This is a genomic window from Halomonas garicola, assembly GCF_031935715.1.
In the GTDB taxonomy this organism is placed as follows: Bacteria; Pseudomonadota; Gammaproteobacteria; order Pseudomonadales; family Halomonadaceae; genus Vreelandella; species Vreelandella garicola.
The window spans coordinates 1-56,427 of the sequence record NZ_JASSZF010000001.1; the positions used below are offsets into that span (position 1 = coordinate 1).

Annotated in this window: 54 protein-coding genes and 5 tRNA genes (1 of these 59 only partly in view); 24 read left to right on the top strand and 35 right to left on the bottom strand. The window is 62.8% G+C overall.

The genetic code is table 11. The features are described from left to right. Nucleotides 1–361: 361 nt before the first annotated feature. Genes RS027_RS00005 through RS027_RS00015 form a run of 3 tightly spaced genes read right to left on the bottom strand, consistent with a single transcriptional unit; the run spans nt 362 to nt 2,813 of the window. Nucleotides 362–1,729, bottom strand: a complete 1,368-nt coding sequence (locus RS027_RS00005) for a sensor histidine kinase (protein ID WP_311952020.1) — start codon at nt 1,727–1,729, stop codon at nt 362–364. Then, nucleotides 1,726–2,400, bottom strand: a complete 675-nt coding sequence (locus RS027_RS00010) for a winged helix-turn-helix domain-containing protein (RefSeq protein ID WP_311882934.1) — start codon at nt 2,398–2,400, stop codon at nt 1,726–1,728. The genes RS027_RS00005 and RS027_RS00010 overlap by 4 nt, the downstream gene beginning before the upstream one ends. Before the next feature lie 44 nt (nt 2,401–2,444). Continuing rightward, complete coding sequence (locus RS027_RS00015; RefSeq protein WP_311952025.1) at nt 2,445–2,813, bottom strand: hypothetical protein; 369 nt, start codon at nt 2,811–2,813, stop codon at nt 2,445–2,447. Nucleotides 2,814–2,973: 160 nt separating this feature from the next. On the opposite strand from RS027_RS00015, the gene RS027_RS00020 reads away from it, so the two are divergent. Then, on the top strand, nt 2,974–3,450 hold the full coding sequence (locus RS027_RS00020; RefSeq protein ID WP_311952030.1) for a PepSY domain-containing protein: 477 nt from the start codon (nt 2,974–2,976) through the stop codon (nt 3,448–3,450). 222 nt (nt 3,451–3,672) lie between these two features. Here RS027_RS00020 and RS027_RS00025 read toward each other — a convergent pair whose 3' ends face one another. From RS027_RS00025 to doeA, 11 genes are all read right to left on the bottom strand, one after another. Next, nucleotides 3,673–4,110 (bottom strand): lysozyme inhibitor LprI family protein, encoded by a 438-nt coding sequence (locus tag RS027_RS00025; protein ID WP_311952033.1) that lies wholly within the window; start codon nt 4,108–4,110, stop codon nt 3,673–3,675. 60 nt (nt 4,111–4,170) lie between these two features. Then, entirely contained in the window at nt 4,171–5,592 is a 1,422-nt protein-coding gene (locus RS027_RS00030; RefSeq protein WP_311952036.1) for a methyltransferase, read from the bottom strand. 95 nt (nt 5,593–5,687) lie between these two features. Continuing rightward, nucleotides 5,688–6,476 carry a toll/interleukin-1 receptor domain-containing protein gene (locus RS027_RS00035; protein ID WP_311952039.1) on the bottom strand — a complete coding sequence of 263 codons (789 nt, stop codon included), beginning with the start codon at nt 6,474–6,476 and terminating at the stop codon, nt 5,688–5,690. A gap of 145 nt (nt 6,477–6,621) precedes the next feature. Continuing rightward, complete coding sequence (locus tag RS027_RS00040) at nt 6,622–7,050, bottom strand: hypothetical protein (protein WP_311952042.1); 429 nt, start codon at nt 7,048–7,050, stop codon at nt 6,622–6,624. A 69-nt stretch (nt 7,051–7,119) separates the two neighbouring features. Beyond that, a complete protein-coding gene (locus RS027_RS00045) occupies nt 7,120–8,049 on the bottom strand; it encodes a DUF2971 domain-containing protein (RefSeq protein WP_311952045.1) in 930 nt (309 codons plus the stop codon). Nucleotides 8,050–8,703: 654 nt separating this feature from the next. Beyond that, nucleotides 8,704–9,171 carry an S-ribosylhomocysteine lyase gene (locus tag RS027_RS00050; RefSeq protein ID WP_311952048.1) on the bottom strand — a complete coding sequence of 156 codons (468 nt, stop codon included), beginning with the start codon at nt 9,169–9,171 and terminating at the stop codon, nt 8,704–8,706. A gap of 36 nt (nt 9,172–9,207) precedes the next feature. After that, the gene (locus RS027_RS00055; protein WP_311952050.1) at nt 9,208–9,552 is read right to left on the bottom strand and encodes a putative quinol monooxygenase; all 345 of its coding nucleotides are present in this window, start codon (nt 9,550–9,552) and stop codon (nt 9,208–9,210) included. Between the two features lie 128 nt (nt 9,553–9,680). Continuing rightward, a complete protein-coding gene (locus RS027_RS00060; protein ID WP_311952053.1) occupies nt 9,681–11,177 on the bottom strand; it encodes an NAD-dependent succinate-semialdehyde dehydrogenase in 1,497 nt (498 codons plus the stop codon). 204 nt (nt 11,178–11,381) lie between these two features. After that, entirely contained in the window at nt 11,382–11,858 is a 477-nt protein-coding gene (locus RS027_RS00065) for an Lrp/AsnC family transcriptional regulator (RefSeq protein ID WP_311952525.1), read from the bottom strand. Between the two features lie 22 nt (nt 11,859–11,880). Next, entirely contained in the window at nt 11,881–12,897 is a 1,017-nt protein-coding gene (gene doeB, locus RS027_RS00070) for a N(2)-acetyl-L-2,4-diaminobutanoate deacetylase DoeB (RefSeq protein ID WP_311952056.1), read from the bottom strand. Nucleotides 12,898–12,944: 47 nt separating this feature from the next. Next, nucleotides 12,945–14,144: an ectoine hydrolase DoeA gene (doeA, locus tag RS027_RS00075; RefSeq protein WP_311952060.1), complete on the bottom strand. Its 1,200-nt coding sequence runs from the start codon at nt 14,142–14,144 to the stop codon at nt 12,945–12,947. Between the two features lie 228 nt (nt 14,145–14,372). Here doeA and RS027_RS00080 point away from each other — a divergent pair, with 228 nt between their 5' ends. From RS027_RS00080 to RS027_RS00105, 6 genes are all read left to right on the top strand, one after another. After that, nucleotides 14,373–15,308, top strand: a complete 936-nt coding sequence (locus tag RS027_RS00080) for a 2-hydroxyacid dehydrogenase (RefSeq protein ID WP_311952065.1) — start codon at nt 14,373–14,375, stop codon at nt 15,306–15,308. Between the two features lie 112 nt (nt 15,309–15,420). After that, complete coding sequence (locus tag RS027_RS00085; protein ID WP_311952068.1) at nt 15,421–16,095, top strand: hypothetical protein; 675 nt, start codon at nt 15,421–15,423, stop codon at nt 16,093–16,095. A 54-nt stretch (nt 16,096–16,149) separates the two neighbouring features. Continuing rightward, nucleotides 16,150–17,076, top strand: a complete 927-nt coding sequence (locus tag RS027_RS00090) for a LysO family transporter (RefSeq protein WP_311952078.1) — start codon at nt 16,150–16,152, stop codon at nt 17,074–17,076. Nucleotides 17,077–17,094: 18 nt separating this feature from the next. Beyond that, nucleotides 17,095–17,322: a DUF1656 domain-containing protein gene (locus RS027_RS00095; RefSeq protein ID WP_311952080.1), complete on the top strand. Its 228-nt coding sequence runs from the start codon at nt 17,095–17,097 to the stop codon at nt 17,320–17,322. Nucleotide 17,323: 1 nt separating this feature from the next. Continuing rightward, a complete protein-coding gene (locus RS027_RS00100; protein WP_311952082.1) occupies nt 17,324–18,184 on the top strand; it encodes an efflux RND transporter periplasmic adaptor subunit in 861 nt (286 codons plus the stop codon). A 2-nt stretch (nt 18,185–18,186) separates the two neighbouring features. After that, nucleotides 18,187–20,277: an FUSC family protein gene (locus tag RS027_RS00105; protein WP_311952085.1), complete on the top strand. Its 2,091-nt coding sequence runs from the start codon at nt 18,187–18,189 to the stop codon at nt 20,275–20,277. On the opposite strand, the gene RS027_RS00110 is transcribed toward RS027_RS00105, so the two are convergent. From RS027_RS00110 to RS027_RS00125, 4 genes are read right to left on the bottom strand one after another with little or no spacing between them, the layout of a single operon-like run. After that, complete coding sequence (locus RS027_RS00110; RefSeq protein ID WP_376717566.1) at nt 20,235–21,209, bottom strand: SPFH domain-containing protein; 975 nt, start codon at nt 21,207–21,209, stop codon at nt 20,235–20,237. The genes RS027_RS00105 and RS027_RS00110 overlap by 43 nt on opposite strands. A gap of 56 nt (nt 21,210–21,265) precedes the next feature. Beyond that, nucleotides 21,266–21,763 (bottom strand): NfeD family protein, encoded by a 498-nt coding sequence (locus tag RS027_RS00115; RefSeq protein WP_311952528.1) that lies wholly within the window; start codon nt 21,761–21,763, stop codon nt 21,266–21,268. Between the two features lie 55 nt (nt 21,764–21,818). Continuing rightward, on the bottom strand, nt 21,819–22,532 hold the full coding sequence (locus tag RS027_RS00120; RefSeq protein WP_311952092.1) for a ZIP family metal transporter: 714 nt from the start codon (nt 22,530–22,532) through the stop codon (nt 21,819–21,821). A 53-nt stretch (nt 22,533–22,585) separates the two neighbouring features. Beyond that, a complete protein-coding gene (locus RS027_RS00125) occupies nt 22,586–23,929 on the bottom strand; it encodes a DUF945 family protein (protein WP_311952095.1) in 1,344 nt (447 codons plus the stop codon). Between the two features lie 226 nt (nt 23,930–24,155). Between RS027_RS00125 and RS027_RS00130 the strand changes: the two genes are divergently transcribed. From RS027_RS00130 to dauA, 4 genes are all read left to right on the top strand, one after another. After that, nucleotides 24,156–25,565, top strand: coding sequence for an ATP-binding protein (locus tag RS027_RS00130; RefSeq protein WP_311952098.1), 1,410 nt, complete (start codon nt 24,156–24,158; stop codon nt 25,563–25,565). A 35-nt stretch (nt 25,566–25,600) separates the two neighbouring features. Beyond that, nucleotides 25,601–26,302 carry a response regulator gene (locus RS027_RS00135; RefSeq protein WP_311952101.1) on the top strand — a complete coding sequence of 234 codons (702 nt, stop codon included), beginning with the start codon at nt 25,601–25,603 and terminating at the stop codon, nt 26,300–26,302. Between the two features lie 103 nt (nt 26,303–26,405). Next, nucleotides 26,406–26,801 carry a hypothetical protein gene (locus RS027_RS00140; RefSeq protein ID WP_311952104.1) on the top strand — a complete coding sequence of 132 codons (396 nt, stop codon included), beginning with the start codon at nt 26,406–26,408 and terminating at the stop codon, nt 26,799–26,801. 99 nt (nt 26,802–26,900) lie between these two features. Beyond that, nucleotides 26,901–28,634 (top strand): C4-dicarboxylic acid transporter DauA, encoded by a 1,734-nt coding sequence (dauA, locus tag RS027_RS00145; protein WP_376717567.1) that lies wholly within the window; start codon nt 26,901–26,903, stop codon nt 28,632–28,634. Here dauA and exaC read toward each other — a convergent pair. The 10 genes from exaC to uraH all read right to left on the bottom strand — a co-directional run bounded on the left by exaC (nt 28,631) and on the right by uraH (nt 39,255). Further along, nucleotides 28,631–30,151, bottom strand: a complete 1,521-nt coding sequence (gene exaC, locus RS027_RS00150) for an acetaldehyde dehydrogenase ExaC (RefSeq protein ID WP_311952110.1) — start codon at nt 30,149–30,151, stop codon at nt 28,631–28,633. The genes dauA and exaC overlap by 4 nt on opposite strands. 115 nt (nt 30,152–30,266) lie before the next feature. Further along, the gene (locus tag RS027_RS00155; protein ID WP_311952114.1) at nt 30,267–30,695 is read right to left on the bottom strand and encodes a universal stress protein; all 429 of its coding nucleotides are present in this window, start codon (nt 30,693–30,695) and stop codon (nt 30,267–30,269) included. 12 nt (nt 30,696–30,707) lie between these two features. Further along, the gene (locus RS027_RS00160) at nt 30,708–33,332 is read right to left on the bottom strand and encodes a TRAP transporter permease (RefSeq protein ID WP_311952116.1); all 2,625 of its coding nucleotides are present in this window, start codon (nt 33,330–33,332) and stop codon (nt 30,708–30,710) included. Nucleotides 33,333–33,577: 245 nt separating this feature from the next. Further along, entirely contained in the window at nt 33,578–34,570 is a 993-nt protein-coding gene (locus RS027_RS00165) for a TAXI family TRAP transporter solute-binding subunit (protein ID WP_311952119.1), read from the bottom strand. A gap of 166 nt (nt 34,571–34,736) precedes the next feature. Then, the gene (locus RS027_RS00170) at nt 34,737–35,252 is read right to left on the bottom strand and encodes a DUF192 domain-containing protein (protein ID WP_311952122.1); all 516 of its coding nucleotides are present in this window, start codon (nt 35,250–35,252) and stop codon (nt 34,737–34,739) included. A 17-nt stretch (nt 35,253–35,269) separates the two neighbouring features. After that, nucleotides 35,270–35,767 (bottom strand): ureidoglycolate lyase, encoded by a 498-nt coding sequence (locus tag RS027_RS00175; protein ID WP_311952125.1) that lies wholly within the window; start codon nt 35,765–35,767, stop codon nt 35,270–35,272. Nucleotides 35,768–35,789: 22 nt separating this feature from the next. Then, a complete protein-coding gene (locus RS027_RS00180; RefSeq protein WP_311952127.1) occupies nt 35,790–36,620 on the bottom strand; it encodes a bifunctional allantoicase/(S)-ureidoglycine aminohydrolase in 831 nt (276 codons plus the stop codon). 36 nt (nt 36,621–36,656) lie between these two features. Next, nucleotides 36,657–37,586: an allantoinase PuuE gene (gene puuE, locus RS027_RS00185; protein WP_311952129.1), complete on the bottom strand. Its 930-nt coding sequence runs from the start codon at nt 37,584–37,586 to the stop codon at nt 36,657–36,659. A gap of 89 nt (nt 37,587–37,675) precedes the next feature. Beyond that, a complete protein-coding gene (locus RS027_RS00190) occupies nt 37,676–38,887 on the bottom strand; it encodes a urate hydroxylase PuuD (protein WP_311952131.1) in 1,212 nt (403 codons plus the stop codon). Nucleotides 38,888–38,901: 14 nt separating this feature from the next. Then, entirely contained in the window at nt 38,902–39,255 is a 354-nt protein-coding gene (gene uraH / locus RS027_RS00195) for a hydroxyisourate hydrolase (RefSeq protein ID WP_311952134.1), read from the bottom strand. A 139-nt stretch (nt 39,256–39,394) separates the two neighbouring features. On the opposite strand from uraH, the gene uraD reads away from it, so the two are divergent. Then, a complete protein-coding gene (uraD, locus tag RS027_RS00200) occupies nt 39,395–39,940 on the top strand; it encodes a 2-oxo-4-hydroxy-4-carboxy-5-ureidoimidazoline decarboxylase (protein WP_311952138.1) in 546 nt (181 codons plus the stop codon). A gap of 174 nt (nt 39,941–40,114) precedes the next feature. On the opposite strand, the gene lldD is transcribed toward uraD, so the two are convergent. Beyond that, nucleotides 40,115–41,257 carry an FMN-dependent L-lactate dehydrogenase LldD gene (gene lldD, locus RS027_RS00205; protein ID WP_311952141.1) on the bottom strand — a complete coding sequence of 381 codons (1,143 nt, stop codon included), beginning with the start codon at nt 41,255–41,257 and terminating at the stop codon, nt 40,115–40,117. A gap of 380 nt (nt 41,258–41,637) precedes the next feature. Between lldD and RS027_RS00210 the strand changes: the two genes are divergently transcribed. The 5 genes from RS027_RS00210 (at nt 41,638) to RS027_RS00230 (ending at nt 47,837) form a co-directional block, all read left to right on the top strand. Further along, on the top strand, nt 41,638–43,341 hold the full coding sequence (locus RS027_RS00210) for an L-lactate permease (RefSeq protein ID WP_311952144.1): 1,704 nt from the start codon (nt 41,638–41,640) through the stop codon (nt 43,339–43,341). Between the two features lie 27 nt (nt 43,342–43,368). After that, complete coding sequence (gene glcD, locus RS027_RS00215; protein ID WP_311952151.1) at nt 43,369–44,868, top strand: glycolate oxidase subunit GlcD; 1,500 nt, start codon at nt 43,369–43,371, stop codon at nt 44,866–44,868. Nucleotides 44,869–44,884: 16 nt separating this feature from the next. Beyond that, the gene (gene glcE, locus RS027_RS00220) at nt 44,885–45,985 is read left to right on the top strand and encodes a glycolate oxidase subunit GlcE (protein WP_311952153.1); all 1,101 of its coding nucleotides are present in this window, start codon (nt 44,885–44,887) and stop codon (nt 45,983–45,985) included. Between the two features lie 14 nt (nt 45,986–45,999). Further along, on the top strand, nt 46,000–47,232 hold the full coding sequence (gene glcF / locus RS027_RS00225; protein ID WP_311952155.1) for a glycolate oxidase subunit GlcF: 1,233 nt from the start codon (nt 46,000–46,002) through the stop codon (nt 47,230–47,232). 200 nt (nt 47,233–47,432) lie between these two features. After that, nucleotides 47,433–47,837, top strand: a complete 405-nt coding sequence (locus RS027_RS00230; RefSeq protein WP_311952157.1) for a GlcG/HbpS family heme-binding protein — start codon at nt 47,433–47,435, stop codon at nt 47,835–47,837. Nucleotides 47,838–47,914: 77 nt separating this feature from the next. Here RS027_RS00230 and RS027_RS00235 read toward each other — a convergent pair. The 6 genes from RS027_RS00235 to RS027_RS00260 form a co-directional block, all read right to left on the bottom strand. Continuing rightward, nucleotides 47,915–47,991 (bottom strand) — tRNA-Asp (locus RS027_RS00235). A 152-nt stretch (nt 47,992–48,143) separates the two neighbouring features. Further along, a tRNA-Val gene (locus RS027_RS00240) sits at nt 48,144–48,219 on the bottom strand. A 22-nt stretch (nt 48,220–48,241) separates the two neighbouring features. Continuing rightward, a tRNA-Asp gene (locus RS027_RS00245) sits at nt 48,242–48,318 on the bottom strand. A 37-nt stretch (nt 48,319–48,355) separates the two neighbouring features. After that, nucleotides 48,356–48,432 (bottom strand) — tRNA-Asp (locus tag RS027_RS00250). Nucleotides 48,433–48,527: 95 nt separating this feature from the next. Beyond that, a tRNA-Val gene (locus RS027_RS00255) sits at nt 48,528–48,603 on the bottom strand. Nucleotides 48,604–48,683: 80 nt separating this feature from the next. Next, a complete protein-coding gene (locus RS027_RS00260) occupies nt 48,684–49,325 on the bottom strand; it encodes an alpha/beta fold hydrolase (protein ID WP_311952530.1) in 642 nt (213 codons plus the stop codon). 262 nt (nt 49,326–49,587) lie between these two features. Between RS027_RS00260 and ccoN the strand changes: the two genes are divergently transcribed. The 7 genes from ccoN to RS027_RS00295 form a co-directional block, all read left to right on the top strand. Next, nucleotides 49,588–51,015 carry a cytochrome-c oxidase, cbb3-type subunit I gene (gene ccoN, locus RS027_RS00265; protein ID WP_311952159.1) on the top strand — a complete coding sequence of 476 codons (1,428 nt, stop codon included), beginning with the start codon at nt 49,588–49,590 and terminating at the stop codon, nt 51,013–51,015. 19 nt (nt 51,016–51,034) lie between these two features. Next, entirely contained in the window at nt 51,035–51,643 is a 609-nt protein-coding gene (gene ccoO / locus RS027_RS00270; RefSeq protein ID WP_311952161.1) for a cytochrome-c oxidase, cbb3-type subunit II, read from the top strand. A 3-nt stretch (nt 51,644–51,646) separates the two neighbouring features. Next, the gene (locus RS027_RS00275; RefSeq protein ID WP_311952163.1) at nt 51,647–51,871 is read left to right on the top strand and encodes a cbb3-type cytochrome oxidase subunit 3; all 225 of its coding nucleotides are present in this window, start codon (nt 51,647–51,649) and stop codon (nt 51,869–51,871) included. Next, the gene (gene ccoP / locus RS027_RS00280; protein ID WP_311952166.1) at nt 51,868–52,797 is read left to right on the top strand and encodes a cytochrome-c oxidase, cbb3-type subunit III; all 930 of its coding nucleotides are present in this window, start codon (nt 51,868–51,870) and stop codon (nt 52,795–52,797) included. The genes RS027_RS00275 and ccoP overlap by 4 nt, the downstream gene beginning before the upstream one ends. A 160-nt stretch (nt 52,798–52,957) precedes the next feature. After that, nucleotides 52,958–54,391 carry a cytochrome c oxidase accessory protein CcoG gene (ccoG, locus tag RS027_RS00285; RefSeq protein WP_311952169.1) on the top strand — a complete coding sequence of 478 codons (1,434 nt, stop codon included), beginning with the start codon at nt 52,958–52,960 and terminating at the stop codon, nt 54,389–54,391. A gap of 5 nt (nt 54,392–54,396) precedes the next feature. Continuing rightward, nucleotides 54,397–54,960 carry a FixH family protein gene (locus RS027_RS00290; protein ID WP_311952173.1) on the top strand — a complete coding sequence of 188 codons (564 nt, stop codon included), beginning with the start codon at nt 54,397–54,399 and terminating at the stop codon, nt 54,958–54,960. Then, nucleotides 54,960–56,427 carry the 5' portion of a heavy metal translocating P-type ATPase gene (locus tag RS027_RS00295; protein ID WP_311952175.1) on the top strand. Its footprint extends 992 nt past the window's final position, so only the first 1,468 of its 2,460 coding nucleotides appear in the window; it begins with the start codon at nt 54,960–54,962; its stop codon lies off the right edge, out of view. Before RS027_RS00290 ends, RS027_RS00295 begins: the two co-directional genes overlap by 1 nt.

Here is a 56,427-nt window from a genome sequence, read left to right on the forward strand (position 1 = left end):
TGTTCATCCGTGAGCATTTGTCGGGGCATGGCAGGCTTGCAGTTTGTTGGCTTAGGAACCTTTATTCTGTGAGCTTGCCCCTATCCTGCCAATACCCCTGCCATGAAACGTCAACAGACCCTAGCGCCGTCGTTACATCTGTCTTTCGATACTTTTACGGCTCCAAGCGCCAAATTAGCACTTCCCCATACAGCCTTCCACAATTCTGCCATATTTCACATGCTTTTTCGTAGAGGCACAAAAAAGCGCCTCCGCAGAGGCGCTTTTCCATCAGGGCGCACGCCCATCAGACAAACACCTGCGTCTACTCAGCACGCTTGTGAGAACGGCGCGGGCGAGCTGCTGCACGGTATGGTCTCCGTTATTTACCCGCGACGACGGGCAGTTCCACCATCACTTTTAACCCGCCGGCGCTGGCGCGGCTGAGCTGCATACGGCCGCTGTAAAGAGCCACCAGGTCAGTCACAATTGCCAGCCCCAGGCCACTACCCGGGCGCTGTTCGTCCAGTCGTTTGCCGCGCTGTACCGCCTGCTGACACTCCGCTTCGGACATGCCGGGGCCGTCATCGCTAACGGTCAGGGTTAACTGCTGCTCGCCTCCTGCTACCTTTAGCTGCACATCGCCGTGTGCCCAGCGCAGCGCATTATCTAGTAAGTTGCCTACCAGCTCCTGGATATCCTGCTCATCCATATGCACCTTGATGTCACCCGCCCAGGTGGGGCGCAGCGCAATGCCGCGCCGCTGGGCAAGCCTGGCCAGCCCATGGAGCAGCGGCGCCAGGGTGGCGTGCAAATCAATGGGCGCAAAGCGTGCGCCTTCGCCCGCTGCCGATGCCCGCGCCAGGTGGTGGCGTACCGCACTATCCACGCGCGCCAGCTCAACCTCCCAGGCGGCACGGTTCTCTTGTGGCAGTTGTCGTAGCTGTAAGCGCATCACACTCAGCGGTGTTTTCAGCGCATGGGCAAGGTTGCCAGCGGTATGGCGTCCGCGCTCGATCAGGCGCTGATCGCGGACCAGCACCGCGTTCATCGAGGCTGCCAGGGTCGCCAGTTCATCAGGCAAGCGGGTATCCAACTGCTCCGCACTCCCCTGCTCTACATCCTTTAGATTGGCGTGCATGCGGCGCAGCGGCGCCAGCCCCCAGCGCACCTGCAGCGCCAATACGCCCAGCAGCAGCACGCCAAGGCCGGCCATACCACCCCACAGCAGGCGTTGAAATTCACCAATATCCCGGGCTAATGCATCGTCCTGCGCGGCCACACTAATATGCAGCGGCGCTGCTAACGGCGCCAGGTAGATATCGCGCTCCACCACCCGCAGCGACTGGCTTCGGGGGCCGGGTATCGAGCGGGCGCTAATCGCGTCATTGTCGATGACCGGCAGGCGCTGATCCCACAGTGAACGCGAAGCCAGGGTGTTTTCCGCGCCATCGGTAATTTGCCAGTACCAGCCGGAGTAGACATTCTCAAAACGCGGATCGCCCAACGCCCGGTCGTGGACGAGCTGCTGTTCAAGGCGATCATAGGTAACGCCCGCGATAATGACGTTCAGGGTGGCCCCCAGGCGCTCGTCAAAGGCCTGCGTGGCCGAAGTACGGTAGTGATGAGACAGCAGCGTACCCGCGATGGGCAGCGCCAGCCCGACCATCACCAAGGCGGCCAGCAGTAGCCGCACGCTGATAGAGCGCTTTGCCCAGCGGTCTTTCCAGGCGGTGGTATTCTGGCTCATTCGCCCGCAGGCTCTTCAGCCAATAGCCGATAGCCCTGACCACGCAGGGTAGCAATGCGCCAGCTACCCAATTTTCGGCGCAGACGGCTGACCTGAACATCAATCACGTTGGAGTCCGGTTCGTGGTCGCGGTCGTAAACGTGCTCTGAAAGCTCAGTACGGCTGACGATCCGCGGCGCGGCGTGCATCAAATAACCCAGCAGACGGGTCTCCTGGGCGGTTAACCCCACCGGGCGACCGGCAAGCGAAACGTGCTGAGTATGAGTATCCAGACTCAGCTCGCCCACTTTCAGCACCGGGTGGGCGTGACCATGACTGCGGCGCACCAGGGCGCGCAGGCGAAAGAGTACTTCCGCCGATTCGAACGGTTTGGTGACGTAATCATCGGCACCGGCGGTAAATCCTGCGGCTTTATCGGCCCAGCGCTCTCGGGCGGTAAGGATCAGCACCGGCAGGTCGATGCCATCTTCCCGCCAGGCGGAAAGCCAGCGGGTGCCATCGCCATCGGGCAGTCCAACATCCAGAATCAGCGTGTCGTAGGCTTCCGTACGCACTAGAAAATCAGCGTCCTGGCCCGTCGCCGCATGCTCTACCAACCAGTCTCCGTCGCGTAGCGCCTGGCTGAGTTCACGGGTGAGCGCCTGGTCATCCTCTACCAACAAACACTTCATCGGCTAACTACCCTTCTTTTGATATGGCAAATGGGAGCAACAGGCTAACGGCGCATATCGTTGATACGCACTCCCTCGATGGACATCAACTGGCCGTTATGGCCGTCAAATTCGAACTCGACGACTTGCCCTTGCGGACCCAGCAGCTTGATTTCGTACTCGATCTCTCCCTCTTCACGCTCTACCTCAACCTCCAGCACTTCACCTATATAGTGGGCTTCCAGCCAATCCAGAATGGAGTCGAGAGGCACCACTTCACCACGGCGTACTTCGTCGTGTAACGATTCCCAATGCTGATTGCCCGCAGCGCTGCCCACCAGCAGTAGCACCAGGCCTAAACCAGTGACATTGCGGCGAGCGCTTCGCGGGAAGCTGCCCAGCGGCTGTATAAGACGACGGAATAGGTTACGCATAATACCAGCATGCCAAAAACAACATGAACGCTAGATGAACAGCTTCTTCAGCTTAAGGAAAGTATCGCAGTGGTATAAATTCCCTATCGCATCCGCTGAATGCGATTGATCCATTCTCGTACAGAGAATCATGTACAAATACGTAAGGAAGGAATTTGCCATGAACACCATGAAAAAAATGCTGCTGATCCCAACCTCTGCCCTGCTGCTTGCCGCTGCTGCGGGTAGCGCCCAGGCCGACTCACTGCCGATGGATCGCATCGATGACGTATTGACCCACGCCAATGAATACGGCTTCAGCCACTACGAAGAAGTCAGCATTCAAAACCGTGGCCGCGTAGAAGTGGAAGGTTGGCTCGACGATGAGTGGTACGCCGACGTGGAATTTTCCCTCGATAACGGTGAAACACTACAAGAGCAACGTGAACGCCTGATCACCAGTGCCTGGGGTATGGGCAAAGACGATATCCGCAAGGCGCTGGACGTGGCAAGTCAGGAGGGAATGGTTGAGTTTGAAGATCTCGATATCGACAAGACCGGTATCATCGATGTAGAAGGCCGCGATAAAGATGGACATGAGCTGGAAATCAGCGTGCGTCAGGGTTCTTCCGAAGTCACCCAAATTGAGCGCGATTAATGTCTCCAGCTAAGCGCTTCGCAGGCTCCCCACGGGGAGCCTGCTGCGTTTATGGTAGGCCGTTGAAGCATGCCGCTAAACTTATAGCGCCGACTTTATCAGGGTGCTGGAGAGTTAGGAACTCGGCTCGTCGGTGCTATCTGCCACTCCCCGCCAGCCCAGCAGGCAAAGCGGCTTCCCAGCCTGATGGCGGCGGTGTCCAAGCGTTTGATTATCCCGTCATCAGGATAAGCCGTGATCGGCTGCCTGCTTGTACTGCTTGAGCTGGCAAACCCGCGCCTTGAGCAGCGAAATGCTCTGGTCAGCGACAATCACCGGCTGCAGCGTGCCGCCGCCGGATAGGCTCTCCGTCCACCAGAACTCGGTCTCCGCCTCGCGAAACGTGAGCCACGCCCGCTGGGCTTTCTTCAGCGCGGCCTGCTCATCCGACGCAAGGCTCTCCATCAGCTCCTGATAGACCATGTTCAGCTCCGTATCCCAGCCCTTGTACGCCCGGCCCTGAGCGTTGCGCATCTCAAGCGTCACGCCGCCGCTTGCGTCCATATCCCGCTCGAACTGCACGTCGATGGGATGCGGGTGCCCGGAATCGCAGAACGGCTCTGCGGCAAGTGTCAGCGGCGCGAAGGCTGCCAGGGAAAGAGCCAGAAAGGATTTTTGCATGGTGCCTCCGGTGAGCTGGGGTTAAGCAGGAACCAGCGTTAACGTCGCCGGGAACCAAACCTATGCCGAGGTTAAACACCACAGCGAGGTCACTTCCGCGCTGCGTGCGGCATAGAGCGGGTCGGTGCTGTCCTGGCTGCGGCCGTGCTTGGGCTGGGTGTCGAGCCGGTATTTAACCTCCAGCTTCGCCTCGGCAAACCACGCTAACAGCTGCTCTCGGGTACGCAGCTGCAGGTGCTCGGCCAGATCGGACAGAATTAGCCACACCTCACCGTGCGGTGCCAAATGCGCACGCACACCCTGCAAGAAGCCGCGCAGCATCCGGCTTTTGGGGTCGTACACGGCGAGCTCCAGCGCCGAGCTGGGCTTCGCCGGCAGCCAGGGCGGGTTGCACACGATCAGATCGGCCAACGGCTGCCCCGTCGGGAACAGATCAACCTCTTGCAGCTGTACTCCCGAAAGCGCGGCTCGCTCAATATTGTCTTCAGCGCAGACTAACGCCCGCGGGTTGGAATCCGTAGCGACGACCTGCCCTCCCCCGCGCTGCGCCAAAATGATCGCCAGCAGCCCCGTGCCGGTGCCGATATCAAAGGCCACGTCGTGTTTGGCCGGCAGCGGTGCGTCCTGCATCAGCGACACATACTCATGCCGCGTGGGCGCAAACACCCCGTAATGCGGAAAGATCGGTTGCTCCAGCCCGGCAATGGGCACGCCTTTCTCACGCCACTGGGCGGCCCCCAGCGCGCCCTGCAGGTCGCGTAACGATATCAGGCAAGGCTCATCCAGCGCGCCAAACGCGGCCTCGCAGGCGGTGCTCAGGTCAGGTGCGCGACGCAGGCGGCAAACGTAACCGGCATCCAGCTCCAGCAGCAGCCGCCCCAGCGTTCTCGCCCGCTGGGCCTGAGCCTGACGCTGCTGATGGAAGGCGCTGGCCGTGGTGCTTTCGGCATCAGGCTTCTTGCCAAGCTTGGCGGCTTTGCTAGCCTTACGCTGCTCGGCACGACTGATGCGCCGGTTCATGGCCTGCATGAGCTGCAGGGCATTATGAAAATCCCCGCGCCACAGCAGGTAGTTGCCCTCGCACGCTAGGCGATAAGCGTGATCGGCCGTCGTCTGGTCATCCACGGGTACGATGTGCGCCGGCGCCGCGTAACCACTCTCGGAAAGCCAAAGCGCCCTGCGAGGTGTCTGCCCATCCTGCCACTGCACGTACGGTTTTTCTGCCTGGGACACATTCATGCCTTTATCTTGTGAATTCGTGGGGTAAGCGCAGGGCTTTGGACCAATGAGTAGAGGCAGGAGGGCCAGCGTCGGCATGCGCCGATGCGAGGGATGGAAAAGAGTTCGCGAAATTCTGCACCAATCCCCATCCCATGTGAATGCCACGCCCAAAAACAGCAGCACGGATGCGGCTAAAAAACGCTGCATCTCCCGGTCAACGAACCTTCGTCTGTTTGCGGATTTAGCTGTCTTCCGTTTCATAACGCCAATATTCAGCGGCAGCCTTGACGGAGCGAAGCGGAGTCAAGGCTGTCCGGTGGAGGCCCACCAGGGCCGGAACGAACTGGAATGACTGGTTAGGTGCTTTCCGGTACAGAAACCCATTCATCCTCGCCCTTCTGGTGGAACACAGCAATGATTCGGATATCGGTCTCACCCTTTTTAGTAAACTTGGCCCTAAACGGATGATTGGGTGTCAATGCGCCAGCCATAGGGCGCATCGAAATGACGTTAACAGAGGCACCAGCATGAGTGGCGGCACGCTTATTGAAGCCGCCTAAGAAAGGTTGACTATTCTGCATTGACCACACGATCTCTTCCTCCGAGTTTTGCGTAACAAAACCAAAGTGTGGATTGGGCTCCATCAAGTGCGATGCTCGGATGGTTACTACTATAGATCCATCTCCGGTCTTCGCATTGGTATATGAAAGATTTGAGAAACCCTGATGCTGCGGGGTAAAGGATGCGTGGCCTTGGGTGACGCTGACAATCTGAGCGATTGCGGCCTCAAGTCCAACTGTGTGCATGTCAATAAAAAGCGTCTGCTTCAATACCGGCGGCATTTCACTGCCATCAACCCTGACGGGGACGATACGCGTTTTTCCTTTTGTGGCAGAGTAGAGCGCATTTTGCCATTCAATCCTCACCATCCCGCTTTCTAAGCTGTTGGCGGAAACAAAGAAAAACACAAACTCGGGCGCTTGAAGGCCCCTATTCATTTCGTCGATTATGCCGTCACCTGGGCTAATGGACCACGAATCATAGAAAACCTGATCCCGGCCAAATATATCGGCAAGCTTCAACGCAGCTGCCTCAACCAGCGGTTTATCCTTGTAATTGTGGCTAAGAAATATTTTATGAGTCATTTCCGTTTAAGACCTTCAGACGTTACAGATTGGCATAACATTCGCGCCGACTGGGCCACCTAACGCATAGTTAAGCGGCGTGCGTAAGTACGTCCGGTGGAGGCCCGAAAGGGCCGTAGCGAACTTGAACGACTTGTTAGAAGTGCTAGAAAAAACCACTGCACTGTCCGGCGCTGTTACAAGACTGGCCATAGAAAACGACCCAGCCGACCATGCTTGACACGACGAAGCCACCAAGGCCAACCTGATATAAAAGTGCACCGTGTTTTAACCCCATTTCAGCATATATTTCATTGGCCTGCGCCTTCGACTCGAGTGTGGAGCGGGGAGGGAGATTCATGAAAAATGCGATGGCTGCCGCCCATGCTGGGATTGATACTGACCAGTTGAACACGGCAGAAACAAACCAAAGAAGGCTGCCGCTACCAAAACCCATAGGAAAGGTTTCCCACCAAGGTAGAAAATAAAATTGTAGGTTTGCTTCAGCACTACGTTGACAAAAAAACCAAGGGCCAATATTCCAATGATACTGAGCACCATATCCATATGCTTTACCTTCTAACGCTTGCAGCATGCGCGCCCACGGAATGGAGCCGAAGGCGCAATGTAGTGGGCGTCGCCGTGCCTGCACTTGTTAGGCGCGTCACCGGTTCCGCCCATAAGTAATGTCATCCATCCCTTTAACATACTCTTCAAGAAGGCCGAGATGATCTAGAATCCGATATGCATTACGATCCATAGCATCCTGCTTGTGCGCATCGTTGATTTGACACCAAGGACAGAAGTCGCTCCCGGCACCTACCGGCTCTCGACAGGTTTTGCAGCTTACCGCAACTGGTGAAATGCTGTTATCGGTGAAGGAAAGTGGCGATCCATTTGTATCGACAAAGTATGGAATCGCATTGCTTCTTCCGACCTTCATCTGGAGGTATTCACAGGAAAGATTGTCTGCCGCAGCCTGCAGGTTCTGAATGGTTTCTTGAGAAGCACGAGGACCGCAGATCAAAGCAGTAACGCACTCTTTGGGTATGTCCAACAACATCATGCCGTTGTGCTTTCGTATTTCACTCTCCGAGGCGAGCATGCGGCGCTCCTGTTCGTAGCTCCAACACTCCAACTTTGTGAAGTAAGCGGCGTTAAAAACGCCACTCCTCAGCATGTAGGTATATCGCGGCTTGCCGATAGCATATGCTCGATACAGCGTCTCTTTTAGCCCATCGTCAGCCGCTGTCTTGTATTTAACGTCGTCGAAACGACATTCGGGGAAGCGCTCTTGTAGCTTCTCCTCGTCAAATTCAATAGCAAACCCAGTAAGATTCTGTGCATAGTGCGCCCACATTGGGGTCACGGCAGGCGAGTGCGAAAAACAAGTGGTCGGGAACTGGGGCAATTCGCCGATGGCATCTGCGTAAAGCGCCAGCACTTCTGGCTTTTCGTTGAAATCAATCGTCAAGAACAATTCATAAGGGTCATTGAAGTCTTTTGGAAACGAAAACTTCGCGCTTACCTCTTGGTCACCTACTACGTCATGCAAGTAGGACGACCCCACGTATTTGTATATTCGATTGCTCAATCCATACCTCCAGTGAAGCCTAACAGGTATTAGACGGCACGCTCGGATATTGAATGAACGTGCCAGCTCGTTTAACAAAATTACCCAGCGTACCTTTCTTTTCCTAACTCATTGATATTATGAAATATTAAGAATAGTTCGGCAGCCTAAGCAGGATTCGCGTGCTTGCGCGTTTTGCTTGGACCAATAACACTGTAGGCATAGCCAGCTCATGAGGAACGACACATGGATATGCAAAGCAGACCCCCGCAGCTGATGGACTGACTAAAGCCACCATGTGATTAAAATGTTCCAATTTTTCGGTACCTCATATGGTGGGAGAATCAATTTGCTGAGGCAACATCTTCGCGGACTAAAGTCCGCTCCCACCATGTGAGATACTTTAGTGCCACTATTACCTCTTCGTGGACTAAAGTCCGATTATGCCCGTTTTCTGGGTATTCCCACCCTGTGAAATACTGCAGTGCCTATAAGCCCGCTCCCACCATGTGAAATCTCTCAGTGCCATCGTTACGTCTGTCTTTCGCTAGCGCCAAATTAGCATTCTCCGAACCACCCTTCCACATTCCTGCCACATTTCTCATGCTTTTTTCGTAGCGGCACAAAAAAGCGCCTCCGCAGAGGCGCTTTTGATAGCGGGGGCGCTACGCCCTATCAGGCAAACACTTCCGTCCACTCGTCGCGCTTGGCGAGGAGGTCGCGGGCGAGTTCGTGGGCGCCTTCCAGGCTGTGGCTGGCGGCCCAGCCGCACTGCATTTCGTTGCAGGCGGGGACTTCGTCGGCGTTGACCACGTCTTTCAGGGTGTTTTCGATGATGTCCAGTACGGCGTCGTAGTCGTCATGGTTGATCATGGCGATGTAAAAGCCGGTCTGGCAGCCCATGGGGCTGATGTCGACGACCTTGTTGGAGTGGTTGCGCGAGTGCTCGGCCATCATGTGCTCGAGCGAGTGCAGCGCGGGCATGTCCATGTGGCCCTTGTTGGGCTGGCAGATGCGCAGGTCGTACTTGTAGATCTGGTCGCCGTGGGCGCCTTTGGTGACGTCTGCCAGGCGGACGTACGGCGCTTTTACCTTGGTGTGGTCCAGGTTAAAGCTTTCGACGTTCATCTTCTCTTCGGCCATGTTGCCTCCTGTGCAAAATCGGTTTGACGCCCGACGTCAGACATCGGGGGCGTCGAAATTGTTCGGCTCGTCGGTGTAGACGCAGACGTTGGCGTCTTCGATGTCGCCGCCCGACGCGAGCTTTTCGGCGAAGAACTGCTTGATTTCCTTGCGCTGGCAGTGCGCCTCGAACGCCGCGCGATTGGCCCAGACCTCGTGAAACACGATGGGGTAGCTATCGCCCTGGGCAAAGGGGTTATCGATCTTGCGGGTAACGGTGTAGCGCAGGCAGGCGTCTTCCCGGTGGCCGTTGGGCTCGAGTTCCTGCAGCGCTCTGAACACAGCGTCTTCCTTGCCGGGTTTGGGTTTGAAGCTGGCAACGCAGTAAATCTTTTGTGACATGACCTCATCCTTTCCGAGACATCACGAATTGGTATTCCCCATTATGCGATGCATAACCAGGACTTACCAACCCACAGGCGGGAGCGCCGCTGCCGAGCAGCGGCGCAAAGATGGCGCGAATCCCTGGATCAGCTGCCTGAGGCCGACTCCATGCCGCCCAGGCAGAAGAACTTGGTCTCCAGGTATTCGTCGATCCCCGTGGGACCGCCTTCCCGGCCAAGGCCGGACTCTTTCACCCCGCCGAAGGGCACCGGCGCGCCGGTCATCTTCACCGAGTTGACGCTCACCAGGCCAAACTCCAGCCCGCGCATGATCTTCCAGATACGGCGCACGTCATGGGTGTAAAGGTAAGAGGCCAGACCGTACTCGGTGTCGTTGGCAAGCTCGATGGCCTCCTCGTCGGTGGAGTACGGCAGAATGCCGGCCACCGGGGAAAAGCTCTCTTCGTCCCAGACTTTCATGCCCCGGGAAATGCCCGTCAGCATGACCGGCATGAAGAAGTTATCGCCGGCCACCGGCGTCTGGGTGCTCTGGTGCAGCGTCGCCCCCTTGTCCACGGCGTCATCGACGATGCTCTGGGCCTTTTCCACCGCCTTGCCGTGGATCAGCGGGCCAAGGTCCACGCCGTCTTCCAGGCCGTTGCCCACGGTGAGCGCCGACATGCTGTTCTTGAACGCTTCCACAAAGGCGTCGTGGATCGATTCGTGGGCCAGAATACGGTTGGCCGCGAGGCAGTCCTGCCCGGAGGTCTGGTACTTGGCCGCCACTGCCGCCTCGGCAGCTTCGGTCGGGTCCATGTCCGGGCCGACGATAAAGGGCGCGTTGCCGCCAAGCTCCATGGAGAGGCGCTTGACGGTGCTCGCGCTCTGCTCCATCAGCAGCTCCCCAACGCGGGTGGAGCCGGTGAACGAAAGCGCCCTGACGCGCGGCTCGGCGCACAGCACCTTGGATACCGTCGACGGCTCACCCAGCACCACGTTGAGCACGCCGGCGGGAATACCCGCGCGCTCGCCAAGCTCGGCAAGCGCCAGCGCGGTGAACGGCGTCTCGTTGGACGGCTTGATCACAGTGGGGCAGCCGGCGGCAAGCGCGGCGGCGGCCTTGCGGGTGATCATCGCCAGCGGGAAGTTCCACGGCGTAATCAGCGCGGCGATACCCACCGGCTCCTTGAGCGACCCCAGGGCCGCGTTGGGCATGTGGCTGGGAATGGTGTCGCCGTAGGTGCGCTTGCCCTCTTCGGCGAACCAGCGGATGAAGCTGGCGCCGTACTGCACCTCCCCCCGGGAGTCGCCGATGGCCTTGCCCTGCTCCAGGGTCATGATGGTCGCCAGGTCTTCGCTGTGCTCCTGGAGCAGCGCGTACCAGGCTTCGAGAATCTCGCTGCGCTCGTTGGCGCGCAGCGCCCGCCAGCCGGCAAAGGCCGCGTCGGCGGCGTCTACCGCGGCGGTAATCTGGCCTTCTTCCAGCACCGGGATGTGGCCCAGCACTTCGCCGGTGGCCGGGTCGGTGACGGGCTCTTCGCGGCCGCCTTCGCCGTGGGTCCATTTACCGTTGAGGTAGGCATACTGGCGAAACAGGCGCGGATCCTGCAGACGATCGGACAGTATAGTAGACGGTGCTGTCATGAAACCCCTCCTTATCGGGTGCCGGTATCTTTCGCAGGCATCTGTTGCAAACAAGAACCTGTCGATACCTTAAGCGGTTGATACCACAAGGATAAGGGAATTCACGCGGGAAGTGCTTTTGAATGCGCCGGCCCAGCATGCGCTTTTTTTGGCGCCGCCGTTGGAAAGTCTCGATTTTTTTGGCGCCGGGGCTTCAAGCGCCTATCAGGCGAGCTCGTCTTCGTCGATGGCCGGGGTGGCGCGCTTGATCGTCTTGGTGACGATATAGGTGAAGTAGCGCTCGATGCCGGCGTCGGACAGCAGCCAGCGGTCCATGGCGCGCTGGTAGCTGTCGATGCTCGCCACCTCGAACTTCACCAGGTAATCAACGCCCCCGCCCACGGCCACGCATTCGGTGGCCTCGGGGGTTTCCATGACCAGCGCCTCGAAGCGCGAAAAGCTTTCCACGCTGTGCTGCTTGAGCTCGATCTGCACCCACACCGAGTTGCCGGGCATTAGTACCTGCGTGTTGATGCGCGCGCTGTAGCCTTCGATGATGCCGGCTTCTTCCAGCCGCCTGACCCGCTCCCAGCACGGGCTGACCGAGAGGTTGATGGCCTCGGCCAGTTTGGACTTGGTGATTCGCCCGTCCCGGGAGAGGATCGCGAGGATTCTTACGTCGTAACGGTCGAGTTTAAGCATGGATTTGGACTTGGGCATGGGCTCAGGCGTCGAGGCCCTCCACCACGTCGGCAATCACGGCAAGCGTATCGCCAATGTGGGCAAGCGCCGGCGCCCGCCGCGCCATCAGAATGCCGTCGCGCCCGGCGTGATAGTCAACCGGGGCGCTTCCGGTGCGGGTCACGTCGTATATCCGCGCAATGGGCTGCCCTTTGGTGACCTCGTCGCCCAATGCTACCAGCAGTTCCAGAAGCCCGGAGTGCTCGCTTTGCACGTAGCAGCTGGCATCGGGCATGTCGAGATACACCTGGGGCTTGGCGGGTAGCGCCGGCTCGCCTTCGATCAGGCCGTGGTGAATCAGGAAGTTGCGCACGCCGCGCTCGGCAATGTCGACGGTATAAGGGGTCGAGGTGCCGCCGCCGCCAAGCTCGGTGGTGACGAATACCTTGCCCTGATCCTCGCAAACGGTATCAAAAAGGTGGGTGGCGTCCAGCTCGAACATGATCATGGCGTAGGGCGCGCCGAAGGTCTTGGCGCTGGCCAGCGCCGCCGCCTGCTGCTCCTTGTTGTCGAGCACGTGGGACGCGGCGTAGGGCAGGATATCCAGGGTGCGCCCGCCGGAGTGCAGGTCCAGCACTACGTCGGCCATGGGCACCATTTCCCGGGTGAAGTAGTCGGCGATCTGCTCGGTGGCGCTGCCGTCCGGGTCGCCGGGGAAGCAGCGGTTGAGGTTGCCGCCGTCGAGCCCCGAGGTGCGCTTGCCTGCGGTCACCGCCGGGGTGTTGAAGCAGGGCACGATGATCACCCGCCCGGTCACGTCCTCGGCCTTGAGAGTCGCGGCAAGCTTCAACAGTGCGGTAATGCCTTCATACTCGTCGCCGTGGTTGCCCGCGGTCAACAGCGCCGTTGGACCTTCGCCGTTCTTGACCACGGTCACCGGCACCATCACCGCGCCCCAGGCCGAGTCATCCACGGAAATCGGCAGGTTGAGAAAGCCGTGCTGCACGCCGTCGGCGTTGAAGTCCACCGTGGGCGTAATCGGGCTTTGACGCTTGCTCATGACAGTGCTCCTCAAGGAATGACGGGCGCCGCGCGGGCTTGCCGGCGCTAGTGTACGAACAGCTGACGGGGGAAGTTGGCGAGGGTCTCGCAGCCGTTTTCGGTGATCAGGATGCTCTCGGTAATCTCAAGCCCCCAGCCGTCTTCCCACAGGCCGGGCATGAAGTGAAAAGTCATGCCCGGCTCCAGCACGGACTCGTCCGACGGGCGCAGGCTCATGGTGCGCTCGCCCCAGTCCGGCGGGTAGGAAATGCCGATGGGGTAGCCGCAGCGCGCCCCGCCGCGGTCGAAGCCGTATTTGTCCATGGCCGAGCCCAGGGCCTTGGCGATATCCGCGGTGCGGTTGCCGGGCTTGGCCACTTCAAGCCCTTGCTCGATGCCTTCCAGCAGCGCCGACTCGGCGCGCAGGAACTCCCGGCTCGGCCGGCCCAGAAACACCGTGCGCGAGGTCGGCGCGTGGTAGCGCTTGTAGACCCCGGCAATCTCGAAAAACGTGCCCTCGCCTTCGCGAAACGGCGTGTCGTCCCAGGTCAGGTGCGGCGCGGCGGCGGCCTTGCCCGTGGGCAAAAGCGGCACAATGGCCGGGTAGTCGCCGCCGTGGACCTTGCCGTTGTCGTCGGTAAAGCCTTCGATGGCCACCCGGTAGATCTCGGACACCAGCTTGCTCTTGGCCAGGCCCGGCTCGATCATTTCCAGAATCCGCGTGTGCATGCCCTCGACGATCTTGCCGGCAATGCGCATATAGGCGATTTCCTGGGGCGACTTGATCGCCCGGCACCAGTTGACCAGGCCGTTGGCGTCTGCAAAGCGGGCGTGGGGCAGCTCCCGGCGCAGGCACAGGTAGGCCTGGGCGGAGAAGTAGTAGTTGTCCATTTCCATGCCCACCACGCCGCGGTCCCAGCCGCGCTGGGGCAGAATTGACTGCGCCAGGTAGTCCATGGGGTGCATGTCAGGATTCTGGACGTAGTAGTCCGGATAGTAGGTAATGTTGTCCGGATCGATCCAACAGGTCAAAAGCGCGCCGTTGGCGTCCATGCGCCGACCGTACCACATCGGCTCGCCTTCCAGGCCGACCACCACGCACTGGTGCACGTAAAACGACCAGCCGTCGTAGCCGGTCAGCCACGCCATGTTGGAAGGGTCGCTGACAATCAGCGCATCAATGCCCCGGCTGGCCATTTCGGCGCGTACTTTCCAGAGCCGGTTGGCGTACTCCTCACGCGTAAAGGGCAGGGATACCTGAGACATTGCGCAACTCGCCTTAACGTTCACCAAGAACCGGACGTCAATAAAGCGTTTCCCGGGCCACGTGAGCGACCTGGCCCGCCGCACAAGGCCTGCCATCGTCGTCTCAGCGATACTAGCACCCTCGCGCCGCTCAGGGTCAAAACCTTTATTACAAAAATCGCAACCAGCCGTGATAGCGTTACCGCAACGCCCGAACAACGGCGACACAAGCCAGCCAAAGGAGACTGCATGAAAATCGTCGTCCACAACGATAGCGCCAGCCGCTGGTGCGCGGCGCTTGAAAACGCCTTTCCCCACGCTACCGTCGTCACCACCAACGACTCCGCCGAGGCGCGGCAAAACGCCGACTACCTCGCCGTGTGGAAGCCGCCCGAATGGCTGCTGGCGGAACAAACGCAGCTTAAAGGCATCATTAACCTGGGTGCCGGAGTCGATGCCCTGCTGGCAACGCCCGGGCTTCCTGACAGCGTGCCGGTGGTCAAGCTGCGCGATGCGGGCATGGCGGCTCCCATGGCCGACTACGTGCTCTACGGCGTGCTGCACTTCTACCGCAGCTTCGATGCCTACGTTCGCCTTCAGGCCGACGCCCGCTGGGAGCCCCAGGCCGTCCCCGACAAGGCCGACTGGCCGGTAGGCGTGCTCGGCCTTGGCGCCATCGGCGCCCACGTCGCGCAGGCGCTTGCCCATGCGGGATTTCCCGTGATGGGCTGGAGCCGCACCGCCAAGGACATCGACGGCGTGGACTGCCACCACGGCGACGAAGGCCTGGACACCGTGCTCGGCCGTGCCCGGACCCTGGTCACCCTGCTGCCGGACACCGACGCCACGCGCGGGCTGCTTGACGCCCGGCGCCTGGCGCAGCTCCCCGAAGGCGCTACCCTGATCAACCCCGGGCGCGGCGCGCTGATCGACGAGCCCGCCCTGCTCGAGGCGCTCGGTGACGGGACGACGCCCGGGCACCTGCGCGGTGCGCTGCTCGACGTCTTCGTCACCGAGCCGCTGCCGGCAGACGACCCCCTGTGGCAGCACCCCAGGGTGGCGGTGACCCCGCACACCTCGGCGCCCACGCCGCTCACCGGCGCCATTGATCAGGTCATTGACACTCTGCGCGCCTTTGAGGCCGGCGAGCCGGTTAGCACCGTCAACCCCGCTGCCGGCTACTGACGCTCGCCGCGCCGGGCGCTATACTTTTCGCCCTTGTCGCCGTCTGTCGCCCGACGAGTGGCCGACACTGTTACAAGAACTGTTTACAAAAACTGTTTCCAGGAGAGGCTTGATGCCGATTATGTCACGTATCTTGCCCGCCGCTGCCGCAGCGCTTGGGCTCATCGCCGGGCTTGCCGAGCCGGCGTTTGCCGAGTCGCCGGCGCTGCGTCCGGTCGAGGCCTTCAAGGCCCAGTACAAGCTGAAGGTCGACGGCTGGCCGGGTGCCACCCTGAATCACGTCATGAGTCAGGAAGGCCGCCACTGGAAAAGCGCCATGCGTTTTTCCATCGCCGTGGCCAGCGGCCGGGAGCGCAGCCGCTTTATCGCCAGCGAAGAGTCCACTCATTCGCTGCACTACTACAGCGGCTACTCGCTGTTCGGCGTGGGCGACAGCTACGAGCTCGCCGATGCCGACATCGACACCCTGGACCGCCAGACGGCGCTGGTGGACCTGGCCCGCCGCGCCGGGCGCGAAGACTGCAGCCAAAGCGCCCCCTGCGACGTGCATTTTGTCGACCACCGCGGGCGCGACGAAAACTTCCACTACTACGCCGACGGCACGCGCGAGCTCGAGGTGCCCGCCGGGCGCTTCGACGCCCAGTCGGTGGTGCTGCTGGACGCGGACAAACCCGACCGGGAGCTGCGAATCAACTACCATCCCGATTACCCCGGCCTGATCGTTGACGCCAGCTACTGGAAAGACGGCAAACGCGAAACGCACATCACCCTGACTCGGCTAAACTAAAGCGTTCATCATTCATCCTGAACCCAGCCACCCCAAGGAAGGCCGCCCTCTTTCATGTTTTCCGGATTGCTCATCGTGCTGTTACCGCTGGTGGCAGGGTACCTTGTCCGGGTGCGCTCGCCGCGCCTGCAGGGCTTGATCAACCACGCGGTTAACGGCTCTATCTACGTTATCCTTCTGCTGATGGGCGCAAGCCTTGCCGGGCTTGAGAACCTGTCGAGCCAGCTTTCTCGGCTGGGGGGCAGCGCGCTTTTGCTGTTCGCGCTGACCAGCGCCTGCAATTTTGCAGCGCTTGGGTGGCTATCCCACCGGCTGGCGATGCGCGCGGAAACGCCCCCCAGCGCCAGCAATGCGCCGGTTGGCAAATTCGCCGCCATGAAAGGCTCGCTTTCGCTGCTGGGCGTCGTGGCCCTTGGCGTTATCCTTGGCCTACTGCTGGGCCCGATAGTAGGCCAGGGGCTTTTTCACGGCGCCGAAGTGCTCGCCGAATGGGTGCTGTACGTGCTGCTGGCGCTGATCGGCTGCCAGCTACGCAACTCCGGCATGCCGCTCAGGCGGATTCTGCTCAACCGCAACGGGCTTGCCATTGCCCTGACGCTTGCCGCCAGTTCGCTGGTGGCGGGGCTGGCGGCGGCCCCGCTGCTGTCGATCAGCTGGAACGAGGGGTTGGCCATGGCCTCGGGGTTTGGCTGGTACTCGCTCTCGGCGATCCTGATCGGCGACCAGCTCGGTCCGCTCATGGGCGGCGTGGCGTTTTTCAACGACCTTGCCCGGGAGCTTCTGACCTTCGTGCTGGTACCGCTGGTGATCCAGCGCCATGCGGCGCTCGCCATCGGCTACGGCGGCGCCACCTCCATGGACTTCGCCCTGCCGGTAATTCAGCAGCACGGCGGCGTAACCTTCGTACCGGTGGCGGTGGTCAGCGGCTTTCTGCTGTCGCTTTTATCCCCGCCGCTGATACTTTTCTGGCTATCGCTGTAATCGGCGCAAGGGGGCACGATGGGACTACACGAAATCACCCTGGGCGGACTTTTGCTGCCGCCGATGCTGGTATACGTAGCGCTGGGGCTAGCGGCCACGCTGCTGCTGCGCGCCCTGCTTTATCGCCTGCAAAAAAGCCGGCGGCCATGGTTTGAGGCGTGGTTTGACACCGCGCTGTTCGTGCTCTGTACGGCGGCTACCGCCTACGTGTTCTCTGCGTCTTTTCCCGCCATCGGAGCCTTTTGAGATGTCCACCCTGCTGCGCACCCTGGTCACGCTGGTTATCGTAAGTCTTGCTGCGGCTGCCGGCTGGTGGCTATGGCAGTATTATCTCTACACCCCCTGGACCCGGGACGGCCGCGTGCGCGCCGATATCATTACCGTGGCGCCGGACGTTTCCGGGCGGGTCACCGCCCTTGCGGTGGCCGACAGCCAGCGCGTGGCCAAAGGCGACACCCTGTTTCGCATCGACGCCGAGCGCTACCAGGCAAGCGCGGACAAGGCCCAGGCGGTAATGGAGCAGCGCCAGGCCGAGCTGGAGCTTGCCCGCCACGAGGCCTCCCGGCGCAGCCGGCTGGGGCGCGCGGCGATCAGCGAAGAAGACAAGGAAACCTCGCGCATCAACAGCCGCGTGGCCGCGGCCACGCTTGCCCAGGCGCAGAGCGCGGTTGCCAGCGCTCAGCTGGATCTTGCGCGTACCACCATCACCGCGCCGGTCGCCGGGCACGTTCTTAACCTGCAGCTCAACGAGGGCAACTACGCCAGCGCCGGCAAGCCGGTGTTGGCGCTGGTCGCGTCGGATTCCTACTACGTCACCGGCTATTTCGAAGAAACCAAGATGCCCCGGGTGCACGTCGGGGACCCGGCACGCATCAAGCTGATGGGCGCCGAGCACGAGCTTACCGGCCGCGTTGCCGGTATCGGGCGCGCCATTGCCGACCCCAACGCCGCTCCCAACGAGCAGCTGCTGCCCAAGGTGCAGCCGACGTTCAGCTGGGTGCGCCTGGCCCAGCGCATTCCGGTACGCATCGCTCTGGATGAGATTCCCGACGGCATGACGCTAAGCGCGGGCATGACCGCCTCGGTGCACATCGAACCGGAGCCCTGAGCATGGCGCTGACCGCATCGCCCTGGTATCAGACCTACCTCACGCCGAACGCGCATTCGCTCAAGTTTGCGCTCAAGGCCACCTTCGCCATGCTGCTGGCGCTGTACCTGGCTCTGTGGCTGAACCTGGAGCGCCCCTACTGGGCGCTGATCTCGGCGGCGTTTCTGCAGATCCGGCCGATGAGCGGCATGGTGCTGGAAAAGGGCCTGAGCCAGGTGAGCGGTACTCTGGTCGGCGCGCTGGCCGGTATCACCCTGATGGCGCTTTTCGCCCAGGCGCCGGTGCCGGCGCTCGCGGCGCTGACGCTTTGGATCATGCTATGCACCTACGGCAGCGCGCTTCTGCGCAACAACGCCGCCTACGGCTGCATCATGGGCGCAGTCACCGCGATGCTGATCGTGGTAATCGGCTCCGGCGCCCCGGAGCGCATCTTCTCCATCGCCGTGGCGAGGATTTCCGAGCTGGCGCTGGGTGCGACCTGCGCGACCCTGGTCAGCGCGCTGCTGTGGCCCTCCCGGGTCAGCGCGCACCTGGGGCGCCAGGCCGATACGGTGGTCAACCAGGCGTTCACCCACGCCGCCTCTCGCCTGCGCGACAGCGACGACCACGCCGAGCTTGAGGCCAGCCTGACCGGCACGCTGTCGCCGCTGACCGCGCTTGAGGGCGATAGCCAGGCCGCCCGCTATGAAGGCCCCGAAGGCGCCGGGCGCATCCGCGCCAGCCACGTTCTGACCCGCCACACCCTGCGCCTGCTGGCCACCCTTCATGCCCTCCAGCAGCTCCTTCACGCCGGCAGCGAGCGTCACGGCGGCGAGAGCATGAAAAGCGACATCCGCCAGCTCGCCGAGCAGCTGGCCAACGGCTTTACCAGCGCCGCCGGCTATAGCGGCACCACCGACGCCCGCAAGCGCCTGCACGCCCTGCGTCGGCGGGCGCTGCTGTTTCCCGAAGGGTCGCTTTCGCCGCTTGAGCAGCGCTGCCTGCTTGGCCTGCGCGAAGCCCTGGGCCACGCCCTGGTCATGCTCGATGCCCGGGACGCCATTACCCAGCCGTCGCGCAAATTTCTGCGCGGCGTGGCGCTGGCCTGGCACCGCGACCATCTGGTCGCCGGCGTCAACGCCCTGCGCGCCGGGGCGATCTTTGCCGCCCTGGCGACGTTCTGGCTGGCCACCGGTTGGGACAACGGCCGGGTCGCCATGCTGCTGGGCACGCTGTTTTCGGCGTTTTTTGCCAGCCGCGACAACCCGGTGGCGGCGTGCATGACGTTTGCCAAGGGCATGCTGGCAGCGATACCCAGCGCCTTTATCTTCGGCCACGTGCTGTTGGCCCAGGCCAGCGGCTTTCCCATGCTGGCGATGATTTTCCTCACGCCGCTGTTTCTGGGGCTGCTGGGCGCGTCCAATCCCAAACTGATGGGTTACTGCCTGGCGTTTACCATCGGCAATATCCTGCTCACCATGCCCGGCAACGGCATGGACTTTTCCTTTGACAGCTTCATCAACCGCGCGCTGGCGGTGCTGGTGGGGCTGGGGACGGTGGTGACCGCGTTTCGCCTGCTGCCGGGCCCCGGCGCCACGCTCAGGCGCAAGCGGCTGGTGTGGGCCATTGCCCGGGATTTGCGCCGGCTGGCAAGCGCGCCGGTCGAAGACGCGGAAACGCAGTTTATCGGGCGCATGGCCGACCGCCTGCTGCGCCTTTCCCGGCACGATGACACCCTGCCCGACGACCAGCGCCACCTCTTTACCCTGGGGCTCACCGGCCTCGACGTCGGCTACGCCTGCCTGCAGCTGCGCCGGCGCCTCGACGGACTGGGCAACGCCGACCTGCAGCGCACAAGCGGCGCCTTTATTACCGCCCTGGCCGAGGGCTACGCCGCCAGCGCCAAGGGCGAGACGCCGCGGCAGATACGCCCGGCGGGCGACGCCCTGCTCGACGCCGTCCGCCGCGAGCGCTCGCTGGACGCCCGCCGCCAGGCGCTGCTGGCCGGGCTCGCCGAGCGCCTGGCTCTCTCACTGGAACGCCAGGCCACCCGGACCCGGCAGGTGCGCGGTCAGTCGCCGGAAGCGCTCCCCGCGCCGCCGACCATGCCCTGACGCAGCGCGCTGGTTGCCCTGGCGGCGTCTTCCGGCGTGCCGGCCATTTCCCGGAACATGCCCATGGAGCCCAAAAGCGCTGAGGATTCGTAGGGCACGAACACCCGCTCGCCGTTTTTGGCCATGTCCGGCAGGCCCTTGATGTAGCTCTGCCCCAGCAGATAACCCACCACGGTGCGCTTGTGCTCGTCGTCATCGCCCAGCGCGCTCAGCACCAGGCTGATGGATTCGTTTTCGCCCTGGGCGCGCAGAATCGCCGACTCCTTGTCGCCCTCGGCATTGAGGATGGCGGATTCGCGCTGGCCCTGGGCCTTGGCAATGGCCGCGGACTTCTCGCCTTCGGCCTCGGTCACCGTGGCCCGGCGCTTGCGCTCGGCGGCCATCTGCAGCCGCATGGCAGACTCCACCTCTTCGGGCATTTCAATATCCTGAACCTCGACCCGGGTGATCTTGATGCCCCACTTGGAGGCCGGCTCTTCCATGGCCGCCTGAATCTGATTGTTGACCTCGGCCCGGGACTCGAACAGCCGGTCCAGCTCCATCTTGCCCACCACCGAGCGCAGCGTGGTCTTGGCCAGCACCTCCACGGCCTGGCTCATGTTTTCCACTTCGTACACCGCGCGCTCGGGCACCACGATGGTGTAGTAAAGCGCGCCGTTGATGCGCACGGTGACGTTGTCCGTGGTGACCACCGGCTGGCCGGGAAAGTCCATGACGGTTTCCCGCCGGTCGATGCGCGTTTCTTCGCTGGTAATCGCGGCGTAGGCGTCGCCACGCTTCTCGTAGCGGATCATGGTGATCGAGCGTGGCTTTTCGATGAACGGGATGATGATGTTGATCCCGCTTTCCAGCACCCGGTTGAACGACCCCAGCCGCTCCACCACCACCGCTTCCGACTGACGCACGATCATCAGCCCCTTCACCACGATCATCACGCCGATGGCGACGATAATCAGGCTGACCAATAGCCCTATACTGATGGAATCGCTCACTGTCCTGCTCCTGTTGAAGACTTCGCCGACGGCGAAGGTTGGGACGACGGCGCGCCGGGTCTCACCCGCGCCAGCGTCCCTTCAAAGTGATCCAGCACCACCTCGGCCCCTTCGGCGGGCCAGTCGTCGGGGGCTGCATCCACGTAACGGGCGCGAAAGAAATCGCCCTTGATCTTGATGCCGCTGGCGCCGTCGTAGTCCCGGCGCACGATATGAAACCGCTCGCCGTGCTGGGCGCCGGTACCGGCGACGCCGTAGTTGACCCCGGCCGGGGAAAACCACGGCCGAATCACCCAGACCGCAAGCGGCACGCACACGGCGCTTGAAAGCCCCAGCACCGCCAGCTGAACGGAAAGCGGCACGCCAAGCGCTGCCGCCAACGCCGTGATCAGCGCCGCGGCGGCAAGCGCCAGCAGCACCAGGCTGCCGGTCATCAGCTCAGCAAGCGCCAGCGAAAGCGCAACCGTCAGCCAGAGAGAACCCGCACTGATCATATCCACGGTGTTGATACCCGCCTATTATCCGTTTGATTCATTGGCCACAAAGCCGCTAGCCCGCCAGCATGCTGCCGGAAAGCCCCAGAAGAAAGCCGGCGACCGCCCCCAGGGCGGGCATCCAGGTGTTTTTCAGTTTGGCCTGGGGGGCAATGTCGTCAAACACCAGGTACAAGATGCCGCCGCTGGCAAACAGCAGCAGCGTGCCCATCACCAGCGGATATTGCCCCAGCCAGTAGTAGCCGGCCAGGGCCGAGGCCGGGCCCAGCAGCGCCATAGCAAAAAACGCGGACAGAATAGTGCTCTGGGCCAGCCGGCCCGAGCGCGCCAGCTCTTCAAAGGCGTTAAAGCCTTCGGGCAGGTTCTGTAGCGCGATCAAAAACGCCAGCAGCAGCCCGGTGTTTTCCCCGGCGGCGAACGCTGCGCCCAGCGCAATGGCCTCGGGGATAAAGTCCGAGAGCATCGCTACCATCTGGCCGGCGGCGCTCTGCAGCCGGTTGAGCAGGATATCCAGCAAAAAGAACGTCACGCCGCCGGCGGCAAAGCTTAGCCCCGCCGCCAGCGGGGGCAGCTTGGCCACGCCATCGGGCACCAGCACCAGGGCGATGGCCGAGATCAGCGCGCCGCCGCCAAAGGCGACGATAAAATGTCGCCACTCGCTGCCAAGCCAGGCCGGGTGCAGCCGGTCAAACCGGGCAAACACCGCCCCGGCGGGCATTGCCACCCCGGCGCCCAGGGCAAGAAGCAGCACCAGCAACGTCTCGGGCATGACTGAGGTCCTTCGTCGTTATCGCACTGTTCACGGCGCCGGTAAGGAGCGCACTAGCGTGACAGCGCCTGCTCCAGCGGCTCGTCGTTATAAAGCGCCCGGCCGTCTTCCCAGGCAAAAACGTGGGGCGCGTCGTGGTTGATCATCAACGCCTGCAGCGCAGGAGGAAGCTCTATCACGATGGCGTCGGGCAGGGTATCGACGGCAAGCCTGGCGCTCAGCCGCGACGCCAGTTCGGCCCGAGTCTGCTGTGCGCTCATGGCCGGCTGGTTGAGGGTATCGCCTGGGGGTTCGTGAGCCTCGGCGCTGATGCCGGCCAGCAGGGCACGGGCCCTCTCCGGGGACAGGCTGTCGCCGTCAAACGCCACCCGGCCGGAAAGCTTTGCCTCGGCGCGGCCGAGCATGGGCAGAGCGGCGTCCAGCGTCAGGGTCTCGAGCTCGAGCGCGGGAGAGCGCGACAGCAGCGCGTGGGCCTGCTCCCTCAGCGTGGCCCGAAGCTCTCGGGTCAGGGCCTGCTGCTTGGCGGTCGATAGATCTTCCCCGGCATCGGCGCCTTTCAGGTGGCGCTCGAGCACCTCGGCCAGGGCAGCGAACGCGGCGTAGTCCAGCCCTTTCGCGGTCAGGTCAAGCTCGGCCCGGCCCGGCTCGCTGTCCATGAAAACGGCATCGTTTGCCGCAAGGTAGAGCCGTGAAGAATAGGTGTCGCCGTCGAGCGTGGCGGTATTGCGGATTTCGGCGTCGCCGAGGCTTGCAACTTGCGTGGGCGTGCCGCGGCTGTCGGCGGTGCGGCTGTCGGCGGTAACGGTGACGCCGTCCACGGCAAAGCGGGCATGGGAGCGACCGCCGCCTTCTTCGGCATCGATGTTGTGCTCAAGCTCGGCATCCAGGCCGTTGACCTCAAGGTGATCGACGTGGCTTTGCAGGCGAAGCTGGCGGGTAAGCATATCCAGCGCGAAGTGCTCGCGCTCGGCATCCACGTAGCCATCACCTTCGACCTGCGCCAGGGTCACGGCACCGCCGGCGGCGGTCAGTTCGTCGGCGTCAAAGCGGTAGTCGCGCTTGCCGCTGCCAAGGCCGGTGGTGAAATCGACCTCGCCGCTGAGCGCCTCGCCGTCAAACGTCATGGTACCCTCGGCGGTGCGCGACAGGTAGCCGACGTCCATGGCAAGCTCGCCGCTAAGGCCCGGGGCGTCAACCGCGTCCAGACGTGCGGTAAGCGACGTCTTGCCAAGCCCCTTGTGCGTTTCTACCTGGCTCACGTTAATGGCCTGTTCGGCCTCAAGCGCGGCAAGGCTCTCGCGGATCTGCTTTTCTGCGGCATTGCCCGCTATGGCATGGGCAATGAAGCCGCCCGCCACGATAGCGACACCGGCCGCCACGATGATTTTTTTATCCACAATCAACGTCCCTATTTTTGCTAAGCTCTGGTGCGGTTGTGCTGCCCGAAAACCGGCCGACACAGTGTCACACGGCACTCGATGCGCCGCCGCGCCATGCTAGCACGTCAAGCGGCACAGCATTGATTGGCAAGCTAACCGTTCCGCGTTCTTCGCTACGTTTCTGAACCCGTTCTTCAAAACGCTCTTCACAACACGTTCTTCAGCACATTGATTGGGGCCACCGTTGGGAAACACCTTTTGCCACGCTCGCTATCGCCGCCTGTCGCGGCTGGGCATCAAGCTCTTTGCGATTATCCTGAGCATCAACGTGGTGATTGCCGGCGCGGTTTTCCTCGCCGTCTCCTACAGCATCGACCGCGGCTTTCTGGACTACCTCAACCAGGCCCAGGAACGCCGCGCCATGCGCCTGGCCGAGGGCCTGACCGAACGCTGGCAGGAGCACCAGGGCTGGGAGTGGCTGGAAAGCGACCCGCTGCGCTGGCCCACCATCGTTTATCACGAGCTTGGCCGCGGCAACGCCGAGCGCCCCTCGCCGCTGGGCGAGGCCCAGGATTTCGCTCTGCGCGCGCCGGACGGCCGCTTCATCGTGGCCCCTCGGCACGCGGAAGACGATCCCGCCAGCTGGCACTGGATGCCCCTTGACGCCGACGACCGGACCATCGGCTCGCTGGGCTTTCGCCCGCCCCAGCAAATTCTCAAGCGCATGGAAAACCGCTTTCTCGACCGCCAGCGCAACAACCTCTCGCTGATCGTTATCTCGCTGGGCATTGCGTCGCTGCTGCTCGCCGGGAGCCTGTCGTGGTGGCTTGGCCGGCGCGCTCACACCCTGGCCACCGGCGCCATGCGCCTGACCCGTGGGGATTACCACATCCGCCTGCCGGTACGCGGCCGCGACGAGCTCTCAAGGCTCGCCCGGGACTTCAACGTGCTGGCATCGACGCTTGAGGCCAACCGCAACGCCCGCGCCCGCTGGGTGTCGGATACCGCCCACGAGCTACGTACGCCGCTGGCCGTGCTGCGCGGCGAGATCGAGGCCATGCAGGACGGCATCCGCCCGCTCGACACCGACAACCTCGGCTCGCTGGCCCAGGAGGTCGAGCAGCTCGAGCGCCTGGTGGCCGACCTGCGCCTGCTCTCCCAGAGCGACGCCGGCGCACTGGATATTCAGCTGGCGCCGCTGGACCTGAGCGACCATCTGCAGTGCCACCTGAACGACGCCAGGCGCTGGCTCGAGGATACCGGGTTCCGGCTCACCGACGAGCTGACGCCGTCGCTTCACATATACGGCGATGCCCAACGGCTGCGCCAGCTGTGGCACAATCTGCTCGATAACAGCCGCGCCTATACCCAAGAGCCGGGCACGCTCAACGTGACGCTCACCCGCGAGCAGGACGAAGCGGTGCTGGTATGGGAAGACAGCTCGCCCGGCGTACCCGAGCATGAACTGGCTCGGCTCACCGAGCGGCTGTACCGCGTGGAAGGCTCTCGCAGCCGCTCGAGCGGCGGCAGCGGCCTGGGGCTTTCCATTGTCAGCGCCCTGGTGCACGCTCACGATGGCCACCTGGACGCTTCAGCTTCGCCCCTTGGCGGGCTGCGCTGGACGCTGCGCCTGCCGCTGATATCGTCAACCTGATGTTGCCGCCACCCCGATTTTTCCGTGAGTGACCCATGCCCGCTAATGCCTCTTTACTGATTGTTGAAGACGAACCCAAGATTGCCCGCCTGATGGCCGACTACCTGCAGACCCACGGCTTTGAGACAACCACGCTGGACGACGGCAACGCGGTCATGCCCTGGCTCGAAGAGCAGCAGCCGGCGCTGATCCTTCTGGACCTGATGCTGCCGGGTCAGGACGGCCTGACCCTGTGCCGCAGCATTCGCCAGCGCTATCCGCAGACGGCCATCATCATGGTGACCGCCAAGGTAGAAGAGGTTGACCGCCTGCTGGGGCTGGAGCTTGGCGCCGATGACTACATCTGCAAGCCCTTCAGCCCGCGCGAAGTGGTCGCTCGGGTCAAGGCCGTGCTGCGCCGCAGCCAGGCCGCCCAGAGCGCTCCGCTCGCCGTGGATGACCCCGACGCCCCGGTACAGCTGAACGAGGACGGCTGGCAGGCCATTGCGGGCGGCCACGACCTGGGGCTTACCGCGGTGGAATTCCAGCTGCTGCGGGTGATGATGCGGGCGCCGGGACGGATCTTCAGCCGCGAGCAGCTGATGGACCATATGTACCGCGACAACCGCATCGTGTCCGAGCGCACCGTGGACAGCCACGTCAAGAAGCTGCGCAAGAAAATCAGCGAAGTTCTCCCCGAGCGCGACATCATCCGCTCGGTATACGGCGTGGGCTACAAGTACCAGCCCGACGAATAAGGCCGGGATCACGTTATTTACACACTGGCTGCAAAGGGTTTGCACCGGCATGGGAGAGGCTCGGGGTAGTCAATCGACCTCACCGCTATTCCAAGGAGTTGCCATGACATCGCCGCTTACGCTACGCCAACGTCTTGCCCCCGCCCTGCTGGCGGCCGCCCTGCTGCCGCTGGCGTTTACCGCCCATGCCGCCCCCGGCCAGGGCCAGGATGCTCAGGCCGGCGAAATGCCCGACGCCCTCAAGGAGCGCATGGAAGAGCGCCGCCAGGCCGTGTATGAGCAGGCCGGCATCGATCAGGCCACCCGCCAGGAGCTCAACGCCGCGCAGAAAGAGCACTACGAAGCCATGCAGGAGCTGCGCCAGGACTACCGCCAGCGCATGCAGGAAATCCTCACCGAAGAGCAGCAGCAGTCGCTCAACGAAGCCATGCGCGACGTCCAGCGCGAGCAGATGCAGCAGCGGGGCCAAGGCCAGGGCGAGCCCATGCCGCAGCAGTAACGACCGGACGTTCCCCGGAACACGGCAGCAGCTGGTATAATGGCGTGCGGCGCGAAGCTGCGCGCCTTTTTTATCCGCCTGTTTCTGTCCGGAGTCGTCATGTCGCGCCCGCGGTCTTCCTCTTTCCGTTTACCCCTTCCCGGCCGAGCCCTGGTTCAAGCCTGGCAGGCAGGGTATAGCCCGGGCCGACTGAAAAACGACGTACTCGCCGGCCTGACCATCGGCGTGGTCGCCGTGCCGCTGTCCATGGCGCTGGCCATTGCCACCGGAGTGGCGCCCCAGCACGGGCTCTACACGGCGATTGTGGCCGGCGCGCTGATCGCGCTTACCGGCGGCTCGCGGTTCAACATCTCCGGCCCCACGGCGGCGTTCGTGGTGATACTGTTTCCCATCGTCTCCAACTACGGCCTGGGCGGGCTTTTGATCGCCACCCTGATGGCGGGCGTTATCCTGTTGGCACTGGGGCTCGCCCGATTGGGCAGCCTTATTCAGTACGTGCCCTACCCCGTGATACTCGGGTTTACCGCGGGTATCGGCACCGTCATCGCCCTGCTGCAGCTTCCCGACTTTTTTGGCCTGGCAAGCCTTGAGCTCGGCGACAATACCCTGGCCAACGCCTGGCTGATTGCCCGGGCGCTCCCTGGCCTTGTGCCCGCGGAGCTCGGCATCGGCGTCATTACGCTAGCCACGCTGCTTGTCTGGCCGCGCCTGAAAACCCCGGTGCCGGCGCCGCTGGCCGGGCTTGCCGTGGGGACGCTGGCGGCGCTGCTGCTCGCCGCGTTGGGGGTCGAGGTCGACACCATCGCCTCGCGCTTTGACTGGATGATCGACGGCCAGAGCGGCAGCGGCATTCCCCCGTTGGCGCCGAGCTTTGACATGCCGTGGCATTTCCCCGGCGCCGACGGCGAGCCGCTGACGCTGGACTTTGCCCTGATCCAGGCGCTGCTGGGGCCGGCGCTGGCCATCGCCCTGCTGGCGGCCATCGAATCGCTGCTCTGCGCCGTGGTCGCCGACGGCCTCACCCGCACTCGTCACGACCCCAACGCCGAGCTTGTGGGTCAGGGTATCGGCAACATCGTGGTGCCGTTTTTCGGCGGCATTACCGCCACCGCCGCCCTTGCACGCACCGCCACCAACATCAAGAGCGGCGCTTTTTCACCCGTGTCGGCGGTAGTGCACTCGCTGGTGGTGCTGCTGGCCGTGGTGGTGCTCGCCGGCGTTTTGGGCCGCGTCCCCATGTCCGCGCTGGCCGCGCTGCTGCTGATCATTGCGTGGAACATGAGCGAAGCCAAAAACTTCGTGCACACGCTGAAAACCGCGCCGGCAAGCGACGTCGGGGTGCTGGTGATCTGCTTCGGGCTGACCGTGGCCTTCGACATGGTGGTCGCCGTCGCCGTGGGTATCAGCCTCGCCGCGGCGCTGTTCATCCGCCGCATGGCCCAGCTGACCGGCGTCGAACGCCAGCCCGAACGCCCGGCGGGAAGCCCCGAGCTCCCCGCAGGTACGGCGCTTTACCGCATCAGCGGGCCGATGTTCTTCGGCGCCGCGGAGAAGGCCATTGCCACCCTGCGTACGGTGGATCAGGACGTGCATACGGTGCTGCTCGACATGCGCACCGTGCCCAGCCTGGACGCCACCGCCATGGTGGCCCTTGACGGGCTGCGCCGGGAGCTTGCCGAACAGCACGTCGGGCTGGTGTTTATCGGCCTGCCCGCGCGCATGCAGCTCAAGCTCAAGCGCGCGGGCATTGGCCGCCGGGCAGGCAAGCTTGCCATGACCGAAAGTATTGAGCGCGCCGCGAAGCTGGCGCGGCGCTGGCAGGTAGCGGGCTAGAAAAAGCCCATGGGGTTGATGTCGTAGCTCACCAGCAGGTTCTTGGTCTGCTGGTAGTGTTCAAGGGCCATCTTGTGGGTTTCGCGGCCCACGCCGGACTTCTTGTAGCCGCCGAACGCCGCGTGGGCCGGGTATTGGTGATAGCAGTTGGTCCATACGCGCCCGGCCTGGATGCCGCGGCCCATGCGGAAGGCCACGTTGATGTCGCGGCTCCACACCCCGGCGCCGAGGCCGAACTCGGTATCGTTGGCAATGGCCAGCGCCTCGGCCTCGTCCTTGAACGTGGTGACGGCCACCACCGGGCCGAAGATTTCCTCCTGGAACACCCGCATTTTGTTGCCGCCCTTGAGCAGCGTCGGCTGGACGTAGTAGCCCTGGTCCAGGCTGCCCTCCATGGTCTCCCTGTCGCCGCCGGTGAGAAACTCGGCGCCCTCTTCCCGAGCCACTTCCATGTACGACATGATCTTGTCGAACTGCTCTCGGGACGCCTGGGCGCCCACCTGCACCTCGGTATCCAGCGGATTGCCGCGCTTGATGGTCAGCGTGCGCTCGATCACCTTAGCCATGAAGTCGTCGTACATGCTCTCCTGCACCAGCGCCCGGGACGGGCAGGTACAGACCTCGCCCTGGTTTAAAAACGCCAGCACCAGGCCTTCCACGGCCTTGTCGACGAACTCGGGCTCGGCGTTCATGATATCGGCGAAGTAGACGTTGGGCGACTTGCCGCCAAGCTCCACGGTGGAGGGAATGATGTTTTTCGCCGCGCATTCCAGGATATGCGAGCCCACCGGGGTGGAGCCGGTGAAGGCAATCTTGGCAATGCGCGGGCTGGCGGCCAGCGCCTGCCCGGCCTCTTCGCCGAAGCCGTTGACGATATTGATCACCCCCGGCGGCAGCAGATCGCCGATCAGCTTCATCAGCTCGAGGATCGAGGCCGGCGTCTGCTCGGCGGGCTTGAGCACCACGCAGTTACCGGCGGCAAGCGCGGGCGCCAGCTTCCAGGTGGCCATCAGCAGCGGGAAGTTCCAGGGGATGATCTGGCCAACCACGCCCAGCGGCTCGTGGAAGTGGTAGGCCACGGTGTTGCCGTCGATGTCCGCCGCCGACCCTTCCTGGGCGCGGATGCAGCCGGCAAAGTAGCGGAAATGGTCCACCGCCAGGGGCAGGTCGGCGTTAAGGCATTCGCGTATCGCCTTGCCGTTGTCCCAGGTCTCCGCTACGGCCAGCTTCTCGAGGTGCTGCTCGATGCGGTCGGCGATTCGCAGCAGCACGCGGCTGCGCGCCGCCGGCGACGTCCTGCCCCACTCCGGGGCCGCGGCGTGGGCGGCGTCCAGCGCCTTGTCCACGTCCTCGGCGGACGAGCGGGGGATCTCGCAGAAAACGTCGCCGTTGACCGGGCTGACGTTATCGAAGTATTCGCCGCTGACCGGCGGCACAAACTCACCGCCGATGTAGTTGCCGTAGCGCTGCTCAAACGTGATCAAGGCATCGGTGTCGCCAGGGTTGGCATAGATCATGGCATGGCTCCTGCTGGAGTGAAGGTTTACCCCGTCCAGTGTTGACCAGCCGGACCACTTGTCAAACCCTCCAAACGTCGCAGACCGGCTGCCGCTCCCGGGTTAAGCCGCCGCGCTAGCGCACGATCATCACCGAGGCCTTGGCATGGTGCACCACGTGCTCCGAGTTGGGCCCGAGCACGTAGTCCACGAAACGGCGCTTGTTGTGCGATGCCATGACGATCAGGTCCACCTCCAGCTGATCGGCCACCTTGATGATGGCCTCCCAGGGCGAGCCGTCGACGACCACGCTCTGGGTTTGCACGTCGGCGGGGATCTGGTCATCGATAAAGGCGTGCTGGGCTTCGATCACGGCGGCCTTGGCATCCCGAGCGAAGTTTTTGGGGAAATACGCGCCCACCATGGGCATTTTGACGTCCGGGCGCACCGTGAGCACGTGCAGCGATGCGCCGAACGTCCGGCACAGTGTGACCGCCGTCGGCAATGCCTTTTGCCACGATGCCTCTTCGTTGATATCCACCGGCAGTAGAATCTTGCGGTACATACAGTCCCTCCTTTATGCCGCCACTTCGGGCGTTTCGCGGCGACGGCGGCGGCGCTGCAGCGCCACGACCAGGCCAAATACGCCAAGCGCCGGCAGCCACATCCACTCTTTGGTCCAGCGATCCACCGGCGCCTGCACCTGGATAATTTCCTGGTCGAAGTCAAAGCCCATATCGGCCGCCTGGCTGCCGTAGGTCACCATGTCCACCACGGCCTTGTCGTCTTCGATGAGAAGCTCAAGGCCGAGGTTCTCCAGCCGTTCCTGGCCGGTATCACCCTCCGGCACGGGCAGCGTCATGTAGGTGGTCATGGGCTCGCCGTAGCTATCAAGCCCGCTGATCTGCAGGCGCAGCGTGGCATTGGCCCCCGCCGCGTCCAGCGCTTCAACAAACTGCGTCGGCGGTATGTCGCGGTACGGATCGTGCAGCTGGTCCATCCAGAAGCCCGGGCGGAACAGGGTAAAGGCCACCAGCAGCAGCAGAGCGGACTCGTACCAGCGGCTGCGAGTGATCATGTAGCCCTGGGTGGCCGCGGCGAAGATCAGCATGGCGCCGGTCGCCACCACGAAAATCAGCAGGCCCTGCAGGGGGCTGACGTCGATCAGCAGCAGGTCAGTGTTGAAAATGAACAGAAACGGCAGCGCGGCGGTGCGCAGGCTATAGTAGAACGCCTGAAAGCCCGTGCGTATGGGGTCGCCGCCGGACACCGCCGCCGCGGCAAAGGACGCAAGCCCCACCGGCGGGGTGACGTCGGCCATGATGCCGAAGTAAAACACGAACAGGTGCACCGCGATCAGCGGCACCAGCAGGCCGTTCTGCTGGCCCAGCTGGATGATCACTGGCGCCAGCAGCGCCGACACCACGATGTAGTTGGCGGTGGTGGGTAGCCCCATGCCGAGGATCAGGCTGAGCACCGCGGTAAAGAAGAGGATGAGCAGCAGGTTGCCCATGGCGATAGTTTCCACCACATCGGCCAGCACCAGGCCTACCCCGGTCTGGGATACGGCGCCAACGATAATCCCCGCAGTCGCGGTGGCAATGCCGATGCCGATCATGTTGCGCGCGCCGGTCACCAGGCCATTCCACAGGTCCAGCGCGCCTTCCTTGACGTCCTCGCCCAGGTTGCCCCGGCCGCGCAGGGCCGCGGTGATCGGCCGCTGGGTGAGCATGATGAAGACCATAAACACCGTGGCCCAGAAGGCTGAAAGCCCGGGCGACAGCCGCTCGACCATCAAGCACCAGATCAGCACGATCACCGGCAGGATATACTGCAGCCCGACCATCACCGTGGGGCGCGTTTGCGGCAGCTGGTAGATGGGCTTGCTCGGGTCGTCCAGCTCAAGCTCGGGGTAGCCCGACGCCAGCTTCAATAGCCCCAGGTAGACCACGACCAGCCCGGCCGAAATCACCCAGGGCGCCGCCGCGCCCAGCACCGGCTTTAGCCAGCCAAGGCCGTAGTAAACCCCCAGCCCGACAATCATCATCAACAGCAGCCCGGCGAGAAACCCGGCCACCTTGCGCACCAGGGGCTTGGGCGGATTGGTGCTCTCCAGCCCCTCCATGTTGGCCTTGAGCGCCTCAAGGTGAACGATATAAATCAGCGCGATATAGGAAATCAGCGCCGGCAGGAAGGCGTGCTTGATCACCTCGACGTAGGAAATACCGACGTATTCCACCATCAGAAAGGCGGCCGCGCCCATGACCGGCGGCATGATCTGGCCGTTGACCGAGGACGCCACCTCCACCGCGCCGGCCTTCTCTGAAGGAAAGCCCACCCGCTTCATCATGGGGATGGTGAACGTGCCGGTGGTAACGGTATTGGCAATGGAGGAGCCGGAAATCAGCCCGGTCATGCCCGAGGCCACTACCGCTGCCTTGGCCGGGCCGCCCTTGAAGTGGCCCAGCATGGAAAAGGCCACCTTGATGAAATAGTTGCCGGCGCCGGCCTTGTCCAGCAGCGCGCCGAACAGGACGAACAGGAACACAAAGCTGGTCGACACCCCCAGCGCAATGCCGAACACCCCCTGGGTAGTCAGCCACTGGTGGTTAATCAGCGCTTCCAGGCTCACGCCCTTGTGCGCCAGCATACCCGGCATCCAGGGGCCGGCCAGGGAGTAGGTCAGAAACACCAGCGCCACAATGGTCAGCGGCGGGCCTAGCGCGCGGCGGGTCGCCTCCAGCAGCAGCACGATGCCCATCACCCCGACCACCACGTCCTGGATCAGCGGGGCGCTTGGCCGCTGGGCGAGCGACTCGTAGAACAGAAACATGTAGGCGCCGCAAAACGCCGCCAGCCCGGCCAGTATCCAGTCCTGCAGGGGAATATGGTCCCGCGGCGAGCGCTTGAGCGCGGGATAGGCCATATAGGCCAGAAACAGCGCGAACGCCAGGTGGACCGAGCGCGACTCGGTGGCGTTGAAGACCCCGACGCCGAACACAAACGGCAGGGGCGAGGCGATCCACAGCTGGAAAAGCGACCACACCGCGGCAATGCCGACCAGCAGCTTTCCGGGGACGCCGGCGGGCTTGCGCGCCCCGGAGTCGGTCGAGGCGACCATGTCGTCAAGGTCTACCTGGGGTTCCAGCGTGGTACCGGAACGCGTGGCGGACGGCGGCGCTTTTTTGCTGTGCTCTGTCATAAGCAAGCCCTGCACAAAAATGGAGAACGAGGCGCAGTGTCAGCAGCAAACAAGCTGCCCGCCTGCGCGCGGAAGGCGATTTTCGTCGTCTCTGGCCGCCGGTGCAATCATTGTTTTAGCAGCATAGCCTGTCGCGGCCCGGCGGGCACGTTTCACGCCGCCGATGGCTGAAGCTAAAACGCAGCGCGCGACCCCGTGGGGCCGCGCGTATGAAACTAGCAGGCGTGGTTAACGGCTTCGTCGATTTATTCCTCGTCGATCCAGCCCTGCTCGCGGTAGTAGCGCGCGGCACCCTCGTGCAGCGGTGCGGACAGGCCGGTGGTAACCATTTCTTCGGGGTCGAGGTTTTCAAACGCCGGGTGCAGGCGCTTGAAACGGTCGAAGTTATCGAACACGGCCTTGACGGTCTGGTAGACCACTTCGTCGTCGGTATCCGCCGTGGTGACGAAGGTCGCCGCTACGCCGAAGGTTTCGACGTCGTCGGGGTTGTTCTTGTAAAGGCCGCCGGGAATGGTCGACATGGAGTAGTAGGGATACTCGTCGACGATGCCCTGGATGTCGTCATCGTTGAGCGGGATCAGGTGGGAGTCCACGGTGGTGGTGGCTTCCTGGATCGCGCCGTTGGGATGGCCGACCACGTAGGTCATGGCGTCGATGTTGTTGTCGGCCAGCGCCGAGGCCATTTCCGCTGCGTCCAGCTGGGAGGCGAGCGAAAAGGTATCCTTGTCCCAGCCCTTGGCGTCCATCACCACTTCCATGGTGTTGCGCTGACCGGAGCCGGGATTACCGATGTTGACCCGCTTGTCGACCAGGTCGTCCAGCGTCTCGATACCCGAGTCGGCCCGGGCCAGCAGCGTCAGCGGCTCGCCGTGGATGCGAAATACCGCGCGCAGGTCTTCAAAGGCGTCGCCTTCAAAGTTGCCCTCGCCTTCATAGGCCTGGTACTGCACGTCCGACTGCAGCACGCCCATGTCCAGCTCGCCGGACTTCATGCCGTTGGCGTTGGCGACCGAGCCGCCGGTCGACGGCGCGTTACAGCGAATGTTGTGCTCTTCGCTGTTCTTGTTGACCAGGCGGCAGACGGACTGCCCGACCACATAGTACACCCCGGTCTGGCCGCCGGTGCCGATGGTCACGTAGCGCTCTTCCTGATCCTGAGCCATGGCCGGCGCGGCAAAGGTCGCCGCGGCCAGCAGCGCGCCGGAAAACGCGGCAGTAGAAAAGACATGACGTTTCATGGGCATTCCCCTTTATTCTGATGTTGTCGATTATTGTCGTGCTAGTGCTGCGTTGCCAGCAAGCATCAGCTGTTGCTGACAATAGATCAGGCGCCGTTAAACTGCAAAATAGGGTGACGAACGCCTGATTACAAGCGTTAATGTAACGCGCCGCCAAGGCCGGGCGCTATTCGGCACGGCACTGCCCGGAGAGCGGGGCCGCCGAGACGCAGTCACCCTCGACAATCCCCCGGCTGGCAAAGTAGCCGGCGTTGACCTCGAGCGCCGCCTGGTAGGCACTGCCGGGCGTATACGCCGGGCACCTGGCCGCATCCGCCGACTCGCAGGGCGGCATGGTTTGCAGGCTGACGATGCGCCCGTCGCCGTCGATAAAGGCGATATCCAGGGGGATCAGCGTGCGGTACATCCAGAAGCCGCGGCTCCCCGGCTGGGTCTGGCCGTACACAAACAGCATGCCGTGTTCCTCGCCGAGCTCCCGGCGACCCATCAGCCCTCGCGCGCGCTGAGCCGGCGTATCCACGATCTCGACCTCCAGCCGCTGCGGCCCGCCGGCCGTGTGAATCACCGCCGTATGGCGATCCGGCGCTGACGGCTCTGCGGCCCACAGCCAGGAAGCCGGCAGCAAGGCAGCGACAGGCAGCGCAAGCGTAGCGCCCAGCAGTCGGCGGCGAGTCAGCGTCATGGCGGTTTCCCCGGGGGTCATTCGTTGTCTTTCAGCGTAATGCGCAGCTCCAGCGGGTATTCATCGCAGTTGTCACCCTCGCCGCCGCGATCCACCACCAGGAACTCGCCTTCACGCTCCAGCACCGACTGAATCGCGTGCCAGACGCCGGCGCGGTAGTTCACGCCCTGGCGGCCGTCGGTGACAAAGGCGCGCACGTCGGCCGGATCGATGGTCTCGCCGGCGGGCGCCACCACGACGATAAAGCGCTCTTCGTGCAGCGGCATGAACGCCTGGCTGCCCTTGGGGTGGCGCTCGAGAAACGGCAGCTCCAGCGGCGTAGTAATCGGCTGGCTGACAAAGATGCTGACCACCGTGTGCGCGTTGTCACCCAGGGTTTCGACCCGAGCCAGATCATGGTGGCGCTGGGTGAGCCCCGAGTTGATCGGAAAGGAGTCCGAGGTGCGCGCGTCGATCACGTCGCCAAAGGGCGCAAAGGCTTCCGCCGTCAGCGGCTCTGCAACAAGTTCCAGCATGGTCTCTCCTCGACGTTACGCCTTACAGGGCGTTGATCTTGAGTTTGGGATGACGGTTGACGTCCTTGTACAGCAGGTAGCGGAACGGACCGGGGCCGCCGGCGTAGCAGGCCTGGGGGCAGAAGGCGCGCAGCCACATGAAGTCGCCGGCTTCCACTTCCACCCAGTTCTGATTGAGGTGGTAGACCGCCTTGCCTTCGAGCACGTAAAGGCCGTGCTCCATGGTGTGGGTTTCGTCAAACGGGATCGACGCGCCCGGCTGGAACGTCACGATGTTGACGTGCATGTCGTGGCGCACGTCTTCCGGGTCGACAAAGCGCGTGGTTGCCCAGCGGCCATCAGTATCCGGCATGGCGTGGGGCTCAAGGTCGTTTTCGTTGGTGACAAAGGCCTCGGGTACATCGACCCCCTCAACAAACTCGTAGGCCTTGCGCAGCCAGTGGAAGCGCACCGGCTCGCCGGACTCGTTGCGCAGCTGCCAGCTGCTGTTTGGCGGGATGAAGGCGTAGCCGCCGGTCTTCATGGCGTGCTTCTCGCCTTCCAGGGTCAGCGTCATTTCGCCTTCGACGACGAACAGCACGCCTTCGGCCTGGGGGTCGAGCTCTGGCTTGTCGCTGCCGCCGCCGGGCTGGACTTCCACAATGTACTGGGAGAACGTCTCGGCAAAGCCGGTCAGCGGACGCGCCAGCACCCACAGACGGGCGCCGTTCCAGAACGGCAGGTTGCTGGTGACGATATCGCGCATCACGCCCTTGGGAATTACCGCATACGCTTCGGTGAAGACGGCGCGGTCAGACGTCAGCTGCGTCTGCGGCGGATGCCCGCCGCGGGGGGCGTAATAAGTATGGCTCATGTCAGCTCCTTGCTGGTTGGTGGGGGGTGATGGCCATTAACGGCCGGGGGCGGGATGCTCCCTGGCCCAGTGGCGCGCGATATCCACCCGGCGAGCGACCCAGACCTGATCGTGGGACTCGATGTAGTCCAAAAAGCGCTGCAGCGCGCGAAAACGTCCCGGGCGGCCCAGCATCCGGCAGTGCATGCCCACCGAGAGCATCTTCGGCGCCTCTTCGCCTTCGGCGTAGAGGACGTCGAACGCATCGCGCAGGTAGGTGAAGAAATGGTCCGCGGTGTTGAAGCCCTGGGGCGCGGCAAAGCGCATGTCGTTGGTATCAAGCGTGTAGGGCACGACGAGGTGGTCGTGCTCGCTGCCCTGGCTATCGGCTTCCCGGGTCCAGAACGGCAGATCGTCGCCGTAGTAGTCGCTGTCGTACAAAAAGCTGCCTTCGTCCAGCACCAGGCGGCGCGTATTGGGGCTGTCGCGGCCGGTGTACCAGCCTTCGGGCTTCTCGCCGTAAAGCCGCTGGAAGATCTCCACGGCTTTTTTCATGTGCTCGCGCTCGACGTCTTCGGGCACTTCCTGATAGTGAATCCAGCGGTAGCCGTGGCACGCCACCTCATGCCCCAGCTCCTTGAACGCCCGAGCCACTTCGGGGTGGCGTTCAAGCGCCATGGCCACACCGAATACGGTCAGCGGCAGATCGCGCTTCTCAAACTCGCGCAGGATGCGCCAGACGCCGACCCGCGAACCGTATTCGTAGATGGACTCCATGCTCAGATGACGATCGGGAAAAGACGGCGCGCCGATCATTTCGGAGAGGAACTGCTCCGAGCCTTCATCGCCGTGGAGCACGTTGTTTTCCGCGCCCTCCTCGTAGTTGAGGACGAACTGCACGGCAATTTTGGCGTTGCCCGGCCAGTTGGCCTTGGGCGGATTCTTGCCGTAGCCAATCAGGTCGCGCGGATAGTCACGTTGGGACATAACACACTCGTTTTCAGGTAGGACATGAAGCGCCCGGCCGAACGGCCGCGCGCCAGGGGAGTGGCAAAACTGCCGGGGTGACGCGCCGGTTATTCTTCCCAGGCGGCGAACACGTTGCGCTCATTGTCCGTCATGCCGGTGGTGTTACCCAAGGGCATGTAGCCGCTGCCCACCACCTGCTGGATGGTGTCCTTGTGGCTGAGCACGTTTTCCCATTCGTCGAAGGCATAGCCGGCCGGCGGCGCCGAGAACCCCGGATGCGTCGGCTCCTGAGCATGGCACTGGATGCAGTGGGTTTCCACCAGCGGCATCACCTCGTCCTTGCCCGTCGCTTCCATGCTGGCAACCGCCTCGCTTTCTTCCTCGGTCTCGGCGCTCGGGGCGCCCACCCAGATCGTCGCCAGGATAAGCACGGCACCGGCCACCAGATAAGCCGGCTGCTTGCTGCCCGCGTGCATCAGCACGAAGTACTGACGAATCACCGCGCCGGCGAAGATGAACAGCACCATCATCAGCCAGGCTAGATCCTGAGCGTAGATGAAGGAATAGTGGTTGCTCACCATCAGCAGCACAACCGGCAGCGTGAAGTAGGTGTTGTGCACCGAACGCTGCTTGCCGCGCTTGCCGTCGATGGGGTTGGGCTCGTCCCCCGCCTTCATTGCCTTGACCATACGGCGCTGGCCGGGAATGATCCAGAAGAAGACGTTGGCCGACATGGCCGTGGCCATCACCGCGCCGGTGAGCAGGAACGCCGCCCGGCCGGAAAAGATGTGCGTGCTCAGGTACGACACCACGATCATCATGACCGCCACAGCCACGCTCAAGATGCCGTCGCGGGTCATGTTGGGGCTGATACGCTTACACAGCTCGTTGTACACGACCCAGCCGCCCAGCAGGAAGAGCAGCGCTACCACGTTGGCTTGCCAGCCGCTCATGTTGGCCGCCCACTCCCAGCTGCTCTGGGGATTGACCAGATAGAAGCTGGGGTTGGACATGTACAGCAAAACAAACAGGCCAAAACCGGTCAGCCAGGTGGTGTACGCCTTCCAGAACGACCAGTGCAGGTCTTCCGGCAGCTTTTCCGGCGCCGTGGCGTATTTCTGGTTGTGATAAAAGCCGCCGCCGTGCACGGCCCACATTTCGCCGAAGACGCCTTTTTCACGGTCTTCCGCCGCCTTGGGCTTGCGCAGGCCGTTGTCCAGCATCACAAAGTAGATGGATTCGCCGATCCAGGCGACGGCGGCGATGACGTGCAGCCAGCGCAGCAGCAGGTTGGCAAAGTCGAGAAAGTACGCATGCATGATGATGTCTCCGCTTAGCTACCGCGATACGTGGAGTAGCTGTAGGGGGAGACCAACAGCGGTACGTGGTAGTGCTCGCCGGCGTCCGAGACGCCAAAACGCAGCGGAATCACGTCCAGAAAGCGCGGCTCGTCGGCCTTGAAGCCCTGCCCGCGCAGGTAGTCGCCGGCGTGGAACACCAGCTCGTATTCGCCGACGGTAAACTCGTCGCCTTCGAGGATGGGCGAGTCGCAGCGGCCGTCATCGTTGGTGGTGACGGTCTTGAGCGCCTCGCGCTCGCTGCCGTTGACGCGAAATACTTCGATCTTGATACCCTGCCCGGGCAGGCCTTGTGCCGTATCCAGCACGTGGGTCGTTAAGTATCCCATGGTGGCTCCTCATTTCATTGACGGATTGTTGTTAGACAGAAAGCAGCACGCGAATGCCGCATGGGCACTTTAAGAGTACCGTTAGCCGTCTTTATTGTATACAGTATTGGCGTTAACACACGACAATAATGGAGCCATCATGACGTCCGATGCAAGCACCCTGACCCTGACACCGCGCCCCAGCACCCTTTCCCGGGCGGACTTCGTTGCCCGGTACGGCGACGTCTACGAGCACTCCCCCTGGGTAGCCGAAGAGGCGTTTGATGCCGGCATCAGCGAACAGCACGACGTTCCCGAGGCGCTGGCCGAGCTCATGGGCGAGATGCTGCAGCAGGCATCGAGCGAACAGCAGCTCGACGTCATCCGCGCTCACCCGGACCTTGCCGGCAAGGCCGCCAAGTCCGGCGCCCTGACCGACGACTCCACCCGCGAACAGGCCGGTGCGGGGCTCGATCAGTGCAGCCCGGAAGAGTTCGAGCGCTTTGAACGTCTCAACAACGCCTACCAGGAAAAGTTCGGCATTCCGTTCGTTATCGCCGTCAAGGGCCTCGACCGGCACGCCATCCTCGCCGCGTTCGAGACTCGCCTGGAAAACGATCCGGCCGAAGAGCGCCGCACGGCGATCAAGCAAATCATCAACATTGCCCGCTTCCGCCTGCGCACCCGCGCCGAAGAAGCGGCCTGACGCCAAGCGCCAACTTGTATACAAAAAATACATAACCTGGCGACAGCCTCTCCCAATATCTATCCTGCCAGCTCCAAGGCTGCACGCCGCGTGCAGCCTTTTATATTTTGAGAGCCGATACCGCGCCGGCCGTTTATCTGCCGGCCTCATCGAAGCACTGCGCTTACCAACCCACTAACCGGACTTGCCCACCAGCAGGTCGGTATCGATATGGCTGACCGAACTTGCTCCCGTCAGCACCATGGCCACCCGCGTCTCCTTCTCGATGAGGTCGAGCAGGTTGTACACGCCGGCCTCACCGCCGGACGCGAGCGCATAGATATAAGAGCGCCCCAGCATGACGCAGTCGGCGCCAAGCGCCAGCATGCGCACCACGTCAAGACCGGAGCGAACGCCGGAGTCGGCAATCACCTTAATTTGCCCCTGCACCGCCTCGGCGATCGCCGGCAGGGCTCGCGCGGTGGAGGGCGTGCCGTCGAGCTGACGCCCGCCATGATTGGAAACGACAATGCCGTCAGCGCCGAAGGCGATGGCATCCCTGGCATCGGCAGGGTCAAGGATGCCCTTGATCACCATGGGGCCGTCCCAGAACTCGCGAATCCATTCAAGGTCTTTCCAGGAAATCGACGGGTCAAAGTTCTTTCCCAGCCAGCCAATATAGTCCTCGAGCCCCGTGGGGTGGCCCCGATAGGTCGATATGTTGCCCAGATCGTGCGGCCTTCCCTTCACGCCCACCTCCCAGGCCCAGCGGGGGTGCGCCACTGCCTGAAGCATCCGCCGCGCGGCCGCATTCGGGCCGCTCATTCCCGAATGAGCATCGCGATAGCGGGCCCCCGGCACCGGCATGTCTACCGTAAACACCAGCGTCGTAACGCCTGCCGCTTTGGCCCGCTCGAGCGCATCGCGCATGAAACCGCGGTCCTTGAGCACATAGAGCTGAAACCACATGGGCCGATCGATCGCTGGCGCCACTTCTTCAATCGGGCAAACGGACACGGTGGACAAGGTAAAAGGGATACCCTTTCTTTCGGCCGCGCGAGCGGCCTGGACCTCGCCCCGCCGGGCGTACATGCCGGCCAGCCCTACCGGCGATAGCGCAACCGGCATCGAGAGGGTCTCGTCAAAAAGCGACGTCTCCAAACTTAATTGAGACATATCGTTCAGCACCCTCTGGCGCAGGGCCACATCGGCGATGTCTGCCACGTTACGCCTGAGCGTGTGCTCCGAATAAGCGCCGCCGTCAAGGTAGTGAAAAAGAAAGGGTGGCAAACGGCGCCTGGCCGCCGTGCGATAGTCATGGGAAGAAGAAATAATCATCAAAAAGCCCCTTCGGCCTCAGTATTAATACCGCTTTCAGCGTCTGCTCGTCTTTAAGCTTACGCGCTTTCTGGCTGCCGTGAGGTAGAGCGTAAGTCATTGTTATAAAATCATCCTGTCTGCCGCCACGGTGGTTCATCCAATAGTCTAAGACGCCGCAGCGCCCCAGTAAGCCTCGCGGTAGTTGAAACCTCTTTAAAATCAACCCCAAGTGCCCGTCAAGGCAAGCGCTCCTCCCGGGCTGCCGGTACGCCCCTTGCCCCCGTTAGCGCCGCAAAGCTGGCCATTTACCCTCTCTTTTCATACCTTCTGGAGAGGGTGCGAGACAGGCACCTGCCCCCACAGCAGAACAAAATCAACAACAACGGGACATTCCTGACATGACTGATACCACTCTTGCGCTTCTGGCATTTGTGCCCCTGGCGCTTGCCGGAATACTCCTGATCGGCTTTCGCCTGGCAGCCAAAGTCGCCATGCCCATCGTGTTCGTGGTGACCGCTCTGATCGGGTGGCTAGCCTGGGACATGACGCTTGGCCGTATTGCCGCCTCAACGCTACAGGGGCTAATACTCACGATTTCGATTCTGTGGATCATCTTTGGCGCTATCCTGCTGCTGAATACGCTCAAGCATTCGGGCGGCATTACCGCTATCCGCAAAGGGTTTTCAGGCATTAGCCCGGACCGCCGCGTGCAGGCCATTATCGTTGCCTGGCTGTTCGGCTGCTTCATCGAAGGCGCCTCCGGCTTTGGCACCCCGGCCGCCGTTGCGGCACCGCTGCTGGTCGCCCTGGGCTTTCCTGCGCTTGCCGCCGTTGTGGTCGGCATGATGATTCAGTCCACGCCGGTCTCATTCGGTGCCGTGGGCACGCCTATCGTAGTGGGCGTGACAGGCGGTCTGGACCGCGCGGGCATTACTCAGCAGCTTCAGGCCGGCGACGCTACCTGGCTGGAGTATTTCCGCTTGATCAGCAGCGAAGTCGCCATCATCCACGGCATCGTCGGTATCCTGATGCCGCTTATTATGGTCGTGATCATGGTGCGCTTTTTCGGCGCCAACCGCTCCGGGAAAGAAGGGCTTTCGATCACGCCTTTCGCCCTCTTTGCCGGCGTGGCCTTTGTGGTGCCCTACATGATTGCCGGCGTGGTACTGGGGCCCGAATTCCCCGCGATGATCGGCGCCATGGTCGGTCTGGCCATTGTGGTACCCGCCGCGCGGCGCGGTTTCTTGCTGCCCCAGGACACCTGGGACTTCCCGCCATCCGACAGCTGGCCGGACAACTGGATCGGCAAGCTGGAGCTCAAGATGGAAGACGTGGCCGGCAAGGCGACCCTGTCGACGTGGATGGGCTGGGTCCCTTATATACTGCTGGCCGTGTTTCTGGTCGCATCGCGCACGATTGAGCCGCTGAAAAACGCGCTGACCGCGCTTGCCTTTAGCTGGAACGATATCCTTGGCGAAGGCATTGGCGGCAGCATTGAGCCCCTCTACCTTCCCGGCGGTATCCTGCTGCTGGTGGTGCTGGTCACCGCACCGCTGCACCGCATGAAGGCCAGCGAACTCGCCGCCGCATTCGGCGATTCATCGCGCACGATTCTGGGCGCCGGCTTTGTGCTGATCTTTACCATCCCCATGGTGCGCATCCTGATCAACTCCGGCGTCAACGGCGCTGACCTGGTATCCATGCCGGTGGCCATGGCCCAGTTTGTGGCGGCAAGCGTAGGCGACGTCTATCCCTTCTTTGCCCCTGCCGTCGGGGCGCTGGGCGCCTTTATTGCCGGTTCCAACACCGTGTCCAACCTGATGCTTTCGGACTTCCAGTTCAACGTGGCAAGCCAGCTTAGCGTCTCTACCGCCTACATGGTGGCGCTGCAGGCCGTTGGCGCGGCGGCAGGCAACATGATTGCCATCCACAACGTCGTGGCGGCATCCGCCACCGTGGGCCTTTTAGGCCGCGAGGGGATAACGATCCGCAAAACCCTGCTGCCGACGCTTTACTACATTATTGCCGCCGGCATACTGGGCATGATCGGGCTTTACGTTCTGGACCTGGCCGATCCGCTCAGTACGGCCCTGGCCGGCTAAGCCGAACGCTTATTGGCAGGAGGTGCCATGAGTATTCTGTATGACGAGGCCATCGACGGCCCGCTGGCAACGTTTGCCAAAACCGATGTGCTAAGCGACCTGCAGCAGCACATCCCCACGCTTACACTGCTGCATCGTGAAGAGGACCTGCGGCCGTTCGAGTGCGACGGCCTGGCGGCGTATCGAGTGCTGCCCATGCTGGTGGCGATGCCCGCCACCCTGGATGAGGTGCAGTCCCTGCTCAAACGCTGCCACGCGCTCGGCGTGGCGGTAGTCACACGGGGTGCCGGCACCGGGCTTTCCGGCGGCGCCCTGCCCCTCGAGCGCGGCGTGCTGCTGGTGATGTCGCGCTTTCAGCACATCATCAGCATTGATCCCGACGCGCGCACGGCTCGGCTTCAGCCGGGCGTACGCAACCTGGCCATTTCCGAGGCGGCAGCGCCCTACGGGCTTTACTACGCCCCGGACCCGTCCTCCCAGATTGCCTGCTCCATCGGCGGTAACGTCGCCGAAAACGCCGGCGGCGTCCACTGCCTGAAGTACGGCCTGACGGTCCATAACGTCATGCGTGTCGATATCCTGACCGTTGAAGGCGAGCCCATGACGCTGGGCGCGGACGCGCTGGACGCACCGGGCTTTGACCTGCTGGCGCTGATCAACGGCTCGGAAGGCATGCTCGGCGTGATCACCGAAATTACCGTCAAGCTCCTGCCCCAGCCGGAAGTGGCCAAAGTGCTGATGGCAAGCTTTGACGACGTCGAAAAAGCCGGCCAGGCGGTTGGCAACATCATCGCCGCCGGCATTATTCCCGGCGGGCTCGAAATGATGGACAAGCTCGCCATCCAGGCCGCCGAGGACTTCGTCCAGGCCGGCTATCCGCTGGAGGCCGAGGCGATACTGCTGTGCGAGTTGGACGGCGTGCTGGCCGACGTGGATGACGACTGCGATACCGTACGCGGCGTGCTGGAGAAGGCCGGGGCAACGGACATTCGCCAGGCCCGGGACGATGCCGAACGTGCCGTTTTCTGGTCCGGACGCAAAAATGCCTTTCCCGCCGTCGGCCGGCTTTCGCCGGACTATTACTGCATGGACGGCACCATCCCCCGCCGGGAGCTGCCGCACGTGCTCAACGACATCGCGGCGCTCTCCCGGGAAAGCGGCCTGCGCATCGCCAACGTCTTCCATGCCGGTGACGGCAACATGCACCCGCTGATCCTTTTTGATGCCAATCGCGAGGGCGAGCTGGCACTCGCCGAAGAGGTCGGCGGCAAGATTCTTGAACTGTGCGTGGCGGCCGGCGGTTCCATTACCGGCGAGCACGGCGTCGGACGCGAGAAAATCAACCAGATGTGCAGCCAGTTCAACGGCGATGAAATTACGCTGTTTCACGCGATCAAAGCGGCTTTTGATCCCCAGGGGCTGCTCAACCCGGGCAAGAACATCCCTACCCTTGCCCGCTGCGCCGAGTTTGGCGCCATGCACGTCCACAATAACGAGCTTGCCCACCCGGACATCCCCCGCTTCTGACGCTGCAGGAAAGATAATGACAGAAAGCCAGATCACACCGCCCAACCACGACATCGCCTCCCGGCTATGCGAGCAGGTCAAGGAAGCCTACCAGCAGCGCGCACCGCTGCGTATCGTCGGCGGCAATACCCGCGCCTTTTACGGCCGCCCCGTGGACGCCGCGCCGCTGGACGTTGCTGAACATCGCGGCATCGTGCACTACGACCCGGTCGAGCTGATCGTCACGGCACGCGCCGGCACGCCGCTCGATGAGCTGGAAGCCGTTCTCGACGATAGCGGGCAAATGCTCGGCTTTGAGCCGCCGCGCTTCGGCCCGCAAAGCACTCTCGGCGGCGCCGTGGCGACCGGCATGGCCGGGCCGCGGCGCCCCTGGGCCGGCGCTACCCGCGACTTTGTCCTGGGCACCCGCGTCATTACCCAGCAAGGCGATCTGCTGCGCTTTGGCGGTGAGGTGATGAAAAACGTCGCCGGCTACGACATGTCGCGGCTGATGACCGGCGCCCAGGGCACCCTCGGCGTTCTCGCCGACGTATCGCTCAAGGTACTGCCGCAGCCCCCGGCACGCGCAAGCCTGCGCCTGGCACTACCGCTCGATAAAGCGCTGGCACGCCTGGCTGAGCTGGGACGCCGACCGCTGCCCGTTACCGCGGCGGTCTGGCACGACGGCGCGCTTTGTCTGCGCCTGGAAGGCGGGCACAGCTCGGTAGAGGCCACGCGTCAGGAGCTTGGCGGAGAGCCGCTGGAGGCCGGCTTCTGGGAGGCGCTACGCGACCTGAGCCACCGCTTTTTCCACCTTTCGCCCGGCCAGGCGCTGTGGCGGCTTTCGCTTCCTCCCAACACGCCGCCGCTAACGCTTGGCGACAGTCAGGAGCCGGTGCTCTATGACTGGGCCAGCTGCCAGCGCTTCATCAAGACGACGCTTGACGGCGACACGCTGCGGCGTGCCTGTCAGGCCGCCGGCGGCCACGCTACCTGCTATACCCCCGCCGCCGCGGGAGGCGCCGAGGAGCCCTTTACCCCCTTGAATCCGGTAGTGGAAAAATATCACCGTCGGCTGAAAGAGCAGCTGGATACTCGAGGCATTTTCAATCCCGGCCGCCTTTATGCCGCCTTTTAATCCGGAGGGCCGCTATGCAAACGCACTTTAGCGACGCCGATCGCCAGAAACCCCATATCCAGGAAGCCGATCAGGTGCTGCGCGCCTGCGTGCACTGCGGGTTCTGCAACGCCACCTGCCCCACCTACTTGCTGCTTGGCGACGAGCGCGACGGGCCCCGTGGGCGCATCTACCTGATGAAAGAGCTGCTGGAAAGCCCCGATGATGACGTGGAAGCGGCTAAAAAGGCGCAGACGCATCTTGATCGCTGCCTGACCTGCCTCAACTGCGAAACCACCTGCCCGTCCGGGGTCGAATACGGCAAGCTGCTGAATATCGGACGCGCGGAAGCCGAGCGCCGCGCGCCGCGCTCAATGAGCGAACGCCTCAGCGATTACGGCCTGCGCAAGATGCTGGTCAGCCCGGCCCGGTTCAAGGCGCTGCTGCGCCTTGGGCAGACGTTTACGCCGCTGGTCCCGGGAAAGCTGCGCAGCAAAATGCCTGCCGCCCCGAAGGATCCGGGCTTACGGCCGGCAGAGGATCGGCACTCGCGGCGCGTACTGATGCTGGAAGGCTGCGTGCAGCCAGGTCTTTCCCCCAATACGAATGCCGCCACGGCAAGAGTGCTCGACCGGCTGGGCATTAGCGTGACGCCGGTAGCAGAAGCCGGCTGCTGCGGCGCCATTGACTTCCACCTCAACGCTCAGGAGCAGGCTCGGGAGCGCATGCGCGCCAATATCGACGCCTGGTGGCCCCACGTTGAGCAAGGTGCAGAAGCCATTGTGCAAACCGCCAGCGGATGCGGCGCCTTCGTCAAGGATTACGCTGAGATGTTAAAGGATGACCCGGCCTACGCCGCCCGGGCAAAAACCATCAGCGACATGACCCGTGACCTTGTGGAAGTGCTGCGTGAGGCGCCGCTTGAAAAGCTGGATGTCCGCTCGGACCAGCGCCTGGCCTTTCAGTGCCCCTGCACGCTCCAACACGCCCAGCAGCTCGGCGGCGCCGTGGAAGACGTCCTCAAGACGTTAGGCTTCGCCCTCACTCCGGTACAGAATGGCCACCTGTGCTGCGGCTCGGCGGGCACCTATTCCATCACCCAGCCCGAACTTGCCACCCAGCTGCGCGATAACAAGCTCGATGCGCTGGAAGCCGGCCATCCCGACGTCGTCGTGACCGCCAATATCGGCTGCCAGACCCATCTGGCCGGCGCTAACCGCACGCCGGTGCGCCACTGGATTGAAGTCGTGGACGATACCTTGGTATAACGGGCTTTAACTTATCGGGTTCAAGGCTGCACGCCCTCCGTGCGGCCTTGTTGTGTTTCGAGGAGCCTTTTCCGCGCCGGCGGCTTCACGCGCTATACCCGCCCGCGCCTCTCTACAACAATCAACGAAAAACAATCAACGAAAAACAATTAACAAAAACAGCCTACAAAACATGCCTCTCCAATAAAAAGGACCTTACCATGCAAACCAAAGCTATCCTCTCCCAGGCTGACGCCACCCGAGTGCTGGACGCCGCCCAGCAGGAAGCCGACCGGCAGGGCTGGAACGTGACCGTGGCGATCGCCGATGACGGCGGCCACCTGCTGGCCCTGCGCCGGCTCGACGGCGCCGCGCCGTTTACTGCGGAAACCGCTATCCACAAGGCACACAACGCCGCCGTTGGTCGCCGTGAGACCGAGCTTTTTGAAGACATGATCAATAACGGCCGCACGGCCTTTGTCACCGCGCCGCTCATGGGGCTGCTGTCCGGCGGCGTTCCCATCGCGGTGGAAGGCCAGGTGATAGGCGCCGTCGGCGTGTCCGGTGTCAAGCCCGACCAGGACGTTCTGATTGCCAAGGCCGGCATTCGTACGCTGGAAAGCTAGAAAGGAAAACTAGAGAGAAAAACCAGGCACAAAAAAGCCCCGGGTGGATAACCCAACCCGGGGCTCTGAAATTCGTGTGGCGGACCGGACGAGACTCGAACTCGCGACCTCCGGCGTGACAGGCCGGCATTCTAACCAACTGAACTACCGGTCCGCTATAAAGCCGTCATGAAGCATCCTGGCACTACGTAAGTTAGCACTAAATAAAATAGCACTAAATAAAATAGCACTACGCAGAAAATCGCCACTGCTACCCTGCGGGCAAAGCCAATGACAATCCGTAGCCGGTATGCATCATTCTTGGCGTGGTGGGTGGTACTGGGTTCGAACCAGTGACCCCCAGCTTGTAAGGCTGGTGCTCTCCCAACTGAGCTAACCACCCACGTTCAGGCATTCCCTTATCGTGGCGGACCGGACGAGACTCGAACTCGCGACCTCCGGCGTGACAGGCCGGCATTCTAACCAACTGAACTACCGGTCCACTCGATACGGGATGAAAAAAATCGTCTCTGCTGCGCTGGCGGACCGGACGAGACTCGAACTCGCGACCTCCGGCGTGACAGGCCGGCATTCTAACCAACTGAACTACCGGTCCACACAGGTCACCGCAGTGCCTTGACTTCTTTCGGGCAGCGAATTCAGGATTCGCTTATACGTGTCGGGCCCTTCGCGCGGCAGCTGCCGTTTGAATGGTGGGTGGTACTGGGTTCGAACCAGTGACCCCCAGCTTGTAAGGCTGGTGCTCTCCCAACTGAGCTAACCACCCGTCGATCACGTGGCGCTGCATTCTACAGTTTGCCGGCGGCTTGTCAACACTTGTCGCCTATGGGCAACGCCTGCTGTCGCTTACCGACCCCTGCCTTCAGCGCGGACGAAGGATGCCGCACGACGCGCCGCTTCGTCAATCAAATTTTGCTGAGTTAGCCCCGATGCCCGGCGCGGCACGAAATCATGATCGCCGTCGGCAAGCCAGGCAAGCGTTGCACAGAGCGGCAGCGTATAGCCTTCCACCTCCTCGCGTTTGCCGAAGGGGTCGCGCTCCCCCTGCAGTATCAGCGCAGGGCAGCGGACATCAGGCCAGTGCGCCAGGCGTAGCTTTTCCGGCCGGCGCGGCGGATGAAACGGATAGCCGGCAATCACCAGGCCGTCTACCGCGCGCCTGGCAGCCAGCATGCTGGCTACGCGCCCGCCCATGGACTTGCCGCCCAGCCAGACCGGGCCTTCCACGCTGCGCGCGACAAGGTCGTACCAGCGGTCGAACTCCGCCACCAGCGTTGCCGCCGGGGGCGGCGGGCGCCGCCTGCCGGTTTCCCGCATGCGCTGCATATAGGGGAACTCGAATGCCAGCACCTGTAGGCCGCTGCCTGCCAGCGAGGCGACAAATTGCCGCATGAAAGGCGATTCCGTCCCGGCGCCCGCCCCGTGGGCAAACAGCAGACGGCCGGCGCAAGGCTTCCCGCAGACGCGCAGAAGCCCGTGATTTGCCACTATAATCGTCGCATCAGAGGCATGTGACAGCGCTGCCGGCAGCTGGGTTTCGGTTAGCGATGAAAGTATTGGCAAGATGGCATCGGACATTCTGACGTCCTTAAAAAACCCTTACTTAGGTAGTGGACATGTTCAGCTTCTGAGTCAGCTGCGCTAGAATCCACGGTGAATATTGACCTGCATCATCAAAGCGGGTGGCCGCGCTCGTGCATAATATACCCTGTGCGAGGTACCCCCTAACCGCGTTCGATGGGAACACAAAATGACCACAACACTTGAACATCCGACCTACAACTACAAGGTAGTTCGGCAGTTCGCGATCATGACCGTTGTGTGGGGCATTATTGGCATGACGCTCGGCGTCATCATTGCCTCCCAGCTGGTCTGGCCGCAGCTGAACCTTGGCCTTCCGTGGACAAGCTTCGGGCGTCTACGCCCGCTACACACCAACGCCGTCATCTTTGCCTTCGGCGGCTCGGCGCTGATCGGAACGTCCTACTACGTCGTCCAGCGTACCTGTCAGGCGCGGCTATTCAGCGACAGGCTCGCCGCCTTTACCTTCTGGGGCTGGCAGGCGGTTATCGTCGCTGCGATCGTGTCGCTGCCCATGGGCTACACCACCACCAAGGAATACGCCGAGCTCGAATGGCCGATCAACATCCTGCTCGCCGTGGTGTGGATTTCCTACGCTGCGGTCTTTGTGATGACCATCAAACGGCGCACCACCTCGCACATCTACGTGGCCAACTGGTTCTATGCCGCGTTCATTCTGACCATCGCCGTGCTGCACATCGTCAACAACGCCGCGCTGCCGGTAACGGCGATGTACTCGATCTCCCTCTACCCCGGCGCCATCGACGCCATGGTGCAGTGGTGGTACGGGCATAACGCCGTGGGCTTCTTCTTGACCGCGGGCTTCCTTGGCATGATGTACTACTTCGTGCCCAAGCAGGCCGAGCGCCCGGTCTACTCCTACCGCCTGTCCATCGTCCACTTCTGGGCGCTGATCATGGTCTACATGTGGGCCGGCCCGCACCACCTGCACTACACCGCGCTGCCCAACTGGACGCAGTCGCTGGGCATGGTGCTCTCCATCATCCTGCTGGCGCCTTCCTGGGGCGGCATGATCAACGGCATGATGACGCTTTCCGGCGCCTGGCATAAGCTGCGCACCGACCCAACCCTGCGCTTTCTGGTCGTGGCCCTGTCGTTCTACGGCATGTCCACCTTTGAAGGCCCGATGATGGCGGTGAAGACCGTCAACGCGCTGTCGCACTACACCGACTGGACCATCGGCCACGTCCACGCCGGCGCTCTTGGCTGGGTCGCGATGATCACCATCGGCTCCATGTATCACCTGATTCCGCGCCTGTTCGGTCGGGTGCAGATGCACTCGGTCAACCTGATCGCCGTGCACTTCTGGCTGGCGACCATCGGCACCGTGCTCTACATCGCCTCCATGTGGGTCAACGGCATCATGCAGGGCCTGATGTGGCGCGCGATCAACCCCGACGGCACGCTGATGTACACCTTCGTCGAAGCCGTGGAAGCCAGCGCACCGGGCTACTTTGTGCGCCTCATCGGCGGCCTGTTCTGGGTAACCGGCATGCTGATCATGGCCTTCAACGTCTACATGACGGTCAAGCGCCGCGACGCCATCAGCGAGCAGCCGGCACCGCAAGCCGCCTAAACCGGGGAAGTTAAGACCGATGAAACACGAAATTATTGAAAAAAACGTTGGCCTGCTTGTCGTCTTGATCCTGGTTGTGATCAGCTTCGGCGGACTGGCCGAGGTGGTGCCGCTGTTTTTCCAGAAGCAGGTCAATGAGCCGGTCGAGGGGCTTGAGCCCCTCTCCGCGCTGGAACTGGAAGGCCGCGACATCTACCGCCGCGAAGGCTGCGTCGGCTGCCACTCGCAGATGATCCGCCCGTTCCGCGCCGAAACCGAGCGCTACGGCCACTACAGCGTGGCCGGGGAAGGCGTGTACGAATACAACTTCCTGTGGGGCTCCAAGCGGACCGGCCCAGACCTGGCCCGCGTCGGCGGCCGTTACAGCGACGACTGGCACCGCGCCCACCTGTACAACCCGCGCGACGTCGTGCCGGAGTCCATCATGCCGGCCTACCCCTGGCTTTTCGAAAACACCCTGGACGGCGACGATATCGCCGCCAAGATGCGCACGATGAAAACGCTCGGGGTACCCTACAGCGACGAGCAGATCGCAGGCGCCGAAGAAAAAGTCAGCGGCACGCAGGAGATCACCGCGCTGATCGCCTATCTCCAGCAACTGGGAACCGTGCTTGAGGGCACTCGATAAGTTATGGATTCGGGAGACTTTCAGGGTATCGTCACGCTCATCTTGCTCATCGCTTTTGTAGGCATCATCTGGTGGGCCTACTCCAAGCGTCGCAAGCCGGACTTCGATGAAGCCGCCAACCTGCCCTTCGCCGACGAAGAAGAAGACGAACAACCCAACCGTGACCAGCCTGCCGCGTCAAGGGACGCGGCAGAATCCCGCCAAGACAAGGGAGACAAGAATACATGAGCTATCTATGGGGTGACTCCCTCTCCGGCTTCTGGAGCGCCTGGGTCATTATCATTTCGCTTGGCACCATCGGACTCAGCGCCTGGTTTCTGCTGTCCAACCGGCGTACCGACAAGCAGCCCGACGCCGAAGGCAACGTGGAAACCACCGGCCACGCCGCCGACGGCATTGAGGAGTACGACAACCCGCTGCCCAAATGGTGGTTCCAGCTGTTTGTCGGCACCGTGGTCTTTGCCGTGGGTTACCTGGTGCTGTACCCGGGCCTGGGCAACTTCCAGGGGCTTCTGGGCTGGTCCCAGGAAGACCAGTGGGAGCAGGAGGTTGCCCAGGCGGAAGAGCGCTTCGCGCCGATTTTTGAGCAGTATCAAGAAATCGAGATTCCTGAGCTGGCCAAGGATCAGGAAGCCATGCAGGTGGCCGAGCGCATCTTCCTCAACAACTGTGCGGTCTGCCACGGCTCCAACGCCCGGGGCGGCTACGGCTTTCCCAACCTGACCAACGATGACTGGCTGTACGGCGGCGAGCCGGAAAACATCGTGACCACGCTGACCAACGGACGTAACGGCCTGATGCCGTCCTGGCAGCAGCTGGGCGAGAACAACATCGAGAATCTGACCCAGTTTGTGCTCTCGCTTTCCGGCGAGGACCACGACGAGGATCGCGCCGAAAAGGGCCAGAGCACCTTTACCTCGGTCTGCGCCGCCTGCCACACCCCGGACGGCACCGGCAACCAGGCGCTGGGCGCGCCGGACCTGACCGACGAAGTCTGGCTGTACCAGAAGCCCGGCCAGTCGGTTGCCGACTCCGTTCGCCAGACCCTGCGCAACGGCCGCAACGGCCATATGCCGGCCCAGGCGGCTTACATCGGCGAAGACAAGGTGCATCTCGTCGCCGCCTACATTTACAGCCTGCGCTACGACGATTAAGACGCCTTCCCCGAGCATCATCTCCGGGGGACAGAACAGGGTGCGGCCGGGAGCCGCACCCTTTTTTTATGCATAATCCGGTACACTAGAGGAAACGATAGCCTGCTACTGCACGCTATTGCCCTCCCCGTTTTACTGCCTTCTGAGCTGCGATACCGCCATGGAAAAGATTCCCAGCAAAGACGTCACGCCGGATCCGGTAGGACATCATGCTCCCGAACAGCCCGTCACCCAGGAAATGTACGCCAAGCGGCGCCACCTCTACGTGCGCGAAATCAAGGGGCTTTTTCAGAAGATCAGGCGCAGTGCCAACTGGGCGCTAATGCTCACGTTTTTCCTGCTGCCGTGGCTCTACATTGGCGGTCGCCCGGCGGTGTGGTTCGACCTGCCCCACCGCGAGTTCCATATTTTTACCGCGACGTTTTACCCCCAGGAGTTCGTCCTGCTGTCGTGGCTTTTGATCATCTGCGCGTTCGGGCTGTTCTTCATCACCGTGTTTGCCGGCCGGGTCTGGTGCGGCTACACCTGCCCGCAAAGCGTATGGACCTTTCTGTTCATCTGGATCGAGCACCGCGTCGAAGGGCAGCGCAACCGCCGTATGAAGCTCGATAAACAATCCATGAACGCCGACAAGCTCAGGCGCAAGACGGCCAAGCACGTCGCCTGGCTGGTGGTGGCACTGGCGACCGGGATCACCTTTGTCGGGTACTTCACCCCCGTTCGCCAGCTGGTGCCGGACCTTTTCACGCTCAGCGCCAACGGCTGGTCGTTCTTCTGGGTGGGCTTCTTTCTGGTCTTCACCTACCTGAACGCCGGCTGGCTGCGCGAGCAGGTGTGCATCTACATGTGCCCCTACGCCCGCTTTCAGGGAGTCATGTTCGACCGCGACACGCTGATCGTGTCCTACGATGCGGCCCGGGGCGAGCCCCGCGGTCGGCGCAAGAGAAACCTCTCCCACGAGCAGGTCAAGGAAGCCGGCTACGGCGACTGCATCGACTGCGACCTGTGCGTGCAGGTCTGCCCCACCGGTATCGACATCCGCGACGGGCTGCAGTATGAATGCATTACCTGTGCCGCCTGTATCGACGCCTGCGACAGCGTCATGGACAAGATGGGCTACCCTCGCGGGCTTATTCGCTACACCACGGAAAGCTCCCTGGAAGGCGAAAAGACCCAGATCCTGCGGCCCCGGCTGATCGGCTACTTCATCGCCCTGGCGGTGATGATCGGCGCCTTTGCCTGGGCGGTCGGCGACCGCACGCCGCTGGACTTCGATGCCGAGCGCGATCGCACCCAGCTCTACCAGATGACCGGCGACGGCCAGATCAGCAACGTCTACAGCCTGACGGTGCGCAACCTGGACAACCGCGACCACACCTACCGGCTGAGCGTGTCCGGGCTGCCCGGTCTTTCGCTCGACCAGCAAGCCATCAGCGTCGCCGCCGGCGAGTCGCGCAAGGCCGTGGTTACCATCCAGGCCGACCCCGACGTCATCGAACAGCCGAGCCACTCCATCGTGCTTACCCTTGAAGCCGAGGACGACGGCAGCATTCAACTCGAGCGCGACACGCGCTTTATCGGTAATCTGAGGTAATCACGATGGCACGCGATTCCGCGTCGGACACGGACAGCTCGTCGCTTTACAAGCCCTGGTACAAGCAGTTCTGGCCGTGGTTTCTGATCAGCATCCTGCTGTCGTCGGTGGCGTTTGGCACCATGTACGCGATCTTTTCGTTCATGTACTACGACGGCGTGATCGAGGAGGACTACTACGAGCACGGCAAGGAAATCAACATGGTGCTGGCCAAGCAGACACGCGCCCGGGAGCTTGGCCTTGCCGGCGATTTACGCGTGGATGCGCTGACCAGCGATATCGTCCTCGACCTGGAGGGCGAGCGCCGGCCCGACGTGCTGGAGCTCAAACTGATCTTCCCCACGGAAAACGACCGCGATCAGACCTTCACGCTGGAACACGTGCGCGAAGGTCGCTACATCGCCCAGGGGCCCGACAACCTGCAATACCGCTGGTATCTGCAGCTTCAGCCCGTGGCCGACGACCCTGAATGGCGGCTGGTCGGCGAGGCCCGCTTTCCCACGGAAAACACTATCACGCTGCATCCCGGAGGCCGCCAGAAAAACGCCGGAGAGCGCTCGGAGAGCTGATGCCCACCACCGCATCCATTGCGTGCTACCACTGCGGCAACCCGGTGCCCGACAGGGCACCCTGGTATATCGAACTTGACGACGAGAAGCACCCGCTGTGCTGCCCCGGCTGCGAGGCGGTGGCCCACGCCATCGTCGAAGGCGGGTTGGAAAGCTACTACCGCTTTCGCACCGAGCTTCCCGAGCGCCCCGACGACAAGCAAACCGCTCGGGCAGATACCTGGACGGTGTTCGACGACCCCGAGCTGCAGGCGGGCTTCGTCCACCCCGAAGACGACGGCCGCGTCCACGCCACCCTGGCCGTTGACGGCATTACCTGCGCGGCCTGCGCCTGGCTGATCGAACATCGGCTCAACGCCCTGGAGGGCGTGACCTCAAGCGCGGTCAACCTGACCCACCACCGCCTGCGGATCGCCTGGGACACCCAGCGCGTCAAGCTCTCCCGGCTGCTCGCGGAAATGGCCGCCATCGGCTATACCGCCCAGCCCTACGAGCCGGATCAGGCGCAAAAGCGCCTGCAGCACGAAGAGCGCATGACCATTCGCCGGCTGATCGTCGCCGCCGTGGGCATGATGCAGGTGATGATGTTCTCCATCCCCATTTACATCGCCGGAGAAGACGGTATCTCGGCCGACTTCTACGCGCTGTTTCACTGGCTGTCGTTTGCGCTGGCAACGCCGGTGGTGCTGTTTTCCGCCCAGCCGTTTTTCAAGAACGCCTGGCGCGATCTCAAGACCCGGGTGCTGGGCATGGACGTACCGGTGTCCATCGCCATCGGCGGCGCCTACCTGGCGAGCGCTTGGGCGGTGATCACCGGCGAAGGCGAGCTGTACTTCGACTCCGTGGCCATGTTTGCCTTTTTCCTGCTGTTCAGTCGCTACATCGAGGCTCGCGCCCGACGGCGCAACGGTCAGAGCGGCAACGCCCTGAGCGGCGTGCTGCCGACCTCGGCCACCCGGCTCGAGGATGACGACAGCGAACGCGTCGTACCCGCCAACCGCCTGGCCGAAGGCGACCGAGTGCTGATCAAGCCCGGCCACGACGTCCCCGCCGACGGCGTCATCGAACAGGGGGACTCAAGCCTGGACGAGTCCATGCTCACCGGCGAATACCTGCCGGTGACTCGCGGCGTCGGGCAAAGTATCGTCGGCGGCAGCCAGAACATGGAAAACCCGCTGGTGATCCGCGTCACCCGAGCCGGCGCCAACGCCCGGGTGGCGGGCATCCTCGATCTCACCGACCGCGCCTTCGCCAGCCGCCCCCGGCTTGCGCAAATGGCCGCGCGCATGGCCCACGTGTTCGTCCTGCGCCTGTTGATGGTCGCCGCGGCGGTGGCGGTGGTCTGGTGGTTTATCGACCCCTCGCGGGTCCTCTGGGTGATGCTCTCGGTTCTGGTGGTAACCTGCCCCTGCGCCCTGGCGCTGGCCACGCCCACCGCGCTCACCGCCGGCCACGGCCAGCTGCGCC

Coding starts and splice junctions, on each gene's coding strand:
- RS027_RS00005 (WP_311952020.1), bottom strand. CDS start 1,729: ATGAGCCAGAATACCACCGCCTGGAAAGACCGCTGGGCAAAGCGCTCT.
- RS027_RS00010 (WP_311882934.1), bottom strand. CDS start 2,400: ATGAAGTGTTTGTTGGTAGAGGATGACCAGGCGCTCACCCGTGAACTC.
- RS027_RS00015 (WP_311952025.1), bottom strand. CDS start 2,813: ATGCGTAACCTATTCCGTCGTCTTATACAGCCGCTGGGCAGCTTCCCG.
- RS027_RS00020 (WP_311952030.1), top strand. CDS start 2,974: ATGAACACCATGAAAAAAATGCTGCTGATCCCAACCTCTGCCCTGCTG.
- RS027_RS00025 (WP_311952033.1), bottom strand. CDS start 4,110: ATGCAAAAATCCTTTCTGGCTCTTTCCCTGGCAGCCTTCGCGCCGCTG.
- RS027_RS00030 (WP_311952036.1), bottom strand. CDS start 5,592: ATGAAACGGAAGACAGCTAAATCCGCAAACAGACGAAGGTTCGTTGAC.
- RS027_RS00035 (WP_311952039.1), bottom strand. CDS start 6,476: ATGACTCATAAAATATTTCTTAGCCACAATTACAAGGATAAACCGCTG.
- RS027_RS00040 (WP_311952042.1), bottom strand. CDS start 7,050: ATGCTGCAAGCGTTAGAAGGTAAAGCATATGGATATGGTGCTCAGTAT.
- RS027_RS00050 (WP_311952048.1), bottom strand. CDS start 9,171: ATGGCCGAAGAGAAGATGAACGTCGAAAGCTTTAACCTGGACCACACC.
- RS027_RS00055 (WP_311952050.1), bottom strand. CDS start 9,552: ATGTCACAAAAGATTTACTGCGTTGCCAGCTTCAAACCCAAACCCGGC.
- RS027_RS00060 (WP_311952053.1), bottom strand. CDS start 11,177: ATGACAGCACCGTCTACTATACTGTCCGATCGTCTGCAGGATCCGCGC.
- RS027_RS00065 (WP_311952525.1), bottom strand. CDS start 11,858: ATGCTTAAACTCGACCGTTACGACGTAAGAATCCTCGCGATCCTCTCC.
- doeB (WP_311952056.1), bottom strand. CDS start 12,897: ATGAGCAAGCGTCAAAGCCCGATTACGCCCACGGTGGACTTCAACGCC.
- doeA (WP_311952060.1), bottom strand. CDS start 14,144: ATGTCTCAGGTATCCCTGCCCTTTACGCGTGAGGAGTACGCCAACCGG.
- RS027_RS00080 (WP_311952065.1), top strand. CDS start 14,373: ATGAAAATCGTCGTCCACAACGATAGCGCCAGCCGCTGGTGCGCGGCG.
- RS027_RS00085 (WP_311952068.1), top strand. CDS start 15,421: ATGCCGATTATGTCACGTATCTTGCCCGCCGCTGCCGCAGCGCTTGGG.
- RS027_RS00090 (WP_311952078.1), top strand. CDS start 16,150: ATGTTTTCCGGATTGCTCATCGTGCTGTTACCGCTGGTGGCAGGGTAC.
- RS027_RS00095 (WP_311952080.1), top strand. CDS start 17,095: ATGGGACTACACGAAATCACCCTGGGCGGACTTTTGCTGCCGCCGATG.
- RS027_RS00100 (WP_311952082.1), top strand. CDS start 17,324: ATGTCCACCCTGCTGCGCACCCTGGTCACGCTGGTTATCGTAAGTCTT.
- RS027_RS00105 (WP_311952085.1), top strand. CDS start 18,187: ATGGCGCTGACCGCATCGCCCTGGTATCAGACCTACCTCACGCCGAAC.
- RS027_RS00110 (WP_376717566.1), bottom strand. CDS start 21,209: ATGATCGTGGTGAAGGGGCTGATGATCGTGCGTCAGTCGGAAGCGGTG.
- RS027_RS00115 (WP_311952528.1), bottom strand. CDS start 21,763: ATGATCAGTGCGGGTTCTCTCTGGCTGACGGTTGCGCTTTCGCTGGCG.
- RS027_RS00120 (WP_311952092.1), bottom strand. CDS start 22,532: ATGCCCGAGACGTTGCTGGTGCTGCTTCTTGCCCTGGGCGCCGGGGTG.
- RS027_RS00135 (WP_311952101.1), top strand. CDS start 25,601: ATGCCCGCTAATGCCTCTTTACTGATTGTTGAAGACGAACCCAAGATT.
- RS027_RS00140 (WP_311952104.1), top strand. CDS start 26,406: ATGACATCGCCGCTTACGCTACGCCAACGTCTTGCCCCCGCCCTGCTG.
- dauA (WP_376717567.1), top strand. CDS start 26,901: ATGTCGCGCCCGCGGTCTTCCTCTTTCCGTTTACCCCTTCCCGGCCGA.
- exaC (WP_311952110.1), bottom strand. CDS start 30,151: ATGATCTATGCCAACCCTGGCGACACCGATGCCTTGATCACGTTTGAG.
- RS027_RS00155 (WP_311952114.1), bottom strand. CDS start 30,695: ATGTACCGCAAGATTCTACTGCCGGTGGATATCAACGAAGAGGCATCG.
- RS027_RS00160 (WP_311952116.1), bottom strand. CDS start 33,332: ATGACAGAGCACAGCAAAAAAGCGCCGCCGTCCGCCACGCGTTCCGGT.
- RS027_RS00165 (WP_311952119.1), bottom strand. CDS start 34,570: ATGAAACGTCATGTCTTTTCTACTGCCGCGTTTTCCGGCGCGCTGCTG.
- RS027_RS00170 (WP_311952122.1), bottom strand. CDS start 35,252: ATGACGCTGACTCGCCGCCGACTGCTGGGCGCTACGCTTGCGCTGCCT.
- RS027_RS00175 (WP_311952125.1), bottom strand. CDS start 35,767: ATGCTGGAACTTGTTGCAGAGCCGCTGACGGCGGAAGCCTTTGCGCCC.
- RS027_RS00180 (WP_311952127.1), bottom strand. CDS start 36,620: ATGAGCCATACTTATTACGCCCCCCGCGGCGGGCATCCGCCGCAGACG.
- puuE (WP_311952129.1), bottom strand. CDS start 37,586: ATGTCCCAACGTGACTATCCGCGCGACCTGATTGGCTACGGCAAGAAT.
- RS027_RS00190 (WP_311952131.1), bottom strand. CDS start 38,887: ATGCATGCGTACTTTCTCGACTTTGCCAACCTGCTGCTGCGCTGGCTG.
- uraH (WP_311952134.1), bottom strand. CDS start 39,255: ATGGGATACTTAACGACCCACGTGCTGGATACGGCACAAGGCCTGCCC.
- uraD (WP_311952138.1), top strand. CDS start 39,395: ATGACGTCCGATGCAAGCACCCTGACCCTGACACCGCGCCCCAGCACC.
- lldD (WP_311952141.1), bottom strand. CDS start 41,257: ATGATTATTTCTTCTTCCCATGACTATCGCACGGCGGCCAGGCGCCGT.
- RS027_RS00210 (WP_311952144.1), top strand. CDS start 41,638: ATGACTGATACCACTCTTGCGCTTCTGGCATTTGTGCCCCTGGCGCTT.
- glcD (WP_311952151.1), top strand. CDS start 43,369: ATGAGTATTCTGTATGACGAGGCCATCGACGGCCCGCTGGCAACGTTT.
- glcE (WP_311952153.1), top strand. CDS start 44,885: ATGACAGAAAGCCAGATCACACCGCCCAACCACGACATCGCCTCCCGG.
- glcF (WP_311952155.1), top strand. CDS start 46,000: ATGCAAACGCACTTTAGCGACGCCGATCGCCAGAAACCCCATATCCAG.
- RS027_RS00230 (WP_311952157.1), top strand. CDS start 47,433: ATGCAAACCAAAGCTATCCTCTCCCAGGCTGACGCCACCCGAGTGCTG.
- ccoN (WP_311952159.1), top strand. CDS start 49,588: ATGACCACAACACTTGAACATCCGACCTACAACTACAAGGTAGTTCGG.
- ccoO (WP_311952161.1), top strand. CDS start 51,035: ATGAAACACGAAATTATTGAAAAAAACGTTGGCCTGCTTGTCGTCTTG.
- RS027_RS00275 (WP_311952163.1), top strand. CDS start 51,647: ATGGATTCGGGAGACTTTCAGGGTATCGTCACGCTCATCTTGCTCATC.
- ccoP (WP_311952166.1), top strand. CDS start 51,868: ATGAGCTATCTATGGGGTGACTCCCTCTCCGGCTTCTGGAGCGCCTGG.
- ccoG (WP_311952169.1), top strand. CDS start 52,958: ATGGAAAAGATTCCCAGCAAAGACGTCACGCCGGATCCGGTAGGACAT.
- RS027_RS00290 (WP_311952173.1), top strand. CDS start 54,397: ATGGCACGCGATTCCGCGTCGGACACGGACAGCTCGTCGCTTTACAAG.